This is a genomic window from Dactylosporangium sp. NPDC006015 (assembly GCF_040614215.1).
Lineage (GTDB): Bacteria > Actinomycetota > Actinomycetes > Mycobacteriales > Micromonosporaceae > Dactylosporangium > Dactylosporangium maewongense.
The window spans coordinates 56,399-112,651 of the sequence record NZ_JBEXUD010000036.1; the positions used below are offsets into that span (position 1 = coordinate 56,399).

At 72.8% G+C, this 56,253-nt stretch carries 52 protein-coding genes and 1 pseudogene; 18 read left to right on the forward strand and 35 right to left on the reverse strand.

Annotation, left to right across the window (positions count from 1 at the left end; genetic code table 11):
* From ABZ321_RS42115 to ABZ321_RS42135, 5 genes and pseudogenes are all read left to right on the forward strand, one after another.
* A pseudogene (locus tag ABZ321_RS42115) lies at positions 1–810 on the forward strand (hypothetical protein); the annotation flags it as partial.
* A gap of 689 nt (positions 811–1,499) precedes the next feature.
* Entirely contained in the window at positions 1,500–2,525 is a 1,026-nt protein-coding gene (locus tag ABZ321_RS42120; RefSeq protein ID WP_354901318.1) for a LacI family DNA-binding transcriptional regulator, read from the forward strand.
* 92 nt (positions 2,526–2,617) lie between these two features.
* Entirely contained in the window at positions 2,618–3,205 is a 588-nt protein-coding gene (locus tag ABZ321_RS42125; RefSeq protein ID WP_354901320.1) for a pyridoxamine 5'-phosphate oxidase family protein, read from the forward strand.
* A 79-nt stretch (positions 3,206–3,284) separates the two neighbouring features.
* Positions 3,285–3,869, forward strand: coding sequence for a DinB family protein (locus ABZ321_RS42130; protein WP_354901322.1), 585 nt, complete (start codon positions 3,285–3,287; stop codon positions 3,867–3,869).
* 10 nt (positions 3,870–3,879) lie between these two features.
* Positions 3,880–4,746, forward strand: a complete 867-nt coding sequence (locus ABZ321_RS42135; protein WP_354901324.1) for a hypothetical protein — start codon at positions 3,880–3,882, stop codon at positions 4,744–4,746.
* Here the strand turns inward: ABZ321_RS42135 and ABZ321_RS42140 are convergent.
* The 6 genes from ABZ321_RS42140 to glgC form a co-directional block, all read right to left on the reverse strand.
* Entirely contained in the window at positions 4,724–5,557 is an 834-nt protein-coding gene (locus ABZ321_RS42140; RefSeq protein WP_354901326.1) for a hypothetical protein, read from the reverse strand. The genes ABZ321_RS42135 and ABZ321_RS42140 overlap by 23 nt on opposite strands.
* A gap of 85 nt (positions 5,558–5,642) precedes the next feature.
* The gene (gene glgB / locus ABZ321_RS42145; RefSeq protein WP_354901392.1) at positions 5,643–7,775 is read right to left on the reverse strand and encodes a 1,4-alpha-glucan branching protein GlgB; all 2,133 of its coding nucleotides are present in this window, start codon (positions 7,773–7,775) and stop codon (positions 5,643–5,645) included.
* Between the two features lie 8 nt (positions 7,776–7,783).
* Complete coding sequence (locus ABZ321_RS42150) at positions 7,784–9,121, reverse strand: maltokinase (protein WP_354901328.1); 1,338 nt, start codon at positions 9,119–9,121, stop codon at positions 7,784–7,786.
* A 15-nt stretch (positions 9,122–9,136) separates the two neighbouring features.
* Positions 9,137–10,870: a maltose alpha-D-glucosyltransferase gene (gene treS, locus ABZ321_RS42155; RefSeq protein ID WP_344502233.1), complete on the reverse strand. Its 1,734-nt coding sequence runs from the start codon at positions 10,868–10,870 to the stop codon at positions 9,137–9,139.
* Between the two features lie 21 nt (positions 10,871–10,891).
* On the reverse strand, positions 10,892–12,994 hold the full coding sequence (locus ABZ321_RS42160) for an alpha-1,4-glucan--maltose-1-phosphate maltosyltransferase (protein WP_344502234.1): 2,103 nt from the start codon (positions 12,992–12,994) through the stop codon (positions 10,892–10,894).
* Positions 12,995–13,046: 52 nt separating this feature from the next.
* Positions 13,047–14,282 (reverse strand): glucose-1-phosphate adenylyltransferase, encoded by a 1,236-nt coding sequence (gene glgC, locus ABZ321_RS42165; RefSeq protein WP_344502235.1) that lies wholly within the window; start codon positions 14,280–14,282, stop codon positions 13,047–13,049.
* Positions 14,283–14,343: 61 nt separating this feature from the next.
* Here glgC and glgA point away from each other — a divergent pair, with 61 nt between their 5' ends.
* Complete coding sequence (glgA, locus tag ABZ321_RS42170; RefSeq protein WP_344502236.1) at positions 14,344–15,528, forward strand: glycogen synthase; 1,185 nt, start codon at positions 14,344–14,346, stop codon at positions 15,526–15,528.
* Here the strand turns inward: glgA and ABZ321_RS42175 are convergent.
* The 10 genes from ABZ321_RS42175 to ABZ321_RS42220 form a co-directional block, all read right to left on the reverse strand.
* Positions 15,510–16,454 carry a nucleotidyl transferase AbiEii/AbiGii toxin family protein gene (locus ABZ321_RS42175; protein ID WP_354901331.1) on the reverse strand — a complete coding sequence of 315 codons (945 nt, stop codon included), beginning with the start codon at positions 16,452–16,454 and terminating at the stop codon, positions 15,510–15,512. The genes glgA and ABZ321_RS42175 overlap by 19 nt on opposite strands.
* Complete coding sequence (locus ABZ321_RS42180; protein ID WP_354901333.1) at positions 16,442–16,996, reverse strand: hypothetical protein; 555 nt, start codon at positions 16,994–16,996, stop codon at positions 16,442–16,444. The genes ABZ321_RS42175 and ABZ321_RS42180 overlap by 13 nt, the downstream gene beginning before the upstream one ends.
* Positions 16,989–17,753, reverse strand: a complete 765-nt coding sequence (gene pcaD, locus ABZ321_RS42185; RefSeq protein WP_354901335.1) for a 3-oxoadipate enol-lactonase — start codon at positions 17,751–17,753, stop codon at positions 16,989–16,991. The genes ABZ321_RS42180 and pcaD overlap by 8 nt, the downstream gene beginning before the upstream one ends.
* A gap of 47 nt (positions 17,754–17,800) precedes the next feature.
* Positions 17,801–18,283 (reverse strand): hypothetical protein, encoded by a 483-nt coding sequence (locus ABZ321_RS42190; protein ID WP_354901337.1) that lies wholly within the window; start codon positions 18,281–18,283, stop codon positions 17,801–17,803.
* Complete coding sequence (locus tag ABZ321_RS42195; protein WP_354901394.1) at positions 18,280–18,963, reverse strand: class I SAM-dependent methyltransferase; 684 nt, start codon at positions 18,961–18,963, stop codon at positions 18,280–18,282. The genes ABZ321_RS42190 and ABZ321_RS42195 overlap by 4 nt, the downstream gene beginning before the upstream one ends.
* 5 nt (positions 18,964–18,968) lie before the next feature.
* Entirely contained in the window at positions 18,969–19,757 is a 789-nt protein-coding gene (locus ABZ321_RS42200; protein WP_354901339.1) for a DUF2071 domain-containing protein, read from the reverse strand.
* Positions 19,758–20,641: 884 nt separating this feature from the next.
* The gene (locus ABZ321_RS42205; RefSeq protein ID WP_344502243.1) at positions 20,642–21,004 is read right to left on the reverse strand and encodes a DoxX-like family protein; all 363 of its coding nucleotides are present in this window, start codon (positions 21,002–21,004) and stop codon (positions 20,642–20,644) included.
* The gene (locus tag ABZ321_RS42210) at positions 21,001–21,627 is read right to left on the reverse strand and encodes a TetR family transcriptional regulator (protein WP_354901341.1); all 627 of its coding nucleotides are present in this window, start codon (positions 21,625–21,627) and stop codon (positions 21,001–21,003) included. Before ABZ321_RS42210 ends, ABZ321_RS42205 begins: the two co-directional genes overlap by 4 nt.
* 42 nt (positions 21,628–21,669) lie before the next feature.
* A complete protein-coding gene (locus tag ABZ321_RS42215) occupies positions 21,670–23,958 on the reverse strand; it encodes an ATP-dependent Clp protease ATP-binding subunit (protein ID WP_354901343.1) in 2,289 nt (762 codons plus the stop codon).
* A gap of 254 nt (positions 23,959–24,212) precedes the next feature.
* The gene (locus ABZ321_RS42220) at positions 24,213–24,830 is read right to left on the reverse strand and encodes a hypothetical protein (protein ID WP_354901345.1); all 618 of its coding nucleotides are present in this window, start codon (positions 24,828–24,830) and stop codon (positions 24,213–24,215) included.
* 113 nt (positions 24,831–24,943) lie between these two features.
* On the opposite strand from ABZ321_RS42220, the gene ABZ321_RS42225 reads away from it, so the two are divergent.
* Both ABZ321_RS42225 and ABZ321_RS42230 read left to right on the forward strand, forming a co-directional pair.
* Positions 24,944–25,588, forward strand: coding sequence for a tetratricopeptide repeat protein (locus tag ABZ321_RS42225; protein WP_354901396.1), 645 nt, complete (start codon positions 24,944–24,946; stop codon positions 25,586–25,588).
* A gap of 127 nt (positions 25,589–25,715) precedes the next feature.
* The gene (locus ABZ321_RS42230; protein ID WP_344502248.1) at positions 25,716–26,273 is read left to right on the forward strand and encodes a carboxymuconolactone decarboxylase family protein; all 558 of its coding nucleotides are present in this window, start codon (positions 25,716–25,718) and stop codon (positions 26,271–26,273) included.
* A gap of 70 nt (positions 26,274–26,343) precedes the next feature.
* Here ABZ321_RS42230 and ABZ321_RS42235 read toward each other — a convergent pair whose 3' ends face one another.
* From ABZ321_RS42235 to ABZ321_RS42255, 5 genes are all read right to left on the reverse strand, one after another.
* Complete coding sequence (locus ABZ321_RS42235) at positions 26,344–27,546, reverse strand: hypothetical protein (protein ID WP_354901347.1); 1,203 nt, start codon at positions 27,544–27,546, stop codon at positions 26,344–26,346.
* A 241-nt stretch (positions 27,547–27,787) separates the two neighbouring features.
* On the reverse strand, positions 27,788–29,254 hold the full coding sequence (locus ABZ321_RS42240; protein ID WP_354901349.1) for a hypothetical protein: 1,467 nt from the start codon (positions 29,252–29,254) through the stop codon (positions 27,788–27,790).
* Positions 29,254–30,537 carry a hypothetical protein gene (locus ABZ321_RS42245; RefSeq protein WP_354901351.1) on the reverse strand — a complete coding sequence of 428 codons (1,284 nt, stop codon included), beginning with the start codon at positions 30,535–30,537 and terminating at the stop codon, positions 29,254–29,256. The genes ABZ321_RS42240 and ABZ321_RS42245 overlap by 1 nt, the downstream gene beginning before the upstream one ends.
* A gap of 65 nt (positions 30,538–30,602) precedes the next feature.
* Positions 30,603–32,225, reverse strand: coding sequence for a DUF4331 domain-containing protein (locus ABZ321_RS42250; RefSeq protein ID WP_354901353.1), 1,623 nt, complete (start codon positions 32,223–32,225; stop codon positions 30,603–30,605).
* Positions 32,226–32,448: 223 nt separating this feature from the next.
* On the reverse strand, positions 32,449–33,222 hold the full coding sequence (locus ABZ321_RS42255; protein ID WP_344502253.1) for an SAM-dependent methyltransferase: 774 nt from the start codon (positions 33,220–33,222) through the stop codon (positions 32,449–32,451).
* Between the two features lie 32 nt (positions 33,223–33,254).
* On the opposite strand from ABZ321_RS42255, the gene ABZ321_RS42260 reads away from it, so the two are divergent.
* Complete coding sequence (locus ABZ321_RS42260; protein ID WP_354901355.1) at positions 33,255–34,436, forward strand: hypothetical protein; 1,182 nt, start codon at positions 33,255–33,257, stop codon at positions 34,434–34,436.
* Between the two features lie 325 nt (positions 34,437–34,761).
* Positions 34,762–35,625 (forward strand): SigB/SigF/SigG family RNA polymerase sigma factor, encoded by an 864-nt coding sequence (locus tag ABZ321_RS42265; RefSeq protein ID WP_354901357.1) that lies wholly within the window; start codon positions 34,762–34,764, stop codon positions 35,623–35,625.
* Between the two features lie 99 nt (positions 35,626–35,724).
* Here the strand turns inward: ABZ321_RS42265 and ABZ321_RS42270 are convergent, their stop codons facing one another.
* The 6 genes from ABZ321_RS42270 to ABZ321_RS42295 all read right to left on the reverse strand — a co-directional run bounded on the left by ABZ321_RS42270 (position 35,725) and on the right by ABZ321_RS42295 (position 42,421).
* The gene (locus ABZ321_RS42270) at positions 35,725–36,591 is read right to left on the reverse strand and encodes an SMP-30/gluconolactonase/LRE family protein (protein ID WP_344502256.1); all 867 of its coding nucleotides are present in this window, start codon (positions 36,589–36,591) and stop codon (positions 35,725–35,727) included.
* Positions 36,584–37,552, reverse strand: coding sequence for an ABC transporter permease (locus ABZ321_RS42275; RefSeq protein WP_344502257.1), 969 nt, complete (start codon positions 37,550–37,552; stop codon positions 36,584–36,586). The genes ABZ321_RS42270 and ABZ321_RS42275 overlap by 8 nt, the downstream gene beginning before the upstream one ends.
* Positions 37,549–38,535, reverse strand: a complete 987-nt coding sequence (locus ABZ321_RS42280) for an ABC transporter permease (protein WP_354901359.1) — start codon at positions 38,533–38,535, stop codon at positions 37,549–37,551. Before ABZ321_RS42280 ends, ABZ321_RS42275 begins: the two co-directional genes overlap by 4 nt.
* A complete protein-coding gene (locus ABZ321_RS42285; RefSeq protein ID WP_354901361.1) occupies positions 38,528–39,961 on the reverse strand; it encodes a sugar ABC transporter ATP-binding protein in 1,434 nt (477 codons plus the stop codon). Before ABZ321_RS42285 ends, ABZ321_RS42280 begins: the two co-directional genes overlap by 8 nt.
* Entirely contained in the window at positions 39,958–41,046 is a 1,089-nt protein-coding gene (locus ABZ321_RS42290; RefSeq protein WP_354901363.1) for a sugar ABC transporter substrate-binding protein, read from the reverse strand. The genes ABZ321_RS42285 and ABZ321_RS42290 overlap by 4 nt, the downstream gene beginning before the upstream one ends.
* Before the next feature lie 169 nt (positions 41,047–41,215).
* Positions 41,216–42,421, reverse strand: a complete 1,206-nt coding sequence (locus ABZ321_RS42295) for an ROK family transcriptional regulator (protein WP_354901365.1) — start codon at positions 42,419–42,421, stop codon at positions 41,216–41,218.
* 137 nt (positions 42,422–42,558) lie between these two features.
* Here ABZ321_RS42295 and ABZ321_RS42300 point away from each other — a divergent pair, with 137 nt between their 5' ends.
* From ABZ321_RS42300 to ABZ321_RS42310, 3 genes are all read left to right on the forward strand, one after another.
* Positions 42,559–42,903, forward strand: a complete 345-nt coding sequence (locus ABZ321_RS42300) for a nuclear transport factor 2 family protein (protein WP_354901367.1) — start codon at positions 42,559–42,561, stop codon at positions 42,901–42,903.
* A gap of 95 nt (positions 42,904–42,998) precedes the next feature.
* Positions 42,999–43,190, forward strand: coding sequence for a hypothetical protein (locus tag ABZ321_RS42305; RefSeq protein ID WP_344502264.1), 192 nt, complete (start codon positions 42,999–43,001; stop codon positions 43,188–43,190).
* A gap of 78 nt (positions 43,191–43,268) precedes the next feature.
* Positions 43,269–43,853, forward strand: a complete 585-nt coding sequence (locus ABZ321_RS42310; RefSeq protein ID WP_354901369.1) for a hypothetical protein — start codon at positions 43,269–43,271, stop codon at positions 43,851–43,853.
* On the opposite strand, the gene ABZ321_RS42315 is transcribed toward ABZ321_RS42310, so the two are convergent.
* Both ABZ321_RS42315 and ABZ321_RS42320 read right to left on the reverse strand, forming a co-directional pair.
* The gene (locus ABZ321_RS42315; protein ID WP_354901371.1) at positions 43,792–44,394 is read right to left on the reverse strand and encodes a hypothetical protein; all 603 of its coding nucleotides are present in this window, start codon (positions 44,392–44,394) and stop codon (positions 43,792–43,794) included. The genes ABZ321_RS42310 and ABZ321_RS42315 overlap by 62 nt on opposite strands.
* A gap of 13 nt (positions 44,395–44,407) precedes the next feature.
* Entirely contained in the window at positions 44,408–45,358 is a 951-nt protein-coding gene (locus tag ABZ321_RS42320; RefSeq protein ID WP_344502267.1) for a helix-turn-helix domain-containing protein, read from the reverse strand.
* A gap of 71 nt (positions 45,359–45,429) precedes the next feature.
* Here ABZ321_RS42320 and ABZ321_RS42325 point away from each other — a divergent pair, with 71 nt between their 5' ends.
* From ABZ321_RS42325 to ABZ321_RS42335, 3 genes are all read left to right on the forward strand, one after another.
* Entirely contained in the window at positions 45,430–46,686 is a 1,257-nt protein-coding gene (locus ABZ321_RS42325; RefSeq protein WP_344502268.1) for an amino acid permease, read from the forward strand.
* A gap of 31 nt (positions 46,687–46,717) precedes the next feature.
* On the forward strand, positions 46,718–47,050 hold the full coding sequence (locus ABZ321_RS42330) for a YciI family protein (protein WP_354901373.1): 333 nt from the start codon (positions 46,718–46,720) through the stop codon (positions 47,048–47,050).
* Between the two features lie 72 nt (positions 47,051–47,122).
* Positions 47,123–48,304, forward strand: coding sequence for a DUF6596 domain-containing protein (locus ABZ321_RS42335; RefSeq protein ID WP_354901398.1), 1,182 nt, complete (start codon positions 47,123–47,125; stop codon positions 48,302–48,304).
* A gap of 13 nt (positions 48,305–48,317) precedes the next feature.
* On the opposite strand, the gene ABZ321_RS42340 is transcribed toward ABZ321_RS42335, so the two are convergent.
* Positions 48,318–49,463 carry an FAD-dependent monooxygenase gene (locus tag ABZ321_RS42340; protein WP_354901375.1) on the reverse strand — a complete coding sequence of 382 codons (1,146 nt, stop codon included), beginning with the start codon at positions 49,461–49,463 and terminating at the stop codon, positions 48,318–48,320.
* A 30-nt stretch (positions 49,464–49,493) separates the two neighbouring features.
* Here ABZ321_RS42340 and ABZ321_RS42345 point away from each other — a divergent pair, with 30 nt between their 5' ends.
* Entirely contained in the window at positions 49,494–50,231 is a 738-nt protein-coding gene (locus ABZ321_RS42345) for a TetR/AcrR family transcriptional regulator (protein WP_354901377.1), read from the forward strand.
* 90 nt (positions 50,232–50,321) lie between these two features.
* Here ABZ321_RS42345 and ABZ321_RS42350 read toward each other — a convergent pair whose 3' ends face one another.
* From ABZ321_RS42350 to ABZ321_RS42365, 4 genes are all read right to left on the reverse strand, one after another.
* Positions 50,322–52,034 (reverse strand): MFS transporter, encoded by a 1,713-nt coding sequence (locus ABZ321_RS42350; RefSeq protein WP_354901379.1) that lies wholly within the window; start codon positions 52,032–52,034, stop codon positions 50,322–50,324.
* Entirely contained in the window at positions 52,031–52,444 is a 414-nt protein-coding gene (locus tag ABZ321_RS42355; protein WP_344502273.1) for a MarR family transcriptional regulator, read from the reverse strand. Before ABZ321_RS42355 ends, ABZ321_RS42350 begins: the two co-directional genes overlap by 4 nt.
* Positions 52,445–52,507: 63 nt before the next feature.
* On the reverse strand, positions 52,508–52,897 hold the full coding sequence (locus ABZ321_RS42360) for a VOC family protein (RefSeq protein WP_344502274.1): 390 nt from the start codon (positions 52,895–52,897) through the stop codon (positions 52,508–52,510).
* Positions 52,898–53,023: 126 nt separating this feature from the next.
* Complete coding sequence (locus ABZ321_RS42365; protein WP_344502275.1) at positions 53,024–54,523, reverse strand: nucleoside hydrolase-like domain-containing protein; 1,500 nt, start codon at positions 54,521–54,523, stop codon at positions 53,024–53,026.
* A gap of 470 nt (positions 54,524–54,993) precedes the next feature.
* Here ABZ321_RS42365 and ABZ321_RS42370 point away from each other — a divergent pair, with 470 nt between their 5' ends.
* Entirely contained in the window at positions 54,994–55,473 is a 480-nt protein-coding gene (locus ABZ321_RS42370) for a hypothetical protein (RefSeq protein ID WP_354901381.1), read from the forward strand.
* A 57-nt stretch (positions 55,474–55,530) separates the two neighbouring features.
* Here ABZ321_RS42370 and ABZ321_RS42375 read toward each other — a convergent pair whose 3' ends face one another.
* Positions 55,531–56,235, reverse strand: a complete 705-nt coding sequence (locus ABZ321_RS42375; RefSeq protein ID WP_344502277.1) for a hypothetical protein — start codon at positions 56,233–56,235, stop codon at positions 55,531–55,533.
* Positions 56,236–56,253 lie beyond the last annotated feature (18 nt).

Genomic DNA, 56,253 nt, shown 5'->3' on the forward strand with positions numbered 1-56,253 from the left:
GACGGCGCTTCCCCGGACGGCGCTTCCCCGGACGGCGCTTCCCCGGACGGCGCTTCCCCGGACGGCGCTTCCCCGGACGGCGCTTCCCCGGACGGCGCTTCCCCGGACGGCAGTTCTTTGGAGGGCGGTGACCGGATCGCGCAGGTCCTGACGGCCGCGATCCTGGTCAACCTGTCCGCGTTCATCGCCTCCACGCAGGCCGGCGACATCGGCAGCGCCCGGCAGATCGTCGCCGTGCTGCCCTTCGGCGCGGTCCTCGCCGCCAGGGTGTGGGGCGACCGGCTCCTCACGGCCGCCCCCGCCGTACGGCGGATCGGGGCCGTCGCCGGCGTGATCCTCGTCGTCGCGTTCTCGACCCAGTCAGCCGGCGCGAAGCCGCAGCCGCCGGAGGCGCACGAGGTCGCGGAGTACCTCGTCGCGCACGACCTCCGGTACGGGCTCGGCAGCTACTGGGGCTCCAACGTCATCACCCTCGCCAGCAACGGACGGGCGCAGGTCGCGCCGGTGATCGGCCCCGACATCCGCTCGTACCGCTGGGAGTCCGACGCCGACTGGTACGACGCCACCAAGCACGACGCCCGGTTCCTCGTCATCGACCTGAAGCACGCCCGGTACGGCACGGTCGACGCCGCGGTCGCGCAGTTCGGCGTGCCCGTCGAGCGTCACGACTTCGGCCGGTGGGCGCTGCTCGTCTACGACCACAACCTGCTCGCCGGACTGCCCGCGCAGTGCGGCGGCCTGGCCGCCGCCACCCACACGCACTGCCCGCCCCTGTCCCCGAAGATCCCCGGCGCCGGCCTATTGGACTGATGACCGACCCCATGGATGGCTGGCCTGCTGGACTGACAGCCGATCCCGGCGCCGGCTTATCGGACTGATGGCCGACCTCATGGATGGCCGCTGAGCTGACGGCTGATCCCGGCGCCGGTCTGCTGGACTTAATTGCCGATCCCGTGGGCGGCCTGCTGGACTGATGGCCGGTTCCGTGGGCGGTCTGCTGGCGGATACCGGCCGTCCACGTGCCCGAGCTCAGTGGTCGCGTTACACCACGTGCAATTCCTGGACTGATGGCTGATGCCAGCCTTCTGGGCTGGTGCCGGGCTGCCGGGCTGACGGCGGATCTCGTGGGCGGTCTGATGGCGGATCTCGTCAGATCGCCCCGTGAGATCAGATCGCTGTGAGATCAGATCGCTGTGAGATCAGATCGCTGTGAGATCAGATCGCTGTGAGATCAGATCGCTGTGAGATCAGATCGCTGTGAGATCGGACTTGGTGCTTGGTTCCGGTGGCGCGCCGACTAACCCACCTTAGCATCACCGAAAAAATTTCTTGTCGGTCCTGCACTCACTGTAACTCCCCGCCGTCAGCGCGTCAAGCGGCGGTCCGGTTCCGGTGGTGAGTGGGCGCTCGCTGGGCGCCGAAAGTTTCGGGGGTATTTCGGTACTGCTTCCCGGGGTGTACGGTCCCCATCACTGTGTTGCCGTTCGAAAGGTTGCGGCATGGTGACGAAACGGCCGACGATGGCGGAGATCGCGCGGGAGGCCAACGTGGCGATCTCTACCGTGTCCAAGGTTCTCAACGGGCACACCGACGTCTCGAACACGACCCGCAAGCACATCGAGCAGCTGCTCGCCGATCGTGGCTACCAGCGGCCGCACGCGTCGCGCCGGCCCGGGCGCCGCAGTGACCTGGTCGACCTGGTCATCAACGAGCTCGACAGCGTCTGGGGGCTGTCGATCCTGACCGGGGTCGAGGAGGTCGTGGAGGCAGCGGGCCTCGGGCTGGTGGTCTCCGCGGTACACAACCGGGAGAGCCTGACCAGACGGTGGCTGGAGTCGCTGCTGGCCCGCGGGTCGCAGGGCGCGATCCTCGTGCTGTCCGAGCTCAGCGAGCACCAGCGGGCCGAGCTGGCGCGCCGGAGCATGCCGTTCGTCGTCGTGGACGGGGTGAGCCAGCCGCCGCCGGACGTGGCCTCGATCGGCGCGACCAACTTCGCCGGTGGGTACGCCGCGACCGAGCACCTCGTCGGGCTCGGGCACCGGCGGATCGCCGCGATCGGCGGGCCGGAGCAGCTGCAGTGCACCCGCGCCCGCATCGCCGGCTACCGTGCCGCGCTCGAGTCGGCCGGGATCGCCGCGGACCGGCACCTGGTGCGGTACGGAAACTTTCACCACGACGGCGGCCTGCGGGCGATGGCCGGGTTCCTGGCGCTGCCGGACCCGCCGACCGCCGTGTTCGCCGGCAGTGATCAGCAGGCCACCGGCGTCTACGAGGCGCTGCGGCAGGCCGGGCTCGGCGTGCCGCACGACGTGAGCGTGGTCGGCTTCGACGACCTCAACTTCGCCGAGTGGACCGCGCCGCCGCTGACCACGGTCCGCCAGCCGCTGCACGAGATGGGTGTCGCCGCGGCCCGGACCCTGCTGCGCATCATCGCCGGTGAGCGCCTCGAGTCGACCCGGATCGAGCTGGCCACGCGGCTCGTGGTCCGGGAGAGCACCGCCGCGCCGGCGATGGTGCCGCTGTAAGAGTCGGCGATGGTGCCGCTGTAAGGACCGTCACGCTCGGTATACGGGACAGGGGGCTGACGGGGCGTCGCGGGCGGCGGACGATGGCGGGTATGGGCAAGGTCTACGAACGTATCGACGGCCGGCTGCGGGCCTTCATCGAGGCGCAGCACATCTTCTTCACCGCGACCGCGCCGCTGTCCGGCGACGGCACCATCAACCTGTCCCCGAAGGGGCTCACCGGCTCGTTCGCCGTCATCGACGAGCTGACCGTCGCCTACCTCGACTTCGCCGGCAGCAACGCCGAGACCGTCGCCCACCTGCGGGAGAACGGGCGGATCACGCTCATGTGGTGCGCCTTCGACGGCCCGCCCAACATCGTGCGCGTGCACGGCCGGGGCGAGCCGGTGTTCCGCGACGACCCGCGCTGGCCCGGGCTCGTGGCACACTTCCCCGGCATCGACACGACCCAGCACGGCCTGCGCGCGATCATCGTCGTGCACGCCGAGCTGATCCGCGACACGTGCGGCTACGCGGTGCCGTTCATGACGTACGACGCCGACCGCGACCTGCACGGCAAGCGCTTCGCGCGGGAGGACGACGCCTCGCTCGGCGCGTACTTCGAGAGCAAGGAGCACGTGGGGGTCAGCATCGACGGGCTGCCGGGCCTGCCGCTGCCACTGCCGCCGACCCCCGTTTGAGGTAAAGGACGGAACCTGTCCGCAATGGTGGGCAGGATGGACCCTGACAAGCGAAACAAGCGAAACAAGGGGTCCTGTCATGCCGGATAACGTGCCTCCGGTCGCCGACGAGCGTTCAGGTCTGCTCGCCTTCCTCGACCAGCAGCGCCAGGGCGTGCGCATCGCCGCGTTCGGGCTCACCGACGAGCAGGCCCGGCTCGCGCCGGCCGCGAGCACGCTGAGCGTCGGCGGGCTCGTCAAGCACCTGGCCCAGATGGAGCGCAGCTGGGTCGCGACGATGCTGCAGCGGCCCTCGCCCGCCGTCGACTACGAGGACGGGTTCGTGCTGCGCGCCGACGAGACCCTCGCGGACGTCCTGGCCGACTACGTGAAGGCCGGCGAGGAGACCGACGCGGCGGTCGCCGGGATCACCGACATGGGGCAGCCGGTGCCGGTGCCGAAGGGCGTGCCGTGGTTCCCGGACGACGTGGACGCCTGGTCGGTCCGCTGGGTGCTGCTGCACCTCATCGAGGAGACCGCCCGCCACGCCGGCCACGCCGACATCGTCCGCGAGGCCGTCGACGGCGCCACCTGCTGGCCGCTGATGGCCGCCGCGGAGGGCTGGCCGGCGACGCCCTGGGTGCAGCCCTGGCAACCCGCCTCCGGGACCGCGCAGCCCGTCTAGCCTGGGGTTCATGGCCGTCCTCCGACGCGCCCCGGCGGTGGCCGGGGCAGTGGTCGCCGCCGTCGCCGCGAGCGGGGCCGCGATGCTGGCCGGTTCGGGTCGTGGCGAGCCGGCCGGCCCGTCCCTCGCCGCCCAGGTCGCGCCGGCCCCACCGCCGCCAGGACCGTCCGGCCCCGGATCCGGCCCGCCCGACGGGTCGCCGCAAGGTCCGCTGGACGGGTCGTTGCCGGGTCAGGTGTACGGGTCACCGCCTGGCCCGCTGGACGGCTCGCCGGGTGGTTCGGCGTCGCCGTCCGGGCTGGCGACGGGGCCGTTCGCCGGCACCGTGACCGGGCTGGCGACGGGGCCGTTCGCCGGCACCGTGACCGGGCCCGCGCCGCCGTCGCCGTCGATGGAGCCGCCGTCGCCCGGGGCGTCGCCGTTCGCCTCCGGTGCCGCCTGGGGCGCCGTGAACTGCGCGGAGGTCCGCATCCGCTTCGCCGGCGGCCCGCCGACCGACGCCGGCGGCCCGCTCGTGCCGTTCGGCGCGACCACCGTGACCCGCTGCGAGACGCCGCTGGCCAGCACGGCCCCCGCGGTCACCGGCCTGACCCCGCCGAAGGTCCTCACCACCGACGTCGACCGCCTCACCGCGATCCTCAACGCGCTCCCGGCCGTCCCCGCCGACCAGGCCTGCCTGCCGATCACCCTGCCGGTCCAGCTCAGCCTGGTCTTCACGTTCCGCGAGCAGCAGCCGCTCGCGGTCGTCGTCGACCCCACCTGCTCGGCACTGATCGCGGGGGACCGGGCCAGGTCGTACACGGCGATGAACCCACTACCGGTCTTCGACGCCCTCTTCAGCGCCCAGCCCGGCGTCACGCCCTCCGCACGGCGATGACCGCACCGTCCGGGCCGAGGACGACCCGGCCGCCCAGCGGGGCGTCCAGGACGAGCGTGTGCTGGGCGTAGCGGAGCACGTCATCGGAAGCGCAGTCGTCGCGCGTCGACCCGGTGCCCGCGGCGCGCAGCCCGACGGCGACCGCCGCCGGGGAGGCCACCGCCTCGGCGGTGACGGTGACCACGGGGCTGCCCGGGCAGGCCCCGCCGGCGGGTGTGAGCAGCGCGACGGTCAGCGTACGGTCGTCGCCGGCGATCACGGCGGTCGTGCCGGCGTCCGGGTTCTCGCCGGGCCGCCACAGCGCCGCCGGGTCGACGGCGGGCCACGCGATCGCGCCGAGCACGCCCGGCCCGGAGAACTGCCACGCGGGCAGGGCCAGCGGCCCCCGGTCGGTGGGGAACGTCGCCGGCGCGTACCGGACCTGGTCCAGCACGAGCACGGGGTCGGCCGAGCCGGCGAGGGGGCGGGCCAGCGCCGCGACGGCCGCGGCGGCGCCGATGACACCGAGCTCGGCCGGCCCGTCCGGCAGCGCGACGGTCGCGGTCGCCGGCCCGGCGGGCAGCGCGGCGGTCACACTGAACCGCTTCGCCGCGAAGGCCTGCTTCGCGGCGCCGCCGGTGAACCCCGCACCGGCCGACGCCGGGTCGCCGAGCAGCACGACCGGCCGCGGATGCCGCCCGGCCGGGAAGTCCGACCAGCGGGCGAGCGCGGCGCGGTCGGGACCGGCCGTGCCGACGACGAAGGGCGGTGGGCCACCCCGCCGGAAGTCCGGCCCCGCACAGCCGGCGAGCAGCACAAGGACCGCCACCACCACGGCGACCGCTGCCCTCCGCGCCGTCATCTCGCCGGGAGGCCCGCGGCGTCCGACGCCGCGGGCCTCACGGGGTGAGTGCGGGTCAGCCGAGCTTGAGCCACAGGGCGCCGAGGGGCGGGATGCGGAGCTCGGCGGAGGCGGGCAGGCCGTTCCACGGCTTGGCGGTGGCCTCGACGGCGCCGAGGTTGCCGACGCCCGAGCCGCCGTAGATGTCGGCGTCGGTGTTGAGGATCTCGGCCCAGCGGCCGGCGAAGGGCAGGCCGACGCGGTAGCCCTCGTGCGGGTGGGCGGCGAAGTTGACGACGACGGCGACCGCCGAGCCGTCGGCGGCCCAGCGCAGGTAGGAGAAGACGTTGCCGCCGGAGTCCTCGTTGTTGATCCAGCGGAAGCCGTCGGGCGTGACGTCCTGGCTCCACAGGGCCGGGGTGCGCTGGTAGACGGCGTTGAGGTCGCGGACGAGGCGCTGCAGGCCGGCGCGCTGCGGGTCCTGCAGCAGGCCCCAGTCCAGGCCGCGCTCCTCGCTCCACTCCTGCTCGTCGCCGAGCTCGCAGCCCATGAAGAGCAGCTGCTTGCCGGGGAAGGACCACATGTAGGCGAGCAGCGCCCGGGCGTTGGCGAGCTTCTTCCACAGGTCGCCGGGCATCTTGCCGATGAGGGAGCCCTTGCCGTGCACGACCTCGTCGTGGCTGATCGGCAGCATGTAGTTCTCGCTCCACGCGTACACCGTGGCGAACGTCATCTGGTTGTGGTGGTACTGCCGGTAGACGGGGTCCTTGGCGACGTAGGTCAGGGTGTCGTGCATCCAGCCCATGTTCCACTTGAAGCCGAAGCCGAGGCCGCCGGAGTCGGTGGGGCGGGTGACGCCGAGCCACGCCGTGGACTCCTCGGCGATCATCATGATGCCGGGGTGGTGCTTGTAGACGGTCGCGTTCGCCTCCTGCAGGAAGGAGATCGCGTCGAGGTTCTCCCGGCCGCCGTACTGGTTCGGCGCCCACTGGCCGTGCTCGCGGGAGTAGTCGAGGTAGAGCATGGAGGCGACGGCGTCCACGCGCAGCGCGTCGGCGTGGAACTCCTCGCACCAGTAGAGGGCGTTGGCGACGAGGAAGTTGCGGACCTCGGCGCGGCCGAAGTCGAAGATGAGCGTGCCCCAGTCGGGGTGTTCGCCGCGCCGCCAGTCGCCGTGCTCATACAGCGGCGTGCCGTCGAAGCGGGCGAGGGCCCAGGCGTCCTTCGGGAAGTGCGCCGGCACCCAGTCGAGGATGACGCCGATGTTGGCCTGGTGCAGGCGGTCCACGAGGTGACGGAACTCGTCGGGGTGGCCGAAGCGGGCGGTCGGCGCGTAGTAGCCGGTGACCTGGTAGCCCCACGACCCGCCGAACGGGTGCTCCATCACCGGCAGGAACTCGACGTGGGTGAAGCCGAGGTCGGTGACGTACTCGGTGAGCTGGTCGGCGAGCTCCGTGTAGGACAGGCCGGGGCGCCACGAGCCGAGGTGCACCTCGTAGACGCTGATGGGCGCCTCGTGGTTGCGGCGGTCGACGCGCTGGGCGAGCCAGTCGGCGTCCTTCCAGTCGTACGTCGAGCGGTAGACCACCGACGCGGTCGCCGGCGGCACCTCGGTGTGCTGCGCGAGTGGGTCGGACTTCTCGACCCAGCCCTCGTAGGGGGTCAGCAGCCGGAACTTGTACCGGTTGCCGGCCTGCGCGCCCGGCACGAACAGCTCCCAGACGCCGCTGCCGCCCAGCGACCGCATCGGCCAGCCGTCGTGCGGGCCCCAGCCGGTGAAGTCGCCGACGACCCGGACGCCGCGGGCGTTGGGCGCCCACACCGCGAACGCGACGCCGCCGGGGCGGGTCTGCGCGCCGAGGACCGTCCACAGCCGCTCGTGCCGGCCCTCCTGGATGAGGTGCAGGTCGAGCTCGCCGACGGTCGGCAGGTGCCGGTACGGGTCGTCGGTCAGCACCCCGTCGGCGTCGATGCGGTAGTCGGTGACGACGCCGGGCAGCTCGATCTCGAAGACGCCCTCGTCGTGCACCTGCCGCATCGGGTGGCGCTCGTCGTCGACGACGACCGACACGGTGCCGGCGCCGCGGCGCATGGCCCGGACGACGGTCGTCTCGGCCCCGGAGCCGGCACCAGCGCCACCGACGGGGTGGGCGCCGAGGACGCCGTGCGGGTCGTGCGAGCGGCCGGCGATGAGGTCGTCGAGATTCATAAGCTCCGTCACCTGGGTTCCGTCAGAGAGCCGTTGACCAGCCGCTCGATGGACTGCAGGGGGATCCGCAGCCAGGTCGGCCGGTGCCGCGACTCGTAGGCGGTCTCGTAGACCGCCTTGTCCAGCTCGTAGGCGCACAGCAACGCCTGATCCTCGCGGGGGTCGTAGCCGGCAGCCGCAGCGTAGCCGTCGCAGAATGCGGCGCGGTTACGGTCCACCCACTGCTTCGCCCGCGCGGCGAGCGCCGCGTCACCCTCCTCGCCGACGAGCAGCTGGTAGGCGGCGTACTCGTAGGAGCGCAGCATCCCGGCCACGTCCCGCAGCGGCGAGTCGGGCCGGCGGCGGACCTCCACCGGTACACCCGGCTCACCCTCGAAGTCGATCAGCAGCCACGACTCGGGGGTCCGCAGCACCTGACCCAGGTGCAGGTCGCCGTGGATGCGCTGCACGGTGATCGGGTCGTTGCCGGCGTCGCGGAACATCGCCTGGACGCCCGGCACGAACTCGGCGAGCTGCGGCACCGCCTGGACCGCGGCGTCGAGCCGGGCCAGCATCGCCTCCGCCGGCGCCGGGGCGGTCTGCGTGCCGAGCTCCACGGCCAGGGTGCGGTGCACGTGCGCGACCGCCTCCCCGAGCCGCCACGACTCGGCGGCGAAGTCGCCGCCGACCTCGTCAGGGTTGAGGTCGTGCTCCGCGAACAGGTCGCGGGCGCTGGTCGCGGCCATCGCCCAGCCCTCCGCGGAGTTCTGCGCGTACTCGGTGACCATCGCGAGGGTGACCGGCGCGCCGTCGGCGTCGGTGCTCTCCACCGCGCCGAGCAGCCGTGCCACGTTGGGGCAGCCGGCGCGGGCGAGGACCCGGTTGAGCTCCAGGTCCGGGTTGATGCCGGGGCTCACCCGGCGGAACACCTTGAGGATCGCGGCGCTGTCGTACACGACGCTGGTGTTGCTCTGTTCGGCGTCCACGACCCGGGCCGGCGCCTGCACCGGCAGCGCCACGCCGGGCTCCGGCACGAACCGGACCCCTTCGACGGTGGCGCCGGTGTCGATCAGGCCGAGCAGGCGCTGCGCGGACTGCTCGTCGTAGAGCGCGTCGAAGCCGGCACGGTCGTGCTCGGCGCCGATCAGCGCCGCCGCGTGCAGCTCGGGCACGACGTTGAGGTCCCAGCCGACGAACACCTGGTAGCGCTCGGTGCCGCCGTCCTCGTAGTGCGCGTCGAGCAGCACGTGGTCGACCTGGTCGGGCAGCGCCGTGACGGACGCCGGGCGGACATCGGTCAGGGTGCGGTTGCGGCCCGCGTACCACCGCTGGTGCGGCAGCCACTCGGTGAACGGCAGCGTCGTCATGAGATGGGTCTCTCCTCAGCTCTGCTCGGCCGGCGCGACGAGCTGGAACCAGTAGAAGCCATGGCCCGGCAACGTCAGCAGGTACGGCAGTTGGCCGATGTTCGGGAACTGGACGTGTCCGGTGAGCTCGATCGGGGTGTACCCGGCCCACTGTTGCAGGTTGAGCTCGATCGGCTGGGGGAAGCGCGACAGGTTGTTGACGCACAGGACCACGTCCTCCTCGTGCACGCGCACGAACGCGAGGATCGAGGGGTTGGACCCGCCGAGCTCCCGGAACACGCCGACCGCGAAGGCCTCGTGCCGCCGGCGGACCTGCAGCATGGTGCGGGTCCAGTTCAGCACCGACGTCGAGCTCTCCTTCTGGGCCTCGACGTTGATCGACTGGTAGCCGTACACGTGGTCCTGGATCGCCGGCAGGTACAGCCGGCCCGGGTTCGCCTGCGAGAAGCCGGCGTTGCGGTCCGGGGTCCACTGCATCGGGGTGCGCACGCCGTCGCGGTCGCCGAGCCAGATGTTGTCGCCCATGCCGATCTCGTCGCCGTAGTACAGGACCGGCGACCCGGGCAGCGACAGCAGCAGCGCGGTGAACAGCTCGATCTGGTTGCGGTCGTTCTCCAGCAGCGGCGCGAGGCGCCGCCGGATCCCGACGTTGGCGCGCATCCGCGGGTCCTTGGCGTACTCCGCGTACATGTAGTCGCGCTCCTCGTCGGTGACCATCTCCAGGGTCAGCTCGTCGTGGTTGCGCAGGAAGATGCCCCACTGGCAGTTCGCCGGGATCGGCGGGGTGTGCGCGAGGATCTCCGAGATGGGGAAGCGCGACTCGCGCCGGACCGCCATGAAGATGCGCGGCATCAGCGGGAAGTGGAACGCCATGTGGCACTCGTCGCCGTCGCCGAAGTACTGCACGACGTCGGCCGGCCACTGGTTGGCCTCGGCGAGCAGGACCCGGCCGGGGAACTCGTCGTCGATGACCTTGCGGCAGCGGCGGAGGAACTCGTGCGTCGCCGGCAGGTTCTCGCAGTTGGTGCCCTCGTCCTCGAACAGGTAGGGCACCGCGTCGAGGCGGAAGCCGTCGATGCCCAGCCCGAGCCAGAACCGCAGCACGTCGAGCATCTCCCGCTGGACCTCGGGGTTCTCGTAGTTGAGGTCCGGCTGGTGGTGGAAGAACCGGTGCCAGTAGAACTGCCGCCGCACCGGGTCGAACGTCCAGTTGGACTCCTCGGTGTCCACGAAGATGATCCGCGCGTCGGAGTAGGCGGTGTTGTCGTCGCTCCAGACGTAGTAGTCGCCGTAGGGCCCGGTCGGGTCGCGCCGCGACTCCTGGAACCACAGGTGCGAGTCCGAGGTGTGGTTCATGACCAGGTCGGTGATGACCCGGATGCCGCGCTTGTGGGCCGCGTCGAGCAGCTCGACGAAGTCCTCGACCGTGCCGAAGTCCGGCAGCACCTTGTAGAAGTCGCGGATGTCGTAGCCGCCGTCGCGCAGCGGCGAGTCGTAGAACGGCGGGAGCCAGAGACAGTCGACGCCGAGCCACTGCAGATAGTCGAGCTGGCCGATCAGTCCCTGGATGTCCCCGGACCCGTCGGCGTTCGAGTCGGCGAACGCGCGGACGAGCACTTCGTAGAACACCGCGCGCTGATACCAGGTCTCGTCCGCCGGCAGGATTCTCGCGTTGCCGAAGTCACTGGCTGAGGGGTGTTCGACCGTGCCGTCCGCGACGACGTGGGTGCCCTCGACCGGATCCGTCATGCTGCCACCTACCTTGTGCTGTCACCGGTGACGATGCACCGTGAACACGTGTGCCGGCTCGTACAGGGGGTCGAGCCGGACCGCGTTGTGTTGTCCCCAGTCGAAGGTCGCACCGCTGAGCTCGTCGCGCACCGTGAACCGCTCGTGCCAGTCGAGACCGAGCGCGGGCATGTCCAGGGTGGTGTTACCCCACTGGACGATGTGCGAATCCAGCGAGACCACGACGAGCACGGCGTTTTCGCTGTCAGGGTCCCGTTTTGAGAAGCACAGCAATTGTTCGTTGTCAATGCCGTGGAAGACGGTGTTGCGCAGCCAGTGCAGTGCGGGGTTGTCCCGGCGCACGAGGTTGAGCCGGCGCAGGTACGGCGCCAGGGACTCCCCGACGGCCTCGGCGGCGGCCCAGTCCCTGGGGCGCAGCTGGAACTTCTCGTTGTCCAGGTACTCCTCGGAGCCCGGACGGTGCAGGTGCTCGTAGAGCTCGTAGCCCGAGTACATCCCCCACGAGGGGCTCAGCATGCTGGCCAGGACCGCCCGGATCTTGAACATCGGCGGGCCGCCGTGCTGCAGGTGCTCGGGCAGGATGTCCGGCGTGTTGGGCCAGAAGTTGGGCCGCATGTAGTCGGCGGCGGCGATCAGCTCCTGTACGTATTCACGCAGCTCCCACGCCTGCACGCGCCAGGTGAAGTACGTGTAGGACTGGGTGAACCCGATCTTGCCCAGGCCGTGCATCATCGCGGGCCGCGTGAACGCCTCCGCCAGGAACAGCACGTCGGGGTCGACCGACTTCACCTCGTTGATGATCCAGTGCCAGAACCCGACGGGCTTGGTGTGCGGGTTGTCGACCCGGAAGATCTTGATGCCCTGCTCGACCCAGTGCAGCACGATGCGCAGGATCTCGTCGCGGATGCCCTGCGGGTCGTTGTCGAAGTTCAGCGGGTAGATGTCCTGGTACTTCTTCGGCGGGTTCTCCGCGTAGGCGATCGAACCGTCGGCGCGGGTGGTGAACCACTCGGGGTGCTCGGTGACCCACGGGTGGTCCGGCGCGCACTGCAGCGCCAGGTCCATCGCGATCTCGACGCCGGCGTCGCCGGCGGCGGCGATGAACGCCCGGAAGTCCTGCAGGGTGCCGAGGTCCGGGTGGATCGCGTCGTGCCCGCCCTCCTCGGCGCCGATCGCCCACGGCGAGCCGACGTCCTGCGGCCCGGCGACCAGGGTGTTGTTCGGCCCCTTACGGTTGACCCGGCCGATCGGGTGGATCGGCGGCAGGTACACCACGTCGAACCCGAGCTCGGCGACCTCGGCCAGGCGCGGGGTCGCGGACGCGAACGTGCCGTGCTTGATCGGCTTGCCGTGCTCGTCGACGAGCGCGCCCTGGGAGCGGGGGAAGAACTCGTACCAGGCGGAGAACAGCGCCCGCTTCCGGTCGCACCACAGGGGCAGCTCCTTGGAGCGGGTCACCTGCTGGCGCAGCGGATGACGCCACAGCACGTCGGTGAGGCCCAGCGCCGGGGACACCCTGGCGAACAGCGGGATCGTCGTGTCGGCGAGGGCCTGCGCGGCGCCGGTGACCCGGGAGCGCTCCGCCACCGGGACGCCGGTCGCGGCCTGGTTGAGCAGCGCCGCGCCCTCGGCCAGGTCGTTGCCGAGGTCCTGCAGGCCCTGCCCGGCACCGATCTTCTTCGTGACGGCGTCGTGCCAGGTCAGGTACGGGTCGGAGAACGCCTCGACCGCGAACGTCCACGCGCCGACCGCGTCGGGGCGCACCGTGCCGAGCCACGTGTCGGTGCCGACCGGGCCCGGACCCATGCGGGTGAACGGGCCCTCCTTGCCGTCGGGGCCGATGAGGACCACGTTGCAGCCCATCATCGAGTGGCCCTCACGGTAGGAGACGGCCGTCACCGGGACGAGCTCGCCGACGACGGCCTTCGCCGGGAACCGGCCGCCCTCGACCTGTGGCGTGACCTGCTCGATGGGGAAACGGTCCGCGGTCACGACACTCGGACCGGTGGCGGCCTGCCATGTTCCCGCGGGCGCGTCTGGTACCACCACGGGATCCTCGGAGGCGAGCGCGGTCTCGGTGTCGGTCCGGGCGATGGCAGGTGCTTCGGGTGTCGGGGTACCCATGATCCTCACCGTATCGAATCCGCGCGGGGTTGGCAGCGTTAGCGTCGTCTTCCTACGGCATGATGCGTTGACCCTTGCCGATGACCACGATCCCGCCCTCGGAGACCGTGTAGCGGGTCCGGTCCTTCTCCAGGTCGACACCGATCTCGGTGCCCTCCGGCACGATGACGTTCTTGTCGATGATGGCGTTGCGGATCACGGAGTGCCGGCCGATGTCGACGCCCTCCATCAGCACCGAGCCCTCCACGTGCGCCCACGAGTGGACCTTCACGTTGGGCGACACCACCGAGTTCTCCACCAGGGCGCCGGAGATCACCGCGCCGGGGGAGATCATCGACCCGACCGCCCGGCCGACCCGCTCACCCCAGCCGTGCACGAACTTCGCCGGCGGCCACGGGCTGTTGCCGGTGTAGATCGGCCACTCGAAGTTGTACAGGTTGAACACCGGCTGCACGGCGATGAGGTCCATGTTGGCCTCGTAGAACGAGTCCAGGGTCCCGACGTCGCGCCAGTAGCCGCGGTCGCGGTCCGAGCTGCCCGGCACGACGTTGTTGCTGAAGTCGTAGACGGCCGCCTCATGCTTGTCGACGAAGTACGGGATGATGTTGCCGCCCATGTCGTGCTTGCTGGACGGGTCCTGCGCGTCGCGGGTGACCGCGTCGATCAGCGCCCCGGTGGTGAAGATGTAGTTGCCCATCGACGCGAAGATCTCGTCCGGCGCGTCCGGCAGGCCCCGGGCGTCGCGGGGCTTCTCCCGGAAGGCGGAGATCCGCCGCCCGTCGTCGGCGACCTCGATCACGCCGAACTGGTCGGCGGTGGACAGCGGCTGCCGGATCCCGGCGACCGTCACCGCCGCGCCCGACTCGATGTGCTGGCGCATCATCTGCTCCGGGTCCATCCGGTAGATGTGGTCCGCGCCGAACACGATCACGTAGTCGGGACGCTCGTCGTTGATGAGGTTCAGGCTCTGGTAGATCGCGTCCGCGGACCCGGCGAACCAGCGCGGCCCGAGCCGCTGCTGCGCCGGCACCGGCGTCACGTAGTTGCCGAGCAGGGTCGACATGCGCCAGGTCTTCGTCACGTGGCGGTCCAGCGAGTGCGACTTGTACTGGGTCAGCACGACCATCTTCAGATAGCCGCCGTTGGCCAGGTTCGACAGGACGAAGTCGATCAACCGGTAGATGCCGCCGAACGGCACCGCCGGCTTCGCCCGGTCAGCGGTCAAGGGCATCAATCGCTTGCCCTCGCCGCCGGCGAGGACGATCGCGAGGACTTTTTTGGCGGCCATGGTCGAGACGCTAAACGTGTCCGGCGTGTTGCGCCAGACGAACCCAATTAGTCTTTCCAACGTGCGCGTAGACCTACTGACTCGAGAGTACCCCCCGGACGTTTACGGTGGTGCCGGCGTTCATCTGGAGTACCTGGCGCGGGAACTGCGCCGGCTGCCGCTGGACGTGCGGGTGCACTGCTTCGGCGCGCCCCGCTCGGAAGCGGGCGTGGTCGGCTACCCGGACCCGCCCGGGCTGCAGGGGGCGAATGCCGCCCTGCGGACCATGGGGGTGGACCTGGAGATGGCCGCCGGCGCGGCAGGCACCGACCTGGTGCACAGCCACACCTGGTACGCCAACTTCGCCGGGCACACCGCCAAGCTGCTGCACGGCGTCCCGCACGTCATCACCAGCCACAGCCTCGAGCCGCTGCGCCCGTGGAAGGCCGACCAGCTCGGCGGCGGCTACGCGCTCTCATCCTGGTGTGAGCGCACCGCGGTCGAGGCCGCCGACGCCGTGATCGCGGTGTCCGCCGGGATGAAGGCCGACGTGCTCCGGGCCTATCCGAGGGTCGACCCCGACCGGGTCCACGTCATCTACAACGGCATCGACACCGAGCAGTACGCGCCGGACCCCGGCCTGGACGTCGTCACCCGGCTCGGCATCGACCCGCAGCGGCCCAGCGTCGTGTACGTCGGCCGGATCACCCGGCAGAAGGGCCTGCCCTACCTGCTGCGGGCGGCCCGGCGGCTCCCCGCCGACGTGCAGCTGGTGCTGCTCGCCGGCGCCCCCGACACGCCGGAGATCGCGGCGGAGGTGACCGCGCTCGCCGATGAGCTGCGTGCCACCCGCTCCGGCGTCGTCTGGGTGCAGGAGATGCTGCCGAAGCGGGAGGTCATCCAGGTCCTCACCCACGCCACCCTGTTCGTCTGCCCGTCGATCTACGAGCCGATGGGTATCGTCAACCTGGAGGCGATGGCCTGCCAGACCGCGGTCGTCGCGACCGCCACCGGCGGCATCCCCGAGGTCGTCGCGGACCGCGAGACCGGCCTGCTCGTGCCGATCGAGCAGGTCACCGACGGGTCCGGCACGCCGCTGGACGAGGACCGCTTCGTCGCGGACCTCGCCGACGCGATGAACGAGCTGCTGGAGGAGCCGGCCCGGGCCGCCGAGTTCGGCCGTGCCGGACGGCAGCGGGCCCTGGACCACTTCTCCTGGTCGGCGATCGCCCAACAGACCCTGGACGTCTACCGGTCCGTGTCGTAGCCCGCCACGTGGTGCTGGACCGCCCACGCGAGGCGGTCCAGCCAGCTCTCCGGGTCGTGGACGGGCCAGCTGGTCCAGTCGACGGCCATCGCACGGACCGCGGCCGGGTCGAGGGCGGGCAGCAGGCGGCGCAGCCGGGGCGAGAGGGTGACGCCGTCGAGCTCGCCGAGCAGGACGGCGTCGTAGACGTCCTTGCCGTGGGCGGCGCCCTCCCGGGTCAGGTCCTCGGCGAGCCACTGCAGCTTCCACAGCAGCGACAGCGCCCGGCTCGCCGTCCACACCGCCGTCGGCGGCCGGCCCGCGCCGCAGGGCACGACGGTCAGCACGGGCGGCTCCGGCAGCGCCTCGTCGTAGGCGAAGTCCAGCTGGACGGTGCCTTCCTCGTCGCCGGACCGCCACGGGACGTGGACGCGGGCGCCGGCCGAGCCGCCGTAGTCGAGGCGGTAGCCGGCGTAGTCCCAGTCCCGGTCGGGTGCGGCGTTCGCGATGTCCAGGACCGCGCCGCCCGGCGTCCGCGGGTGCCGCTCGAGCGCCTCCATCACCTTCAGGTGGGGCTGGTCGTCGGGGTCGATCTCCTCCGCGTGCATCCAGCGCAGGCCGTCCGGCGGCAGCAGCGCACGCACCCCGCCGGTGTCCTCGTCCAGGAACGCCGATGGCTGCGCCCGGCCGGCGCCCTGCGTCGCCTCGGGCCAGTACTGCACCGGGTCGACCCGGTCCACCCACGGGTGCGGGTGGCGGCTGTCCAGGCCCGAGACCAGCACGGGGCGGACGACCCAGTCGAGGTCGCCGGGCGGGCGGGCCCGGGCGCCGACCCAGGCCGGCATCGTCATGCTGCCCCGCAGGACCAGCGACTCGCCGGCGGGGTCGGCGGCGACGACGGCGAGGACGTGGTCGAGCACGTCCCGGTGCGCGGTCACTGGATCCATCCGGCGTCCAGCCCCGGGTTGTCGTCGACCAGCACGTACTCCTCCTCGACCTCGACCGGCACGAACGGCAGCTCGGCCAGCAGCGCGTCGAGGCGCCGCCGGGCCCCGGTGCGGTCCACGTCGTGGCAGCGCTGGGTCACGAACCGCTCGTGGCGGCCGTCGTCGCGGGTCCGGCGCGCGTTGCGGGACAGGTGGGCGCCGTGCCGCACGGCCACCGACCGTGCCGCGTCGATGTCCGCGGCGGTCAGGACCAGCTTCACGTGGTGCTCGAAGTAGCCCGCCGGCACCACCGGGTGCCAGGGCGGGGCCTCGATCTTGACCCGGCGCACCGTGAACCCGTCCCCGCGCAGCCGCTCCACCAGGGCGCCGGCCGCCGCGCGCTGCCCCGCCAGGTCGCCGCGGCCGCGGCCGGTCAGCATCGGCTGGTCGGCGTGGCCGCCGCGGTCGAGCCGGATCCTCGTGTACTTGAGGCCGGCGGCCGACGCCCACGCCGCGAGGCGCGGGTCGAAGTCGACGGTCACGTGGGTCTCGTAGTCACCCACCCACGTGGTCCCTGACGAGCTGGGCGATCGCGTCGGCCTGCTCCACGTTGGCCAGGTGGGCCGCGCCCGGCAGGACCACCAGGCGGCTGCCGGCGATCCCGGCGTGGATGCGCTCGCCGTGCTCCGGCGGGGTCGCCGGGTCGTCGGCGCCGGCGATGACCAGCGTCGGCGCGGTGATCCGCGGCAGGTCGTCGCGCAGGTCCATGGCGCCGATCGCCTCGCAGCAGCCGGCGTACCCCTCCGCCGGGCACGCCGCGATCATCGCCCGGTAGGGCGCGACCTTCGCCGGCAGCGCCGCCCGGAACCTGGGCGTGAACCAGCGGCCGAGGACCGCGTCGGCGATGCTGCCCATGCCCACGGTGCGGACCTGCTCCGCGCGCACCGCCCAGCCGTCCGCGGGCGGCAGGTGCGCGGCCGTGCAGATCAGCACGAGCCGCTCGATCCGCTCGGGCGCGTTGGCGGCGAGCCACATGCCGACCATCCCGCCCAGCGAGAGCCCGCAGTAGGACGCCCTGGCGATGCCGAGCCGGTCGAGCAGGGCCAGGACGTCACGGCCCAGGTCCTCGATCCGGTACGGCCCCGGCGGGGCGGGCGAGGCGCCGTGCCCGCGATGGTCGAAGCGCACCACCCGCAGGTCCGCGAGGGCGGGCAGCTGGGGGCGCCACATGTCGAGGTTGCTGCCGAGCGAGCCGCCGAGCAGCAGGACCGGCGCGCCGGGGGGTCCACTGGTGCGCTGGAACAGCGTCGTTGCCGTCACCGCGTCGTTGTACCACGCCACCCACCCGGCGGCCCCGCGCCGAGGTCCTAGCGTGTGAACAATGCCGCTGCGAACACGGCCACGATCCACGTCCAAAGTACGGTGAACCCGGCGTACCCGGCCCGGTGCAGCCGCGACCCGCGCCAGGTCCCGGACGGGAACGCGACGAACTGCGCCGCCCACCGCAGCCCCCAGAACACGCACTCGGCGCCGAGCACGGCCGCCGGGACCCGCCCGGGCCGCAGGAGGTCGGCGGCGAGCAGCAGCGGGGCGAGACCGAGCAGCACGCACATCACCCCGATGAAGAAGGTGTGGGTGTACAGCACGTGCCGGGTCAGCGGGTGCAACGCCGCGAACTGCGGCCGCCACGCCAGGACGCGGGGCAGCGCCACGTGCGCGACGCCGAGGGCGACGAGGACCGCCCCGACCAGCCGCAGCTGCACCTCGACGGCGCTCACCGCCGTCGCGTCGATGGCGGTCACCGCCGTCATGTCGATGGCGGTCACCGCCGTCATGTCGATGGCGGTCACCGCCGGAACACCAGCGCCCGCACCAGGGGCGTCATCGTCGTCTCGCCCGCGAGGGTGAGCCGGGCGCCGCGGGCCAGCCCGAGCCACTCCCGGCGGGGGTAGAAGTGCCAGGCGCCCGGCCCGTACGCGGCGACGGTCGCCGCGCCGCGGCAGTGCTCGACGAGCACCAGGTGCCCACCGGGGCGCAGGGCGCGGGCGACCTCGGCGAACAGCGCCAGCCGCTGCGCCGGGACCCGCAGCTCGTGCGCCGCGAACGCGAGGAACACGGCGTCCTGTCCGCCGTCGGCCACCGGCAGCGCGGTCACCCCGGCCGGGACCGCGCCGGCCGGCGGCGGGTGCAGCCGCCTGGCCCGCCGGACCGAGCCCTCGGTCATGATCACCGGGTCGAAGCAGTCGAGCACCGTCGGCTCGGCGTCCGGCAGCAGGCCGCGCAGCGCGGGGCTGATCTCGTCGAGGCCGGTGCTGATCACCGCGTACCGGCGCGGCGGCGGCACCAGGTCCAGCGCCCAGCGCCACTCGTACAGGCGGCTGCGGTCATACACCCACCAGGTGGCGGCGAGGCTCACCGCGACCCCGGCCGCGCCCGGCACCGCCAGGAGCCGCCACGGCCACGGCAGCGCCGCGGCGGCGACCAGCAGCACCGCCGCGACCAGGTACTTCGGCCAGTTGTAGCGGACCATGTGGATCACCGGGCGCTCCCGTCGAGGGCGCGGCGGACCCCGCGGTGCCAGCCGTAGTCGAGCCCGGCGACGTGGAACGCCTGCGCCAGGACCGGCGCCGTCCCTTCGAACGGGCCGCGCTCCAGGAACGTGCACCGGGTGACGCGGACCGCGACCGGCACCGGCGTCCAGGTGCTGCGGTGCGCCTTCACCACGACGATCCCGCCGTCCTCGGCGTCGAAGGTGTACGGCAGCGGCCCGGCGAACCTGCGGGCGGCGGTCGCGTCGGCGAACGGGGAGCCCGCCGGCAGCGGCGCGGGCGTGCCGTCCCGTGCCGGGGTGAGGTCGGCGGTGACGGTGAGGTCGGCGCCGCCGTCCCGGCTGTCGACCGTGGCGGTGAGCAGGTCGCCGTCGACGGTGAGCCCGACCGTGCCGACGTGGTAGCGGTACCGGGTGAGCAGGTTCCCGGCGCGGGCGAGGGCGGGCCGGCCCGTATCGCTGCGCAGGATGTACAGGCCGCGCATGGTCCTCCCGGCCGGCGTCGGGAACCTGGTGAAGATCCGGTAGCCGGTGAGCACGGCGTCGATGCCGAGCGCCGCGGGCAACGGCGCTGGCCGCAGCCCCTGCGTGGACACGATGCCGATCGCGACGAAGCCGTGGCTGCCGTGCGGGCCCTCGTACGTGTCGAGGGTCAGGCCGGGCGGCAGCAGCGGCGCCAGGACCGGGGCCGGCAGCGCGTACGTGAGGACGAGCGAGTGCCCGAAGCGGGTGCGCATCGGCAGGGGGTGTCGTCGCAGGGCCTGCAGCATGGTCATGCTCCGGCGGTGAGGGGGTGGAGGCGGACGACGGCGCCCCAGAGCAGGGACCGGTCGGGCAGCGGTCGCCGGGCAGCGGGGGCGTGTCGCGGAACGTCCGCAGCACGACCGGGCCGCCGGGCCGGACCCCGTGCCGCAGCGCCGCGGCGAGCTCGGCGGCGAACGCGGGCGGCGGGCCGTCGAGGACGTTGGAGAGGGTGGCGGCGTCGTACCAGCCGGGCGGCACCGACCGGAGGTGCTCGACGACGTCGGCGTGCACCCACTCGATGCCGCCCTCGATGTCGCCGGCCGCCGGTCCGGGTGGTGTGGCGGGGCACTCGCGGCCCAGGAGGAGGCGCCAGGCCCACGGGTTGGTGGCGTTCGGGTGGCCGGTCAGGCCCTGCTCGAGGCGGCGGCGCAGGACCCGGTCCATCCGGGGTGGCAGGGCGCGCCACAGGTCCCGCCGGACGAGTCCCGCGGAGGCGAACGCGAGCCGCATCAGCGCCCTGAGCGCGGGCCGGTCCAGTCGCTCCCGCCAGTGCGCGCGCTGCGCCTCGAGGTCGGCCAGGCGCAGGAACTCCGTCATCGCGGCGGGGCGCCAGCCGGGGACGACCAGGCCCGCGGCGCGGCGGGCGACGGCCTGGAGGCGTTCGGCGGTGCCGGTGACCGTGGGGCCGCCGGCGAGCCTGGCCCGCGCGTAGGCCAGCTGGGTGGCGCTGATGTCGACGGCCGTGACCCGGTGCCCGGCCCGGGCGAGGGCGGCGGCGGTGTCGCCGGCGGAGGCGATGGCGAGGACCCGCCCCGCCGGTGGGAACACGCTCAGCTCGGCGGCGGGGTCCTCGTACATGCGGCCGAACATCACCTGGGGGCGCCTGCCGACGGTGAGCCGGCCCCGCTGCCACGGGTTACGCATCTGCGGTCGCCGGTGCCGCGAGGAGCCAGGCGAGGGCGAGGAGCGCGGCGTTCGCGGTGAGCATCCGGCCGGCGTCGGTGATGTGGTCCCGGGCGAAGAGCAGGCCGCCGGCGTTGAACGCGACCAGCAGCACCGTCTGCGTCACCGCCGCGGCCCGCGGCCACCGTCCGGTGAGGACCCAGGCCGCGAGGGCGACCTCCGCGAGGCCGATCCCCGTCAGGGCGGCGGGCCCGAGCAGCGGCGCCGCCGCGACGATCTTCTCCTGGTCGGGATCGCCGTGCAGGAGCTTGCACCACAGGCCCTCATACAGCCACACCGCCGCCACCGCGGCCCGCGCGGCGTGCTTCGCCTTCACCGGGCGGCCTTGCGGAGCTTCGCCTGCAGGGCGCGGCGGGCGACGGGGCCGAGGCCGTCGACGACCTCGACGAGGACGCCCAGGCGCTCCAGCGTGGCGACGGCGGCGGCCGCCCCGTCCGGGTCGACGCCGGTGAGGAGCTCCAGGCCGATGAACGTCGACGCGACCACCCTGGCCAGCCCCGGCACGTCGACGAGGTCGGCGACGGGGGAGGCGGCGGTGACCCGGTGCAGCACCGGCTCGATCTCGGCGATCCACAGCTTCAGGCAGGCGGCGACGGCCGGTGCGAGGCGCTCGTCGGTCTGGGCGCCGGCGAGCATCTGCGCGAGGATCGCGACGTTGCCCTCGGCCCGCTCGATCTGCTGCAGCTGCCGGCCGACGTCGAGGAGCTCGCCGATGGTCGACACGGCCGCGAACCGCTCCCGGTAGAGCGCGACCCGGCTCTCGGTCGCCTGCCGGCAGGCGACCGAGAGCAGCTGGTCGACGGTCCCGAAGTGGTAGAAGACGAGCGCCTGGTTGACGCCGGCCGCCGCGGCGATCGTCCGCGCCGACGCGCCCGCGAGGCCGTCGCTGCCGAGGACCTTGATCGCCCCGTCGACCAGGCGCTCCTTCGTGTCCGCCACCACGCACCCCATTCAGTTGAGCACTCGCTCAAGCCGTCGGGGCTATTTAAGCATTCGCTCAAGCTCCCGGGAAGTGACGAACGTGAGACCGTCCTCACCGTGGTCGATCGTGACCGTGTCGCCGGGGCGCAGCGCGCCGAGCAGGATCCGCTCCGACAGAGGGTCCTCGACCGCCCGCTGCACGGTGCGCCGCAGCGGCCGGGCGCCGAGCACCGGGTCGTGGCCGCGCGCCGCCAGGTGCGCGCGGGCCCGCGGCGTCACCGCCAGCCCGATGTCCTGGAGGGCGAGCCGCGCCGCCACGTCCAGCACGAGCAGGTCGACGATGCCTTCGACCTCCGCGGGACCCAGCGGATGGAAGACGACGGTCTCGTCGATGCGGTTCAGGAACTCCGGCCGGAAGTGCTTGCGCAGCTCGTCGCCGACCCTGTCGTACATGGGCAGCGGCCCGTCGTGGAAGCCGGCCGGCCGGGTCAGGTCGCGGGTGCCCAGGTTGGTCGTGAGGATGAGCACCGTGTGCTTGAAGTCGACGACGCGACCCTGGCCGTCGGTGAGCCGGCCGTCCTCCAGGATCTGCAGCAGCGTGTGGAACACGTCCGGGTGCGCCTTCTCCACCTCGTCGAACAGCACGACCGAGAACGGCCGCCGCCGGACCTGCTCGGTGAGCTGCCCGCCGTCGTCGTAGCCGACGTAGCCGGGCGGCGCGCCGACCAGCCGCGCCACCGTCGCCCGGTCGTGGAACTCCGACATGTCCAGCTGGATCAGCGCGTCCCGGGCGCCGAACAGGAACCCCGCGAGGGCCTTGGCCAGCGACGACTTCCCGACGCCGGACGGGCCGGCGAAGATGAACGACCCGGCGGGCCGGCGCGGGTCCTGCAGGCCGGCCCTGGTCCGGCGGATCGCCCGCGACACGGCGGCGACCGCCGCCTCCTGGCCGACGAGCTCCTCGTGCAGCGTCTGCTCCATCCGCAGCAGCCTGGCGCTCTCCTGCTCGGTGAGCCGCTGCACCGGGATGCCGGTCCACGCCGCCACCACGGCCGCGATCTCGTCCGCGTCGACCTGCTGCAGTTGCGGCGTTCCGGCCTTGTTCGCGGCTCCGGCCCCGGTCTTGTTCGGGGCTCCGGCCCCGGTCTTGTTCGAGGCCCCGGCCTCGTCGATCAGGTCGATCGCCTTGTCCGGGAGGCGGCGGTCGGTGATGTACCGGTCGGCGAGCAGCGCCGCCGCCCGCAGCGCCGCGTCGGTGTACGTGACGCCGTGGTGCTCCGCGTACCGGTCGCGCAGGCCGCGCAGGATCAGCACGGTGTCCTCGGCGGTCGGCTCCGGCACCGCCACCGGGTGGAACCGCCGGTCCAGCGCGCCGTCCTTGGCGATGAACCTCCGGTACTCCTCGTCGGTGGTCGCCCCGATCGTCCGCAGCTCCCCGCGCGCCAGCAACGGCTTGAGCAGCGACGCGGCGTCGATGGCACCCTCGGCCGCGCCCGCGCCGACCAGGTTGTGGATCTCGTCGATGAACAGGATGATGTCGCCTCTGGTGCGGACCTCCCTGGTGACCTTCTTCAGCCGCTCCTCGAAGTCGCCGCGGTACCGGGAGCCGGCGACCAGCGCCCCCAGGTCGAGCGTGTACAGCTGCCGGTCCTTGAGCGAGGCCGGCACGTCACCGGCGACGATCCGCTGGGCCAGCCCCTCGACGACGGCGGTCTTGCCGACGCCGGGCGGCCCGGTCAGCACCGGGCTGTTCTTCCGGCGCCGCGACAGGACCCGGATGACCCGCTCCACCTCGGCGTCCCGCCCGATGACCGGGTCGAGCTGCCCGTCGCGGGCCGCGGCGGTCAGGTTGACGCCGAACTGGTCGAGCACCGTCACCGGCGGCGCGCTCTCCGGCGCCTTCGTGCTGGACGGGTGCCCGGCCAGCAGCTGGATGACCTGCGCCCGCAGCCGGTTGAGGTCGGCACCCAGCCGGACGAGCACCTGGGCCGCGACGCCCTCACCCTCCCGGACCAGACCCAGCAGCAGGTGCTCGGGCCCGATGAAGTTGTGCCCGAGCTGGAGTGCCTCCCGCAACGCCAGCTCCAGGACCTTCTTCGCCCGCGGCGTGAACGGCACGTGCCCGCCCGGCGCCTGCCCACCCAGGCCGATCATCTCCTCGACCTGCCGCCGCACGTCCTCGAGCGACACCCCGAGCGCCTCGACGCTCCGCGCCGCGACGCCGTCGCCCTCCTGGATGAGCCCGAGCAGCAGATGCTCGGTCCCGATGGCATGGTGATTGAGAACCCGGGCTTCCTCCTGCGCCAGCACCACGGCACGTTTGGCCCGGTCGGTGAACCGCTCGAACATCGACGATCACGCCCTTCGCCTTCACGGCGTTCGGCGGGCCCACGCAGCCGCATCCCTTCGGATGCGCTGAGTCAGGGCCTCTTGACCGCCGCCGGAGGCGTGGGCTCCGTCGATCCGCGGCACGGGCAGGCGCGCTGCCCCCTCCACCATAACCGACCGCCGGCACCCCGTCGCCCCACCGACCCCGCACGCTGCGAACGGCCCGGACCAGGACGGGTCGGTCATCAGGACCGGCCCGTCCTGACCGGCGGCGGTCAGTCGAAGTCGGCCGCCTGGATCGCGATCACTCCGCGGTAGCCCGGGTGTTCGCTGAGCGTGAAGAGGGTGTCCGGTGAGCTGCTGTCGTCGCCGAAGTAGCTGAGGGACTCGGCGCCGTAGGCCCCGGTCCAGACCTTGACCGCAGAGGTCGCCTGGCCGTTCCAGAAGCGCAGCTTGCCGTAGTTGTCCTGGATCGTCTCACCGGACGTGATGACGCCGCCGCTGCTGTGGAACCAGAACTTCGTGTCCCGGGTCGTGACGCCCTGCACCGAGCTGAACGGCATGCTCCAGGCGTCGTAGTAGTAGCTCGACGGCAGGCGGGTGCTCGAGTCGAGGTTGAACCGCCACAGCCCGGCGCCCGGCGAGGTCGAGTACTCGCCGATGACCAGTTTGTCGGGCGTCGCCTCCCGGTCGAGGGAGATGGTGGAGAACGTCATCGCCGGGCCGCTGGCGACGATCTGACCGACCTGCAACATGATGTACGCGTAGCCGCTGGCGCAGTACTTCGCGCCGTACTTGCCGATCCTGGCGGTGCAGTCGGCCGAGGTGTCGGCGCTGAAGATGTGCTTGAAGCTGAACAGCTTGATGCGGTCGGTGCAGGCCACGTAGAGCATGTCGCCGTACCACATCGCCCCGCCGGCGTGGCAGTTGACCTCCGAGAAGTCCGTGCCGCCGCCGGTCGGCGCGGCGAAGAGCAGGTGCCGGTAGTTGTTGTCGCTACGAGGAGCTGCTCGCCCTGCTGGCCGAGGCGCTCGCCGCCGCCCGGGCCACCGGCAGCCGGGCCACGCAGGCCCGCGTCCTGGGCAACATCGGCGTCGCGTGCGTCGAGACCGGTAGCCCGGCGGCGGCCCTCGCCCATCTCCGCGAGGCACTGGCGATCCACCGCGAGCTCGGCAACCGCACCGGCGAGGCGATCGCGTTGGTCAACATCGCCCGGGCCCATCAGGAGGCCGGCGACGACGAACCGGCGTACCGCGACGCGGGCGCCGCAGTCACCATCCTGCGCGAGACCGGGGACCGTGCCGCCGAAGCGTCCGCGCTCAACGCGCTGGGTGTGGCCGCCCTCCGGCTGGGCCGCCCCACCGAAGCGGCCGACCGCCACCGCGACGCGCTCGCGCTGGCGGTCGAGATCGGCAGCCCCTTCAGCCAGGCCCGCGCCCACACCGGTCTCGGCGACGCCCACGAAGCCACCGCCGACCCGGCCACGGCCGCCCATCACTGGCGGCAGGCGCTCGCCGCGTACGGCGACCTCGACGCCCCCGAAGCCCAGCGGGTGCGGGATCGGCTCGACCGGCCGGCCGCTGGATCCACGCCGGCAGCAACCTCCGCCGAACAGTCGAAGTCGATGGCAGCGCGAGAAGGGCCAACGTGAATCCGCTGTGGTGCGGCAGGCGGCCAACGCACGACAGGCGTTGACGATATCGACGGACGTGACTCAATCTGGACGGCAGCCTGTCTCACGAGGCCCGGTTGTCGACCGGGGGAGCGAAGGAGTGCGTATGCCACACATCACGCTCAACACCAGCGAACCCGGGATTCGCGGTCTGTTCCGGTTCAGGCCGGAGACGGCGCTGCCGCTCAACGGCCTGGTCGAGGCACTGCTGTGTGGCCCCGGTACGTTGACCCGTGGCGAACGCGAACTTATCGCAGCCTATGTGTCCGGCCTCAACGAATGCCAGTACTGCTACTGCGCTCACGCGGCGTACGCGGCGGCGCAGCTTCCCGATGGCATGGCCCTGGTCGAGCAGGTACGTGACGATGCCGACGGCGCACCGGTGTCGAGCAAGATGCGTGCGTTGCTCGACGTCGCCGGCGCGGTCCAACGTGGCGGCAAGGAGGTCACCGAGGACCTGGTGGCCGCCGCCCGGGCCGAGGGTGCCACCGATGTCGAAGTCCACGACACGGTGCTGATCGCGGCCGCGTTCTGCATGTTCAACCGGTACGTCGACGGGTTGGCCACCGTTCTGCCGGACGACCCCGACTTCTACACCGATCGTGCGAAGCGCATCGTCACCCACGGCTACCTCGGTGTGCTGCAGCAGGAGACCATCCGCTAGTCGTGGTGGAGCTGTGCCGGCTGCTGGTGTCTGGGCGTCGTGCCGGGGTGGACCTCCTGTGCTGGGGCGGTCAGACCTGGAGGGCGGTGGCGGTGGACTCCTGGCGTGGCAGGACGATCAGGTCCTCGGGGCGCATCGTGTGGGTGGCGGGGTCGCCGTCGAGACGGATCTCGTAGCCGCGTGGTGGTCCTGCGGCGGCCCAGCGTGCTCCGATGATCGTGCCCGATGCCGGCGGGCCCGGGAGCGGCGCGCCTGCGGCCGGCGGATCCTGGGCGGCCTCACGTGCTTCCGGCCGGCCTTGGTCGGCCTTCCCTGCTGGCTGTCGAACCTGGGTGACCTCACGTGGTTGTAGCCGGGCCTGGGTGGTCGTGCCCGCGGCGGGACCCGTGGTCGCTGGGTGGGTGAGGCGGACCCTGGTGCCGGGGGCGTGGCCGTCGTCGGCGATGACGAGGAGGGCGTCGAGGATCTGGGCGGCGCCGGTCCAGGGGGCGCGGAGGACATACGGCTCGCCGTCCGGGCCCTCGACCGGCATCGTGAACATGCGGCACACCAGCGACAGCCGGTCGGCGTCGTGGCGGATGGCGGGGATGGGGTTGGCCTGGCCTGACCGGAGGGCGTCCTCGACCCTGGCCCACAGGCCGGCGATCCCGTCGTCGAGGACGAGGCGGGCGGCGCGGTCCACCTCGGCGCACTCCATGTCGACGGCGGTCTCCTCGCCGAGCTCGGCGGTCCATGCCAGGTCCAGGGCGGCGGGCACGAGGCCCGGGGCCTCCCGCACCACCACCAGGTAGAGCATGGCGAGCAGGTCTTCGAGGTCGTCGCCGGCGTAACAGGGGCCCGCGTGGCTCTCGCCGGGTGGGAACCGCTCCACCAGGTGCACCGCCCGCCCACCCGCGAGGCGTGCCGCCCGCCGCGTGTCGTGGAGCTTCACGGCGGCGGGGCGTAGCTCCCGGGCGATGACGGTCCACCTGCCGGGCAGGCCGACCGGATACACCGTCCTGCCGAGGCTGGCCAGGGTCTCGCCCGGGCCGACGCCGAACCCCGCGAGCTGCCGCGCGGCCACCGAATATGCGACACCCGTCTGGGCCGCATGCGCCCTGATCGCCCGCCGCCGCTTCCGATCCCGTCGCGCCCGCCCGGTCCCGTCCTGCTGCTGCCGGTCCTGCTCTCCGCCGCTGCGCTGTTGCCCGCCGTCCCGCTGCCCGCCGCTGGGATGGCCGCCGTCCTGGGCGGAGCCAGGGGCTGGCTGGTGCTGGTCCTCTTCGTCTGGCATGGCGACCTCCGGCGTCGACCCACGCTCGCACCGATCGGACGGCGGGACCTCCGCCGGGCAGCCTGCACCACCGCGCTGAGTCTGAGACTCTTGGCCTCGGGTCACGGCAGGCGTGGGCAACCGTGTCGGGCTCAGGCAGGCGCTCTACCCACCACGACCATACCGCCGCACCGCCCCCCGAGCGCACCCCAAACCTGTTCGCCGACAGCGGACTGCCGGGCGGCGGGTCCGGCCCGTGCGGTCAGAGGGTGACGAGGGAGCGGACCGCCAGGGCGGAGCCGACGAGCAGCACCAGGGCCGCGGTGCCGGTGGGGGCGAGCCTGGTCAGGCGGTCGCTGATCCGCAGGCGGGCGGGCCAGCGGTCGCGGATCTTGATGAGCAGCAGGCCGGCGGCGGTGAGGGTGGCGGCCATGCCGAAGCCGTACGCGAGCACGAGCAGCACACCGAACCACGTCCTGCCGAGGGCGACGGCGCCGAGGAGGACGACGAGGGCGGAAGGGCTCGGCACCAGGCCGCCGGCGATGCCCATGCCGACCAGCGCCAACCGGTGCGGGTGACCGTGGTCGTGCGCATGGTCGTGGTCGTGGTCGTGGTCGTGGTCGTGGTCGTGGGTGTGCGAGCCCGAGCCGTGGGAGTGGGTGTGGGAATCAGCGCCGTGGGAGTGGGCGGCGGGCCCGTGGCTGTGGGAGTGGGCGGCGTGGGAGTGAGAGTGGGAGTGGTCATGGGAGGAGGCGCGGCGGGACAGGAGCATGGTCAGGCCGATCGTGGCGACCAGCACGCCGCTCGTCACGCCGAGCCAGCCCAGCACCGTCTCCCCGGCCAGCCCCGCCGCGGTGGTCAGGAGCAGGCCCAGCAGCAGGACGCCGCCGGTGTGGGTCAGGGTGACCGTGGCGCCGACGGTGAGCGCGTCCCGCGGGCGGCCCGCGCGGCCCGCGAGGTACGCGGCCATCACCGTCTTCCCGTGTCCCGGCAGGGCGGCGTGCGCGGCGCCGAGGGCCAGCGCGAGCAGCACCGCCAGCACCCCGACCCACGGCGTCAGCGACCGCGAGGCCACCCATCCGCGCAGCTTCAGCTCCGCGGTCCCGGCCCAGCCGGGCAGGACCGGCGACGACAACGGTCCAGGGGGAGCCTGAGCGGCCGGGCCCGTGCTGCCCCCGGGTTCGAGTCGCAGTGTCGCCCGGTGTACCGCCGGCGGAGAGCTGAGCAGGTCGGCAGGGTAGGACCGCAGCCCCGCGGAAGCCGACACCGTCGGCAGCGGCGAGTCGACGATGTGCACCCCGGCCGCGACGGCGGTCAGCTCGCGCCACCCGACGCGGTCGGCGGCGAAGTCGTTGACGACGTCCACAGTGGACGGGCCGGAGACCGTGAAGGCCCCCGAGAACGTGCATTCCAGGCGGCTGGTACGCAGCCCGGCCGCACCGTCGGAGTAGGTGAAGGAGGACCGGTCGACCGTCCAGCCGACCGGGCGTCCGTCGACGGCGACCCGGAAGAGCGGCGCCACCGTCGTACACGAGGGGACTGACTGCAACGTGGGGAGCTCGGCCAGGTCGGCCACGTAGTCGACCGTGACGCGGTCGGGGTGGAAGGTCAGCGCGCCCAGCTGGTTGACGGAGAAGTTGCCCAGCGGGTGCGCCTGCGCGGTGCCGGGCCACAGCAGCGGCCCGCCCACGGCCAGGCACAGCAGGACCAGTGCGCGACGAAGCACCATCAGGACTCCAGGGTGGCGAGGGTCCGCACCGCGATCGGCGCGTCGACGGGGGAGAAGTGCGGGTTGAGCGCGAGCGCCAGCCGCAGCTGCACCCGGGCGGTCTCCCTGTCACCGGCGGCGGAGGCGACCATGCCGTAGTGGTAGGCGAGGGTCGCGTCGACCTGCCCGAGCGCGTTGGCCCGCTTCGCGAACGGCAGCGCGGCGGCCGGGTCGCCGGCGGCCATCAGGGTCCACGCGACCATGTCGGCCACCTCGCCGAACTGGCGGCGGTCCCACTCGGCGACCGCGAGCCTCGCGGCGGTCACGGCGTCGCCGGTGGCGAGGGCGAGCGACGCCGCGCCGAGGTCGTCGGTGCCGCCGTTGGCGGTGAAGAGCGAGTGCGCGGCCCGGGCGAGGGTGAGCGACGGCCCGGGGTCGCGCCCGGCGGCCCGCAGCATGCGCGCCTGGTCGAGCAGCGCGTCGACGGTCGGCGTGCGGTCGACCACCTTGGCGAGATCGTCCAGCGCCGCGGTCAGGTCGCCGGCGGCCGCGTCGAGCTTGGCCTTGAGCTGCCAGAGTCCGACGGCACCGGCGTCGGCGGCGAGGCCCAGGGACACGTGCCGGGCGGCGGTGGCCAGGTCGCCCGCCGCCCACGCCAGGCCGGCGAGGTGCTGGTGGCAGAACGCCACGTCGGCCGGCTCCGTGGCGGCGGCGAGGGCGAGCCGCATGAGCGCGACCGCCTCGGTCCGCTTGCCGTGCTGTTCGAGGTCGTACGACCCGCGGGTGTACGAGCCGAGCCCCGGCCGCAGGTCGAGCATCCGCTGGACGGCGGCGGTCGCGGCGTCGGGGTGCCCGAGCTGGGTCTCGGCGTCGGCGAGGACGCCGTAGGCGGTGTCGGACCACGCGTTGACGGCGAGGGCCCGGTTGGCGAGCTCGCGCGCGCCGGCGAAGTCGTGGCGGGCGTTGGCGAGCGCGCCGAGCCCGGTGAGCGCGTCCGCGTTGCCGTCGGGGCGGACCTCGAGGGACCTGCGCAGCGCGCCCTCGGCCTTCGGGTAGTAGGCGGGGTCGGCGCTGACCCGGGCCTGCTCCAGGTACGCCTCGCCGAGCGCGGCCCACGCGGTCCAGTCGCCCGGCACCTCGCGCAGCCGCTCCTGGTGCGCCGCGATCGCCGCGGCGAGCCGGCCAGTCGACTGTGGACGGTCGGGCTCGACGAAGGCCGGCGACGGGCGCCGCCCGATCAGCGCGCCGAGGCCCAACAGCAGCGTCGCAGCCAGTACGACACCCAACACCATGCGAACCCGCATGCCTCCTCCTCCCGGGAGATGAAGGGGGCGCGCCACGCGCACGAAACGCGCCCCCGGGGAACGGGTCAGGGCTGGACGGACCCGCGGCGCCGCCGCCACCAGCCGACGAAGAGCAGGGTGCCGAGGCCGGCCGCGATCGCCGACGTGCTGACCGCGACGGCCGTCATGCCGGTGCCCGACTCGAACGCCGACGGCGTGGTGGCCGGCTGCGCCGCGACGGACGCGGACGCGGACGCGGACGCGGACGCGGCGGCGGACGGCCGCACCGGGGACGGCGCCGAGCCGTTGGGCAGCGCCACGTACGGGAACTGCGCACCGAACGCGTTGTCGTTCGCGTCCACCTTGTCGCCGGTGGCCAGGGCGTCGACGAGCTTGCCGGTCAGCGCCGCGCCCTCGACCGCCTGCACGGCGATGTCGACGACGTCGTCGGTGAGCCGCCGGCCGTTCGGGAAGCCCTGCAGGTCGCCGGCGAGCACGCCGAGCCGGTTGGGCTGCGCGGCGACCGGCACGCCGAGGTTGAGCCGCAGCATCTCCGACGGCCGGAAGTCGGCCGCGACGACGTCGGCGTTGTTGAGCTGCGAGTTGAGGTCGGCCTTGATCGGCCCGCCGGCCTTGGTCGTGATGCCGGTCAGGAAGATCTCGACGAGGTCGTTGCGGGGTGCGGCGGGCGCCGGCACCTTGTAGATGCCCTCGATGAGCTTCGGCAGCTCGGGGTCGGTGACCCGGGCGACGACGGCGGGGATGCCGGCGTCCTGGTCGGGGCTGATCGAGTTGAACGCGTCCTTCAGCGACGCCGGCACGACGACCTCGTTGACCAGCGGGTTGCCCAGCCGGGACACCTGCACCTTCTCGCCGGTGACAGGGCCGGACTGCCCGGTGACGCGGGTCTTGGCCCGCTCGGTGGTCGTCCAGATCCCGATGACCGGGTTGCGCTTCACGTCGCCCTTGAGCGCCACGTCGGAGAACGGCACCTGCAGCGCGATCGTGTTGACGTTGTAGCCGGCGAGGGTGTCCTGCCCGACCTCGCTCAGGTCGCCGCCGTACAGCAGGTCGAACACCCGCAGGTCGAGGAAGAACGGGTCGTCGGCCTGGCCGGCGTAGACGTTCCAGCCGCCGGGGAGCCGCTTGTCGGCCTCGCCGCGCAGCTTCGCGTAGTCGGGCATCGTGGCCTTGCCGACCCGGGACGGCGCGACCGGCGCGCCGGTGACCCGCGTCTTGAAGGGCTCACCGTGGAACGAGGACTCCAGCGTGTACGTCTGGCGGAAGAGCAGATTCTCGTCGTCGATCGAGGTGACGGGACCGTTGGCGTAGAGGAACGTGTCGCCGCCGCGGCGGTCGATGTTCTGGAACGTCCAGCGGAACACCGCGTCGGCCTTCGCGTCGCCGTCGCTGTCGACGTTGATGTTGTAGACGGCGTCGGTGGCGAAGGGGAAGAAGTTCGGGCCGCCGTCCGGTGCCGAGAACGGCTGCCAGTTGGCGATGAAGGTGACGTACCCGGCCCGTTCGGGGCTGACGAACGCGTACAGGTCGGTGTTGTCGACGGCAGGGTCGGCGGCGACGAGCGGCGCCTCCCGGTGGCTCGAGGCCGACGACGTGCCGGGCCCGAGGCCGGCGAACGCCACACCGGCCGCCACGAGCGCGGCCGCGGTGGCGCGCCACCGGCGGCCTGCCCGGGTTGGAGTGGTCATCTGCGTGGTCCCCTCGCGTCTGGAGCGGTCCGGTGACCGCCGCACGAGAGGACTTCGCCTTCACCCGGGTCGATGGATGGGTCGGTGTCGGCTTGCTGTCAGCGACCCATCCGCGCCCCCGTCAGCTCCGAATCGGCCGCCCGCCCCCGCCTTGCCGTCAGCGAGCCGGCCGCCCGCCCCCGCCTTGCCGTCAGCGAGCCGGCCGCACGCCCACGCCTTGCTGTCAGCGGCCCGGCCGCACGCCCACGGCGCCGTACCCGTGGGAGACCTGCTCCTCGCCGTCGTCGGGGCGCCAGTCGCCGAGCCACACCAGCCCCGGGTCGAGCAGGTCGTAGCCGTCGAACAGGGCAGCGATCTCCGCCCTGGTACGGGGGACGATCGGCGCGCTGGACCGCCGGTACACCTGCTGGCCGGCGGCGGCGGGCGCGGCCGGGACCCCGTCCAGGGTGAGGTGGGAGACGACGAGGTGGCTGCCGGGGACCGTGGCGTCGCGCAGCCGGGCGATGATGCCGCCCGGGTCGGCCTCGTCGGGCACGAAGTGCAGGATCGACACCATCAGGATCGCGACCGGCTCGCCGAAGTCGAGGTGCCCGGCGACGTCGGGGTCGGCGAGCAGCGCCTCCGGGTCCCGCAGGTCCCGGCACGCCACCGACACGCGGTCCAGACCGTCCACAAGGGACCGTGCCTGGGCGACGGCCACGGGGTCGTTGTCGACGTAGACGACCCGGCCGTCGGTCATCTCGTGCACGTTGCCCTGCGTCGGCAGCCCCGTGCCGATGTCGAGGAACTGCCGCACGCCGGCCCGGTCCAGGTGCTGCACCGCCCGCTGCAGGAACCGCCGGTTGGTCCTGGCCGCCGCGGGCGTGTCCGGGAAGATCGCGAGGATCTGCTCCGCGGCCTCGCGGTCGGCGGCGAAGTTGTGATACCCGCCGAGGTAGTAGTCGTACATGCGGGCCACGTTGGGAACGCTGGCGTCGACGTCGCCGAGACCGGTCATCCACCCACCCTAATGGGGTAGGTTCTGCGACCGTGCTGGACGGACTCGACGACATCGACTGGGCCTCGCTGGAGCACGCGTACGGCCCGGCCGCCGACGTGCCCGGTCACCTGCGGGCGCTGCGCTCCGGCGCCGCCGGGGACCGGCGCGGGGCGCTGTCAGGGCTCTATGGCGGGATCTGCCACCAGGGGACCCGGTACGAGGCGAGCGCCCCGGCGGTGCCGTTCCTGCTGGAGCTCCTGGCGGACCCGGCGACCCCGGACCGGGCCGCGGTTGTGGAGCTGGTCGCGTCGATCGCCGTCGGGCACCACGGGACGTGGCTGCCGGACGGGTTCCCGGCCGCCGGGCTGCGGGCCGCGGCCGTGGGCGGCGCCGAGCTGCTGCGTGCCGCGCCACCGCCGGCCGAGGACGACGAGGACGAGGACTTCGAGGGGGAGAGCCGCCTGGACTACTGGGAGGCTCTCGGCGACGACCAGCGGTCGGCCATGGCGGCGCACGTGGAGCTGGCCGCCTACGACGCCGTGCGCGCCGGCCTGCCCGTGCTGCGGGAACTCGTCATCGGCGGCGACGCGCACGGTGACGCCGCGTTGCGGGCGGCCGCGGCGTTCACGCTCGGCTGGTTCCCCGAGGACGACGCCGCGAGCGTCGCGGTGCTCACCGCGGCGGTCGCCGACCCGTCCCGGTCCGTCGCCGCCACCGCGGTCGTGTCGCTCGGGCTGCTCGGCACCGTCGTGCCGGCGGCGCTGCGCGACACCAGGGGGGAGATCCGCTGGGCGGCGGCGGTCGCCCTCGCCCGGGTCCGGGGCGCCGGTGCCGGCGACGAGGCCACGCGGGAGCTGCTGCGCTGGGCCGGGGGCGCGAGCACCGCCCGGGCCGGCATCCCCTTCCTCGGCGGTGACCTGGCCGGCTACGCGGCGCTGTCCCTGCCCGCGCTCGCCGCCGGTGACGCCGCCCTGGACGCACTGCTGGCCCGGCTCGGGACGGTCACCGGCGTGGAGACCCTGCCGGTGCTCGGCACCGCGCTGCGGCTCGTGTTCCCGGACGGTCCCGGGTCCGGCGTGGCCGGCCCGCGGCAGAGACTGGTGCGGGCGCTGGCGGAGGCGCCCGCCGCGTGGCAGATCGGCGGGCGGAAGTCCGGCGACGTGTCGGGGCTGCTGCGGTCGTTTGGCCTGCCCGGCGACCCTGCGGCGATGAACGACCTGCTAGAGGGCTGACACGCCGGTCGGAGGGGTGCGACTGTTGTCATGCGGCAATCTGTTGTACGGTGGGTGAGTCGTCACCTCCGGCGGCCTGCCACACGTTGCGCAAGCAGCGTGCGCGGCGGGTCACCGACCGGGCCCGTCCAGACAGCGGCGGTCCACCCGGTGCCGTGACGGTTCTCGGTCTCACCGCCGGCGCTCAAGACACGGGCGCTGTGAGCGATTTTCTGACCGGTCTCGAGCCTCGTGCGCCCTCAAGCTGGGGATGCCCTGCTCGGCGTTGCCTTAAACGACGTCCTACAGGACGGACCGGTCATTGCACCGAAAGGCTGACCCTGCCGTGAGCACTGACCTGCACACTGACGCCACTCGCACCGCCGAGCTCCACGACGTCGACTCCGTCCCGGCCGCCGACACGGCCACGGGCGCCGGTTCGCACCGGACCAGGGAGACCGACGCCCAGGCCAAGGCGTTGCTGTCGCTGCTGGGCGACCTGCCCGCCGGCACCGACCGCGACCGCGTCCGGGCCCGCCTCATCGAGCTGTACATCCCCCTCGCCGAGTACCTCGCCCGGCGCTTCCGCAACCGCGGCGAGCAGTTCGACGACCTCGCCCAGGTCGCCAACCTCGGGCTGATCAAGTCGGTCGACGGGTTCGACCCGGAGCGCGGTGCCGCGTTCACCAGCTACGCCATCCCGATGATCGTCGGCGAGCTCAAGCGCCACTTCCGTGACAAGGGCTGGGACGTCCGCGTGCCCCGCCGCCTGCAGGAGCTGCGCCTGGAGATCTCGAAGGTCTCCGGCGACCTCGCCCAGGACCTGGGCCGCTCCCCGACGGTCGCGGACCTCGCGGCGAAGCTCGGGGCGAGCGAGGAGGACGTCATCGAGGGCCTGGACTGCGGGCAGGCGTACCGCGCGCTGTCGCTGGACGCGCCCGTCGGCGAGGCCGGCGACGGCGGCGTCACGGGCCTCGGCGACCTGCTCGGCGGCGACGACCCCGACATGGCCAACGTGGAGAACCGCGAGGCGCTGCGCCCGCTGCTGGCGAAGCTCCCGGCCCGCGAGCAGAAGATCATCGCGATGCGGTTCCACGGCAACCTGACGCAGTCGCAGATCGCCGCGGAGCTCGGCATCTCCCAGATGCACGTGTCCCGCCTCCTGGCCGGCGCCCTGCGCACCCTGCGTACGTCGCTCACCCAGGACTGACCACAGTCGGCGAAGCCGGCTGACCACGGTCGCCGGCGACGTCAGGACTGACCACGGTCGCCGGCAAAGCGAAGGCGGCGGGCCTCGGCCCGCCGCCTTTCACCGTCCCGTGAACCGGGCGGCCGGCAGGCCGGTCGCGTCCGGGTCGAGCAGCAGCAGGTGCCCTGACCGGGGCGCCGCGGCGCCGCGCCCGCGGCGGGCGCTCGTCACCGCCATGAGCTGCAGCTCCGGGCCGACGAACGCGCACCGCGTCGGGCGGGGCACCGGCAGCTCCACCACCCGGTCGATCCGGCCGTCGGGGGAGTAGCGGACGATCCGCCCGCCGTCCCACTTGCAGTTCCACACGAAGCCGTCCGCGTCGACCGTCACCCCGTCCGGGAACCACGCCTCGTCCTCGTCGGAGGCGAAGAGCCGCCCGCCCCCCACGGTGCCCGTCGCGGGGTCGAACTCGTAGGCGGTGATCCGGCTGCGGGCGGAGTCGACGTGATACAGGGTGCGCCCGTCGGGGCTCCATGCCGGGCCGTTGGAGACGACGACGCCGCCGAACGCCTTCGTGACGCTCAGGTCCTCGCGCAGGCAGTAGAACGCGCCGCTCGCCGTCGCCTCCGTCTCGTCCATCGTGCCGAACCAGAAGCGGCCCCCGGGATCGACGGCGCCGTCGTTGCAGCGGTTGCCCGGTACATCGGACTCCACCTCGGCGACGACCTCGACGGTGCCGTCGTCGGCGACGAAGGCCAGGGCGTGCCGCAGCGCCGCGACCAGGCCGCCGCCGGACCGCAGCCCGACGCTGCCGACCGTGGACGGCAGGCGGAGGGTCGCCACCCGGCGGGTGGTCCAGTCGAGGGTGAACAGCAGCGCCCGGTCGATGTCGACCCAGTGCAGCCGGCCCGTGGCGTCGTCCCACAGCGTGCTCTCACCGAGCTCGCAGGGGATGTCGCAGAGTGTGTCAGCCGGGGTCTCAGTCATCGGCGCGCTCCCTGCCGTAGGTGAAGAGGATGGCGAGGATCACCAGACCGTAGATGACGTTCCGACCGTACTCCGGGACCCGCTCCGCCTGGAGCAGCGTCACGATGGCGACCAGGGTGACCGAGCCGGCGACGACGCCGGCGTAGTGGCCGCGCCCGCCGAGGATCGAGACGCCGCCGACGACGACCGCCGCGATCGACTCGAACAGGTACGGGTCGCCGAGCCCGAGCGACGGCTGCCCGCCGTAGGCGACGAGCGTGACCCCCGCCAGGGCCGCGAACACGCCGCTGAGCACATACAGCGCGACCGTGACCGGCCGGACGCCGACCCCGGCGAGGAAGGCGGCGCGCGGGTTGTTGCCGACCGCGTAGACCCGGCGGCCGAACGTGGTGAAGGTCAGCAGCACCGTCACGAGCAGCGCCACCCCGGCCCACAGCAGCAGCTGCGACGGCACGCCCCACACCCGCCCGACCACGAGCCGGCGCAGCGGCTCCGGGGCGTACGACGCGCACGAGGCGCAGGTGAGCCCCTTCGACAGGCCGAGGGACAGCCCCTGCAGGACGCCGTTCATGCCGAGGGTCATGACGACCGCGGGCACGCCGAGCCACGCGACGCCGAGCCCGTTGCACAGCCCGACGGCGGCGCCGGTGCCGAGCGCGAGGAGGACCGCGAGCGGCAGCCGGCCGGACTGGCCGAGGCTGCTCGTGGTGAGGACGATCGCGGCGCCGTTGAGCACCCACGGCATCGACAGGTCGATCCCGCCGACGAGGACGACGAGCATCTGCCCGGCGCCGACGAACCCGATGAAGCTGGCGAGGACCAGCATCGTGCGCAGGCTCGGCCACGACCCGAATCCGGGGTGGATGACCGCCCCGGCGACGAGGATCGTGGCGGCGGCCGCGAACGCGTACCAGATCCGCCGCTGCGGGGCGGCCTTGCGCAGCACGGCTTCCAGGTTCATGACCGCCTCCAGCGCAGCGGGCCGCCGGACCGCCGCAAGCGCGGCGGGCTGCCGGACCGCCGCCAGCGCAGCAGGCTGCCGAGCAGCACCGCGACGACCAGGAACAGGCCCTGGAACAGCGACTGGTACAGCGGATCGATGCCGGCGAAGAACAGCACGTCGATGACGAGGGTCAGCGCGAACGCCCCGGCGACCGCGCCCAGGGCGGAGCCGCGCCCGCCGGCGAACGCGATCCCGCCCACGACGACCGCGGCGATCGACGTGAGGATGAACGGGTCGCCGGCGTTCGGGTCGCCCGACGTCGTCGTCGACACGTAGAACACCGCGGCGAGGCCGCTGCACAGCCCCGACAGGCTGTACACCCCCACCTTCACCCGGACCGTCGGCACGCCGGAGGCGCGGGCGGCCGCCTCGTCGCTGCCGACGGCGTAGACCCGCATGCCGAAGCGGGTGCGGCGCAGCACCAGCCACCCGGCGACCGCGGCGCCGAGCCAGATCAGCCCCGTCGGCAGGTCCGGGTCGGTGAGCACCGAGCGGACCGCCGGGGAGATCTCGCCGCCCGGCACCGGCAGCACCTTGAGCGCGAGTCCACTGTAGACGGACAGGGTGGCGAGGGTGGTGAGGATCGGCGCGATGCGCCCCCTGGCGACGACGACCCCGTTGACGGCGCCGCAGGCGGCCCCGGCGGCGACCGCCGCGAGCATCCAGCCCGCGGTGACGGCCGCGCTGCCGGTCGACCCGGCCGCGACGATCGCGACGCCGAGGCCGACCATCCCGCCGACGGACAGGTCGATGCCGCCGGTCAGCACGACCAGGCTCTGCCCGATCGCCACGAAGACGAGGGGCAGCGACGTGTTGAGCAGCGACAGGTAGTCGAACGGCGTCGGCAGGTGCCCGAGGCTCGTGGTGTAGACGGCGAGGTAGGCCGCGGCGGTGGCCGCGAGCACCGCGTAGCCGAGCGTCGCGGCCCGCAGCTCAGACATGCTGATGCTCCTTCATGGCGGCCGCGACGATGCGCTCGGCGTCGCCGACCGGCCCGTCGAGGGTGGCGGCGACCCGCCCCTCCCGCATCACCAGGACCCGGTGGCACAGGTGCGCGATCTCCTCGGTCTCGCTGCTGTACAGCAGGACCGCCCGCCCCTGCGCGGCGAGACCGGCGACGAGGACGTAGAAGTCGTGTTTGGTCGCGGCGTCCACGCCCCGCGTCACGTCGAACAGCAGCAGCACCTCGGCCCCGCTGAGCAGCCAGCGGCCCATCAGGACCTTCTGCTGGTTGCCACCGGAGAGGGTGCCGACGGGGTGCGCCGTCGAGGCGGCCCGCACCGCCAGCCGGTCGACGACGCCCTGCACCGCCGCGCGCTCGGCGGCCCGGCGCACGAACCCGGCCACCGACCGCCGCTCGAGGGTGGCGAGGGCCAGGTTGTCCCGCACCGACATGGGCAGCAGCAGGCCCTCCGCCTTGCGGTCCTCCGGCACGTACGCGATGCCGATACCGGCCCGGATCGCGTCCTTCGGCCGTCTGATCGTGGTCCGGACGCCGCCGACGGTGACCTGCTGCCGTCCGATGCCGAAGAGCCGCAGGAACAGCTCGCGCTGCCCCTGCCCGGCCAGGCCGCCGATGCCGACGATCTCGCCGCGCCGCACCGTGATGTCGACCTCGCCGACCCGCGCCTCGAGCGCGACGGTGTCCTGCGGCGGGGCCAGCGGCGGGTAGGTGGCCTCCAGGGTGCGGCCGCTCATCAGCGTCACCGCCTCGGACTCGGTCAGCCGCGACCGGGTGGTGACGTGGGTGCCGTTGCGGAACACGGTGACCCGGTCCGCCAGGGCCTCGATCTCGCGCCACCGGTGCGAGGTGAAGACCACGCAGCAGCCCTCCTCCCGCAGCCGCCGCATGTGCGCCGCCAGCCACGCCACCTGCTGCTCCTGCAGTGCCGCGGTCGGCTCGTCGAGGATCAGCACCTCGGGGCGGGTCGCGAGGACCCGCACCAGCTCCACCACCTGCCGGTGCGCCACCGACAGGTCGCGGGTCACGGCCGCGGGGTCGAGGTCGTGGATGCCGTGGTCGCTCAGGATCCGTCCCGCCACCGGCACCAGCCGGCGCCGCGCGACCAGCCCGAACCTTCCGCGGGGCGGGTCGTGCAGCAGGAGGTTCTCCGCGACGGTGAGGTCCGGCAGCAGCGAGAGCTCCTGGAAGGCGGTCGCGAGCCGCCCGGTGACGCGCACGGTCCCCTTGTCGGGCCGCACCAGGCCGCAGAGCACCTTGATCATCGTGCTCTTGCCGGCGCCGTTCTCGCCGGCCAGGGCGTGGATCTCGCCGGGGCGCGCCGAGAAGGACGCGTCCCGCAGGGCCCGTACCCCGCCGAAGGAGCGGTCGACCCCTTCGGCGTGCACGGCGGTCTGGTCCGTCATCCGAGCTTCACCGCGAGCGTCTTGCCCGGGCACGGCGTGCCGTCGGTCGCGGCCTCCTGGCACAGCACCACGGTCGCGTTCGGCCCCGAGTCGGTGAAGTCGGCGAAGAAGCTGTCCGGCAGGTCCGGGAACACGGTCTCGCCGACCTTCACCGTCTCCGACGTCACCATCGGGAACGGGATCGTCACGTTGGTCTTCGGGTGCTCGCCCTTGATCACGGCGCGGGCCAGCTCGAGCGAGATCACCGACAGGAACGGCGGCTGCCCGATGGACATGCCGTTCACCTTCGGCGTCGACACCCCGGCCAGGTACTTGCGGAAGCCGTTCTCCGCCTCGCCGCCGGTCACCGGCACGGGCCGGTTCGCCTCGATGAACGCCTTGATCACCCCGTCGGTGCCGCCGGACACCCACACGCCGTCGACCTTCGGCAGGCTCGGCAGCTGCGCCGCGGTCTGCCGCTGGGCTGTCGCGGAGTCCCACATCCCGCTGTACGTGGCGACGACCTTGATGCCCGGGTTGGCGTCGAAGACCTTCTTGGCGCCGGCGTTGCGGTCGTTGTCGGCGCCGGTGCCGGCCACGCCGGTGACCATGACGACGTTGCCCTGGCCCTTGAGCTGGTCCACGACGAACTGCGCGAGCTGCTCGCCGAACTTGACCTGGTCGGTGTTGACCGTCAGGCCGCACTTGGCGTCGACGGTGTTGTCGAACGACACGACGACGATGCCGCGGTCACAGGCCTGCTGGACGACCCCGTTGAGGCCGCTGGTCGACGCCGCGTTGATGACGATGCCGTCCACGCCCTGGGCGATCAGGTTCGAGATCTGGCGGGTCTGCGTGGCGACGTCGTTGCCGGCGTTGAACACGCTGCAGTCGACCTGGTCCTTGTACGGCGGCATCGCGCAGGCCGCCTTGAACACGTTCTCCATCTCGACGCGCCAGCCGTTGCCGATGAACGAGTTCGACAGCGCGATCTTGATTTTCCCCTTGCTCTCCTTGGGGCTGTTCTCGCCGGTACTGCAGGCGGCGGCGACCGGAAACAGCAGTGTGAGCGCTAAAAGGGCCGTAACGGAACGCGGTAGAATCATGGTTGCTCCACCTTCGACGATCGGCTCTGGACGGCAATCCGCGGCCGGTTGTTGTTTGCTGCATTGGCGTGCGGCGAGGGCGGCCAGAGCTGTTTCGCTCTGGCCGTTTCTTCTATTCCGGTGCTTGGCGCGCCGGCCGGCCGACGGGTTGGGAAGGCCGGCCGGCTGGTCAGCGGACTGGCAGCGGGAACCTGTTGGCGTCGCGGAGCACGGCGGCGGCCGCACCCACGACGACGACCACGTCGATCCCGATCTCACCCGCGACGACGTCGGGGACGGCCTCCCCGGCGTGGATCGCGCGGCGCATCATCGACTGGCGCAGCGGCTCGATGAGGATGTCACCGGCCGGCGCGAGGCTGCCCCCGAGGACGATCAGCTCGGGGTCGAGCAGGTTGTACATGTTGGCCATCGCGACCCCGATGTGCCGGCCCGCGTCGGCGAGGACGCGGCGGCACCCGGCGTCACCCTGGTGCGCGAGGCTGATCACCTCGCCGATCGACGGCCGCCGGCCGTGGCTCTGCCACAGCTGGTCGGTGATGGCGTCCGGGTTGGCCAGGGTGTTCAGGCACCCCCGGCCGCCGCACGCGCACACCAGGCCGTCCTCGTTGATGGTGGTGTGGCCGATCTCCCCGGCCGTGCCGTTGGCGCCGACGTAGAGGCGTCCGTCCATGACGAACCCCGCGCCGATGCCGGTGGCGGTGTAGATGTACGCGTAGTCCCGCAGCCCCCGCGCGGCGCCCCAGGTCATCTCGGCCAGGGCGGCGAGGTTGGCGTCGTTGCCCGCGTGCACCGGCAGCCCGAGCACGTGCTCGGCGAGCAGCCGCGGGTCGAGGCCCACCCACGGCTTGAGCGTGCACGCGCGGCCGGTCAGCCCGGTCCGCCGCTGGATCGGCCCAGGCATGGCGATGCCGACGCCGATCACCTCGTCGCGCCGGAACCCGGTCTGCTCCAGCAGCTCGTCGATCAGCCGGTCGACCAGCAGCAGGGTGTCCTGCGGCGAGGTCTGCTCGTCGACCTGGACCGTCTTGTGCCGCAGCATCGCCTGTGCCACGTCACAGATCGCGATCCGCACGATCCCGTTGCCGATCTCGACGCCCACCGCGACGCCGAGGCCGCCCTTGAGCCCGATCAGGGTGGGCGGCCGGCCCGCCTTGCTCCTGCTGCCGTTGCCGTTCGGATGGGGGCCGTTGGCGCCGCCGACCTCGACCACCGCGCCGGCCTCGATGAGCTCCCCGACGACGCTGGCGACCGTCGACCGGGACAGCCCTATCTCGGCGAGGGCGGCCCGGCTCATCGCACCGTGCTGCCGCAGCGCGTGGATCACGCGGCTGCGGTTCGCGCTGCGTTGTGCGGATCCCGAGTCGAGCGGCGACATGACTTGAGTATTCGCATTCACCATGGTCCAGTCAATAGAGCAGACGGTAGAGCGCTTCCCCGACCTTCATTCTGCCTGAATCACGCAGAATTGATTTTCCTGGAGTGGCGATGGAAATGCACCACGCAATGACGGTGATGAATCACTGGATCACCGGCGCCGCGACCGGGGACTGGTCCCGGCTCATCGGCATGCTCGATCCCGCCGTGACGTTCCACGTCCCGGTCGAGGGTTTCGCCGACGTACGGCACGGCGCCGAGGACGCCGTCCGCTTCTTCGACTGGCTGGCCGCCTCGGTCCGCGCGGATCTGGTCGTCCAGGCGGTCCTGACGGGGGAGTCCGGCGTCGCCTTCGAGGTCCGCGTCGCCGGCACCATGCGCGGCGAACCCTTCGCCCAGCGCCTGTGCCTGATCTTCGAACTGCGCGACGGGCGCGTGACGGGCTTCCGCGAATACCTCGCCTGGCCCGGCGGTCTGCGATGAACGCGCCCCGGCTCACTCACACGGGTACCACGCCCGGCCGGTCCGCACCGGGCGCCCGTCTCGCCCGTTAGCCTCGGACGAAGGGGGTGGGCGAAATGGGTAAATCGCCGGAATTGAAGTGGGTCCTGCGGCCGGACCGGAACGGCGTGCACCACGCCGAGCTGGCCCCGCACGACGGCAAGGAGATCTACGCGTTCGGTGACACCGACGCCAACGGCCGGGTCGAGATCACGCTGGTGGACGGCACCCGGGTCCGGGCCCGCCGCGGCGAGCTGATCCCCTGCTGACCCTTCGAACCGGACGCTGACCGGCAGGACCTTCCGGCCTGCCGGTCGGGCCCGCCCGCCGTACTACGCTCGCCCGTCATGGGAGACATCACGCCGATCGCGGACCGCGAAGGGCAGGTCGGCGGCATCGAGTCGATGGTGGTCGACGGCCGCCGGTGGTTCTTCGGGTTCGACTACAGCATGGACACCGCGGTCTCGCCGCTGGTCGACGACCCGGCGCGGATGGCGGAGTTCGCGAGCCGGCACATGCTGCAGCGGGACGGGGCGCACGACGTCGCCTACTGGCGGGACCTGGTCGACCTGTCCGTCGGGGAGTCCGGCATCGTGGGCGAGGACGAGGACCGCACCTATGACAGCGGGACGCTCGCGGCGCAGCGGCTGACGCCCGGCACGCAGCTGATGTACCTGCTGGGCGCGGCGACCGCGTGGGACGACGGCTTCTTCGAGGACGATGCCGTCCAGGCGGCGCTGGCCACGATCGGCGTACCGGAGCGCGACCGGGAGGAATGGGACTGCCTCGACCGGTGCGTGGCGGCGACCCGCTCCGACGACGCGGAGGTGCGCGCCGCCGCAGTCGGCCTCATGACCCGCTACCAGCGCTTCATCTGGGACAACCTGCCGGCGAACTGGCCCGACGTCTTCGCCGCCCTCCGCCCGGCCTGACGGCGCGTTCCCGCCGGGTCAGCTCGTCGACGCCAGGGTCCAGCTCGGTGACACGGGCCGGATGGTCGGTGGGTCCAGCCGGATCCCGGTGATCGCGGCGCCCACCGCCGTCAGGGCGCGGAGCCGGCGGCTCCGGTCGCCCACCGCCTGAGCGGTCGTCAACGCCAGGCGCGACACGTGGTCCCTCGCCGGCGGCGGCACGGCCGCCGCCAGGCCGGCGAGCGCGATCGCCGGCCACGGCGTCGTCGCGCTGCGCGTCGGGCAGCCGGTCGGCGACGCAGCCGAGGGCCGCCAGCCGCGACCCGGCGCCCTTGGTCGTCGCGATGATCGTGGCCACCTCGGCGACCTGCGCGCGGTCCAGGTGCGGCGCCAGGAGGCGCACCAGCTCCACGTGGGTCCGGCGACCGGCCCGGGGGAGCGCCGCCGGCAGCGCGGTCACCTGCTCCCGGTCCAGCACCGGCAGCAACTGCTGCACCGCCTGGACCCAGTCCAGATTCGGGCGCTGTGCGGCGAAGACGCGGATGAACTCGTCGACGGTCACGGAACACTCCGGATCAGCGGTGGAAGACCTGACGGTAGGTGGTGGGGGTGACGCTGGTCTGGCGGGCGAAGTGGGCGCGCAGGTTGGCGGGGGTGCCGAGGCCCGTCCGGTGGGCGATGCGCTCGATCGAGTCGTCGGTGGTCTCCAGGAGCTCCTGCGCCAGTCGTACCCGCTGACGCAGGAGCCACTGCAGCGGGCTGGTGCCGACCGACTCGCGGAAGCGGCGGGCGAACGTGCGGGGGCTCAGGCGGGCCTCGCGGGCCAGGTCGGCGACGGTCAGGGGCTGGTCGAGGCGGGCCCTGGCCCAGTCGAGGGCGACGCCGAGCGCGTCGGGGGTGCGGGGGCGCGGCGGCGGGTGGGCGAACTGCGACTGCCCGCCGTCGCGGTGCGGCGGGACGACCATGCGGCGGGCGACCTCGTTGGCGACCGCGGCGCCGTGGTCGAGGCGGACCAGGTGCAGGCAGAGGTCGATCGCGGCGCCGGTGCCGGCCGAGGTGAAGATCGTGCCGTCGGACGTGTAGAGAACGTCGGGGTCGAACGTGACGGCGGGGTGGCGCTGGGCGAAGTCGAAGGCGTTCATCCAGTGGGTCGTGGCGCGGCGGCCGTCGAGGAGGCCGGCGGCGGCGAGCACATACGCGCCGGTGCAGATCGCGACGATCCGCCTCCCGCGCCGGTGCGCCTCCCGCACCACCTCGACCAGCGCCGGCGGGGGCTCCACCTGCCTGGCCCGGGCGAACGCCGGGATGATCAGCGTGTCCACGTCGGCCAGCGTGCCGAGGTCGTAGGGCGCGGTCACGGACAGCCCGGAACGGGCCTGGACGACGCCCGGCGCGGCGGCGGCGAAGCGCAGCTCATACCAGGGGTCCGCCAGGTCGGACCGGTCGATGCCGAACACCTCGCACGGCACGGCCAGCTCGAAGACCGGCATGTCCTCGGTGACCGCGACGCCGACGAGATGACGCATGGCTGGAATCTTACCCAACATGGCATTCCTGCCACTCGCTCTTGATCCGCGGGGGATGTCGAATAGCAGGCATGTTGAACGTGCCCCAAGGGGCGGCCCTGTCCATCGGCGCGGTCCTCGGCACCGGGGTCATCGCGCTGCCCGCCCTCGCCGCGCAGACCGCCGGACCGGCGTCGCTCGTCGCGTGGGCCGCCCTGATCGCCCTGTCGGTGCCCCTCGCGGCGACGTTCGCGGCGCTCGGTGCGAGGTTCCCCGACTCGGGCGGCGTCGCCACGTATGCGGGCAAGGCGTTCGGCGACCGCGCCGCGGCGGTCGTCGGCTGGTGCTTCTACCTCGCCGTGCCGGTCGGCGCGCCGGCCGCGGCGCTGTTCGCCGGGGCGTACGTGGCCGCGGCGCTCGGCGGCGGCACCCGCACGGAGCTGCTGACGGCCGCCGCGCTCATGCTCGTGGTGACGGCCGGCAACCTCGGGGGCGTGCGGGTGTCCGGCCGGCTGCAGCTCGGGCTGGCGCTGCTGCTCGTCACGCTGCTGCTGACGGCGACCGTGACCGCGCTGCCGCACGCCGACCCCGGCAACCTGCGGCCGTTCGCCCCGCACGGCTGGTGGGCGGTCGGGTCGGCGGCGGCCCTGTTGGTCTGGGGGTTCGCCGGGTGGGAGGCGGTCACGTCCCTCGCCGGCGACTTCCGGCGCCCCGCCCGCGACCTGCCCCGGGCCACGGCTATCGCCCTGGTCGTCGTCGGCGTGCTGTACTTCGGCATCGCCGCCGCCAGCATCCTGGTGCTGGGCCCCGCGCCCGGCGACGCACCCCTCGCCGAACTGCTCGCCCGCGGCGTCGGCGGGCAGGTCAAGGCGCTCACCGCCGGCGCCGCGGTGCTGCTGACGCTCGGCACGATGAACGCCTACTACGCCGGCGCGGCCAAGCTCGGTGCCGCGCTCGGCCGCGACCGGGCGCTGCCCGCGTGGTTCGGGCGGGGCAGCGGCGCCGGCGAGGTGCCCCGGCGCAGCCTCGCCGTCGTCGCGGCGCTGGGCGGCGCGTCGCTGCTGCTCGTGACGGCGACCGGCACCGGCACCCGCCCGCTGGTCCTGCTCACCAGCGGCGCGTTCGTCCTCGTGTACGTGCTGGGCACCGCCGCCGCGCTGCGCCTCCTGCCGCGCCGCACGCCCGTGTGGTGGTGCGCGGCGGTCTCCTGCGCCGCGTCGTTCGGACTGCTCGCACTCAGCGGCTGGTACGTCCTGGGCACCCTCGCCGTGGCCGGCTGCGCACTCGCGTACAAATTTTTCGCCCGGCCTGTCGATTCGGGTCCGGTGCCGATTGACGTAGGAGTGTAAGAGGACGCATTCCCTTGAAGGAGCAGCCACGATGGCCCAGTACCTGATCCTCATCTACGAGAACGAGGCGGACTACGAGAGCGCCGACAAGTCCGTGTACCAGGAGGTCATGGACGCCCACAACCGCTTCTCGGAGCAGGTCGGCGAGCGGCTGGTCGGCGGCAACGCCCTCCAGGCGGTCGCGACGGCCACCTCGATCCGCGGCGACGTCGTCACCGACGGCCCGTTCGTCGAGACCAAGGAGGTCCTCGGCGGCTACTACGTGATCGAGGCGAAGGACCTCGACGAGGCGCTGGAGATCGCCAAGCTGTGCCCGGCCCGCTTCGGCGGCGTCGAGGTCCGCCCGGTGATGGTCTTCGAGTAGGCCGCGCCGTTCGTGGAGTCCGCCGCTGTCAGGCAGGCGGTCGCCGACGCGCACCGTCGCGAGTGGGCCAGGGTGCTCGCCGCGACGGTGCGCGTCGCGCGCGACCTCGACCTCGCCGAGGAGTGCGTCCAGGACGCGTACGTGTCCGCCATGGACGCCTGGCTGCGCCAGGGCGTGCCGGCCAACCCCGGCGCCTGGCTGACCGTCGCCGCGCAGCGCCGCGCCCTCAACGCCCACAAGCGTGCCGCGACGCTGCGCTCGAAGCTGCCGCTCCTGGTGGTCCCCGACGCCGGGGACGACCCCGGGGACGACGCCGGGGAGGAGATCCCCGACGACCGCCTGCGCCTGGTGTTCACGTGCTGCCACCCGGCGCTGGCCCGGGAGGCCCAGCTCGCCCTCACGCTCCGCCTCGTCTGCGGCCTGACCACCGACGAGATCGCCCACGCATTCCTCGTCAGCGAGCCGACCATGGCGGCCCGGGTCACCCGCGCCAAGAAGAAGATCGCCGCGGCGGCCATCCCGTACCGCGTGCCGCCCCTCGAACAGCTCCCGGACCGGCTCGACGCCGTCCTGACCGTCGTGCACCTTGTCTTCACCACCGGCCACGCCGCCCCGACCGGCCCCGGGCTGGTCCGCGCCGACCTCGTCGACCGCGCCCTCGACCTGGCCCGCACCCTGTGCGCCCTCATGCCCGACGAGCGCGAGGCCCGCGCCCTGCTCGCCCTCATGCTCCTGCACGACGCCCGCCGCGCCACCCGGACCGCCCCCGACGGCCGCCTGCTGCTGCTGGAGGAGCAGGACCGCACCCGCTGGGACCGCCCCCAGATCACCGCCGGCCTCGACCTCGTCCGCGCCGCGCTGCGCGGCGGCCGCCCGGGCCGCTTCGCCCTGCAGGCCGCCATCGCCGCCGTCCACACCGAGGCCCCCACCTACGCCGCCACCGACTGGCGGCAGCTGCGCGGCCTGTACGACCTGCTCCTGCGCGCCTGGCCGTCCCCTGTCGTCGCCCTGAACCGCGCGGTCGTCGTCGCCATGTCCGACGGCCCCTCGGCCGCCCTGGCCCTGGTCGACGAGCTGGCCGCGGACCCCCGCCTGGCGTCGTACCACTACCTGCCGGCGACCCGCGCCGACCTGCTGCGCCGCCTGCACCGCCTGCCGGACGCCGCGGCCGCCTACCGCACCGCCATCGCCCTGTGCGACAACGAGGTCGAGCGCGCCTTCCTCGAGTCCCGGCTCGCCTCCCTCCCCGAGTGACGCCGGTTGTTCGTCAGCCCGCGGCGGCGGGCTCGGCGGGCCGCGTGAAGAAGCGGACGATGTCGTCGGCCGCGGTGGGGGACAGCATCATCGCCTGGACCCGCGCGGACATCTCGGCGATCGGGTGGATCCGGGTGAACATCGCCTCCTCGTACGTCCGGATCGCCGCGTCGGGGTCGGCGGGACCGGCGGCGAGCGCGGCGGCGAGCTCGGCCGCGTCGAGCATCGCCTGGTTGGCGCCCTCGCCGACCGGCGGCATGAGGTGCGCGGCGTCGCCGATGAGGGTGACGCCCGGCCGGTGGGCCCAGCGGGTGCCGGTGGGCATCGCCTCGATCCTGCGCATCGTCGGGCCGTCGCCGGCCTCGATGAGTGCGGTGAGGGCGGGGTCCCAGCCGTCGAACAGCTCCAGCAGGGCGGGCTTGCTGCGGTAGGTGTGCAGGCGATCGTCCGCGCCCAGATCCTCAGCGGGCAGATCGTCGGCGGGTAGGGAGATCCCGACCCGGATGGTGCCGTCGCCGAGGCGCTGAGCCGCCAGGATCCGGCGTACGCCGATGCACCAGAGGTTTCCGGGGCCGACCAGCTCGGCGAGGTCGGGGTGGCGCCGGTCCGCGTCGCGGATGCTCAGCTCGACCAGGACGGCCACGCAGGACAGGGGCGCGTCGGTCAGCAGCGACCGGGCGGCCGAGCGCGCGCCGTCCGCGCCGACGAGGAGGTCGCAGCCGGCCCGGTCGCCGCCGTCGAACGCCAGCTCGAACCCTCCGCCGGGGCGCGGCGTCGCCGCGACGAGCCGGTGCCGCCAGGCCACCGTGTCGCCGGGGACCGAGTCGAGCAGCAGGTCGCGCAGCGCGGCGCGGTCGATCTCCGGGCGTCCGTCGAACGAGCCGGGCCGTGGCGTGTGGTGCACGAGCACGCGTCCTGCCGGGTCGAGGATGCGGTGCTCCTCGCCCTCCGGCCGCGCCGTGGACCGGAACCTGCCGGCGAGGCCCGCGTCGGCCAGGGCCCGCTGCCCGGACTCCGGGTGCAGGTCGAGCGACCCGCCCTGGGACCGCGCGGACCTGCCCGCCTCGCGCTCGTACACCACCGCGCCGATGCCGTGCCGGTGCAGGATCCGGGCCAGCGTCAGCCCGCCGAGGCCGCCACCGGCGATCGCGATTCGCATCGTCGTCTCCCTTACCGTACGCTGTACCTTATGGATACGCCGTACGGTAGCGCACCGCTGCCAGTCTGGGAACGGCCCGAGCCCCAGCCGCGGGCGGCGCCGGTGCCGCTGAGCCGCGCGAAGATCGCCGCCACGGCGATCCGGCTCGCCGACGCGGACGGCCTCGAGGGGCTGTCGGTGCGCAAGATTGCCAAGGAGCTCGGCGTCGGCCCGATGCGGCTGTACGACTACGTGACCAACCGATCCGAGCTGCTGGACCTGATGGTCGACGCCGTCTACGCCCGGATCGCCGAGCCCGGCCAGGACTCCGCTCAGGAGTCAGGGTGGCGGGCCACGGTGCTGGCCATCGTCCACCGGACCCGCGCCGCCGCCCTGGAGCACGAGTGGTTCGCCGACCTGCTCGGCGCGCGGCCACACCTGGGCCCGCACGCCCTCGCCGTGGGCGAGTCGACCGCGGCGGCGCTCAGCCAGGCCACCGGCCTGCACGGCGTCGACGACCTCCAGCGGGCCCTGGGCGCCCTCAACGCCTTCGTCGTCGGATCGCTCCGCCGCGAGATCACCGAGCGCCGCACCGCCCGCTCCACCGGGACCGACGTGTCCGCCTGGCAGGCCGCCCTCGGCCCCTACCTGACCCGCATGCTCGAAACGGGCCGCTACCCCACCGTCTCCCGCCTCGTCCACGACGGCGCCCACCTCGACGCCGGCGAGACCTTCCACCACACCCTGACCACCATCCTCGACGGCATCACCGGCCACCCCCGCACCTGACCTGTCACACCTCCGTCGCCACAGCCAGACGGGCCGGCGCCTCCCCACAGAGGCGCCGGCCCGTTTTCTGGGGTCGCTGGGTCCGTGGCGTTACTCAGCGACCGCGTTCTCCGGCCCCCGGGGGGTTTTGATGAGCGAGGCGAGGGCTCCGACGACCGACATGGCGATGGCCAGCCAGAAGACGACGACCAGGCCGTCGTGGAAGGGGCCGGAGACCAGGTGGGGGAAGAACTCGCGGCCGGTGAGGGTGGTGGCGTTCGCGGCCGGGAGCTGGGCCAGCAGCTGCGGGCCGAGCAGGGCGGCGATCGGGTTGTAGCCCAGGAAGGCGGCGAAGAGGGTGCCGACCGGCGGGAGGTTGGCGATGGTGTGCGCGGCGGAGGCCGGCACGCCCTGGGCGGTGAGGCCGGTGTCGAGGGTCGAGGGGAGGGAGCTGGAGAGACCGGCGACCATCAGGGAGAAGAAGACGCCGATGGACAGGACCATGCCGGCGTTCTGGAACGTGGCCCGCATGCCTGACGCGGCGCCCCGGAGGTGGGCGGGGACGCTGGACATGACGAGGCTGGTGTTGGGGGCGGCGAAGAGGCCGCCGCCGAGGCCGTTGAGGAAGACGAGGAAGGCGAAGGCCCAGTAGCTGAAGTCGGTCGGCAGGATGAGCAGGCCGCCGAACGAGAGGGCCATGACGAGCAGGCCGCAGGCGGCGAAGAGGCGCGGGCCGTACTTGTCGGAGAGGTGGCCGGCGATGGGGCCGGCGGCGAGGAAGCCGACGGTGAGCGGCAGCAGGTAGATGCCGGCCCAGAGCGGGGTCTCCTCGTAGCGGTAGCCGTGCAGCGGCAGCCAGATGCCCTGCAGCCAGATGATCAGCATGAACTGCAGGCCGCCGCGGGCGATGGAGGCGAGCAGGCCGGCGATGTTGCCGGAGGCGAACGCCCGGTTGCGGAACAGGCCGAGGGGGAACATCGGCGAGTCGACGCGGGTCTCGATCCAGGCGAAGAGGCCGAGCACGGCGACGCCGCCGATGAGACCGGCGAGCACCCACGGGTTGGTCCAGCCCTGACTGTGGCCGCCGTAGGGCTGGATGCCGTACGTGATGCCGGCGAGCAGGGCGGTGAGGCCGACGGCGAAGGTGAGGTTGCCCCACCAGTCGATGCGGCCGGGCCGGCGCAGGCCGGTGTCGTGCAGCGAGCGGTACGCCCAGATGGTGCCGATCACGCCGATGGGGACGTTGACCCAGAAGATGGCGCGCCAGTTCCACTCGGCGAGGAGGCCGCCGAGGACCAGGCCGATGAAGGAGCCGGCGATGCCGGCGACGATGTTGACGCCGAGGGCCATGCCGCGCTGGGCGGCCGGGAAGGCGTCGGTGAGGATCGCGGCGGAGTTGGCCATGAGCATCGAGCCGCCGACGGCCTGCAGGACGCGCCAGCCGATCAGCCACAGGGCGCCGCCGCCGCCGTCGAACGGGTCGAGGGACAGCGCGATCGAGGTGATCGTGAACAGTGCGAAGCCGGCGTTGTAGATGCGGACGCGGCCGTACATGTCGCCGAGGCGGCCGAGGGTCACCACGAGGACGGCGCTGACGAGCATGTAGCCCATGAGCATCCACAGCAGGTAGCTGACGTTGCCGGGGCTGAGCGGGTCGAGGTGGATGCCGTTGAAGATGGCGGGCAGCGAGATGAGCACGATCGAGGAGTTGATCGTGGCGATCAGCATGCCGAGGGTGGTGTTGGACAGCGCGACCCACTTGTAGTGCGGGTGGTCGGTCCCGCCGACCAGGGCGCCGCGGAGGCCGGGAAGCGTCGAGGTCACGGTGCGAGCCTTTCCAGCGCCGGCAGCGCGGCCGCGAGCAGCGCCTGGTCGTCTGCGGACAGCGAGGACAGCAGGTCCTGCAGGTGCGCGGCGCGCACCTCCCGGCGGCGGGCGAGCAGGTCGCGGCCGGCCAGGGTGACCCGCACGAGCACGACCCGGCCGTCGGTGGGGTCGGGCGTGCGCTCGGCGAGGCCGTCACGCTCGAGGCGCTGGGCGAGCTGCGTCATCGCGGGCTGCGTGACGCCCTCCGCGGCGGCGAGCTCGGTGAGCCGGCGCGGCCCCTCCCGCTCCAGCCGGCGCAGCGTGGACGCGGCGGTCAGGCTGATGTCGTTGGGCGGGTTGCCCTGCCGGAGCAGGCTGAAGAGCCGCTCGACGGCAGTCGTCAGCCGCGCGGAGTCAACAAGGACCATGCTCCAATTTGTATCACGCACTTATAAAAGCACGTTATGTATCAGGTCACAGGAAATGGAGCATCAGGCGGATCCGCTGCCGTACGGGCGCGTGAGGATCTCCATGTTGTGTCCGCTGGGATCGTCGAAGTACACGCCCCGCCCGCCGTCGCGGTGGTTGATCTCCTGCGGCTGATCGTGGTGCGGATCGGCGTAGTAGGCCACCCCGGCCTGCTTGATGCGGCCGAAGATGGCGTCGAACTCGGGCTCCGACACCAGGAACGCGTAGTGCTGAGCGGTGACCGGCCGGTCGCCGGTGTCGGCGAAGTCCAGGGTGACGCCGTTGCTCACCTCGACCGGGACGAACGGACCGAAGCGCCGGCCCACCGGCACCCCCAGCATCGCCGCCAGGAAACCGGCCGATGTCTCCTTGTCGCGGGCCGCGACAATCGTGTGATTGAGCTGGACGGACATTGTGACGCCTCCCGATTCCAGCGTGATGTCTTCCGACTGTTACCCCAATGTTCCCCCGCAAAGCCGACAGGGCCGACCCAGCGACTGGGCCGGCCCTGAAGGCCCTGAACCTGAAACCTGTTCCGCCTACTTCACCGTGACGATGACCCGCTGGTAGTGCTTGAGCGCGGGGGCGCCGTTGTCGGTGACCTCGAGGACGAGGTGGATGGTGTCACCCGGCTTGGCGTCGGCGGGGACGGTGAACGACGTGGTCGCCGTGTCCGCGCCGGAGAGCGCGACCGTGCCGGCGTAGGTGTCGGCGTCGGTGTACTCCCACCAGCGGTAGGTCAGGCTGTCGCCGTCCGGGTCCGAGCCGCGGCCGTGCAGGGTCAGCGTCTTGCCGGCCTTCGCCCGCAGGTCCAGGCCTTCGCGGACGGAGGCCGCCGGGTTGTGGTTCGCGTCGCCGTACTTCGCGGTGACGCCCCAGTCGGCCCGCGCCGCGAAGTCGTTCTGCAGGTCGGCGACCCACCGGGTCTGCGGGTACGCCCGGTCGTTCGCGCCGGTGTTCGGGTTGACGTCGGTGGTGTCGATCCAGCCGGTGGCGTTCGTGGCGAACCGGCCGCCCCAGCCGCCGTAGGTCGGGTTCTCCGACGAGCGCAGTCCGTTGAAGTCGAGCAGGTACATGAACGACGGGGAGTCGCCCTCGGAGATGAAGTCGTGCACGCCGTAGGTGAGGTTCTGCTCCGGCCGCCAGCGGTTGTTCTGGTCGTCGCCGGGGGTCGGCTTGCCGTCGCGGTAGGTGCGGTACTGCTCCAGCAGCGCGCCGTGCCCGGTCAGGAAGTTCTGCTCCATGTACGGCGCCCTGAGCGCGTACTGGTTGGCGGCCGGCACCTGGCGCGTCCAGAGGTAGGCGAAGCTCCAGAACTGGCTCTGGTTGTCGACGATCTTCATGTCGGGCCAGTTGGGCTTGATGTAGCCGTTGAGGGTCGAGTCCTGGTTCAGGATGTTGTAGATCACGACCTTCTGGCTGATCCTGCGCTGGATCTCCGGCCACCGGCGGTCGTTCTGGTACTGCTCCTGGATGGACTTCAGCGCCCGCGCGGTGGTGTTCAGGCCGCCCCACGACTGGATGTACAGCGGGCCGGGCTGGTCGTCGAGGATCACCTTCCGGATCAACTCGGAACCCTCGGTGACCTTGTCCATCTCGCTGACGTTGTCGATGTTTCCGATCTTGTACAGCGAGCGGAGCTTCGCGGGGCTCGGGTAGCCGTCCGCGTGCTTGCGCAGGTTCGGGTAGATCTGCTCGTACAGGTCGATGTAGTGGTTGAGCCACTCGGTGCCGGTCCAGCGGAACGGCTGCACGCCCGCGCCGTCGCCGGCGTAGTGGTACTGCGAGCTCGAGTAGACGATGCCCTGGATGTCGAACTCGTTCGAGTAGTACAGGAAGCGGATGAACGAGTCCATGTCGTCCACCTCGCCGTCCTGCGAGACGATGATGCGCGGCTTGGTGACCGATGCGCCCTGGGACTGCTGGCCCTGGGAGTCGCCGTCCTCGTCGGCGGCCAGGGCGGCGGTCGCGGCCGTGAGCGGCAGGGTCACTGCCAGGGCCGCGGCGACCAGGCACCTGCGGAGCGTTCGCGCTCGCATTGGCACGTTCCTTCCGGAGTTGGGCAGCCGCCATCGGCCCCCGTCGTGCTGGGGGCTGCCAGTAGGGGAGCGATCTCGTCTGAATATATATTCAGACTCGCATTTATATTGAACAGCACCGTAACTGCGCCGTAACTTGAGAGTCAAGACCTCGGGCCCGCTCGCGGCCGGGCGCCTCATGCCGGGCCCGCGGCTGCCGACGTTGGGTACATGGTGGCTCGGGGGCGTCGGCGGTCGGCGGGCTGCGCCGCGGCCGCCGCCGTGCTGGCCGCCGCCCCGCTGGGCACGTGGAGCGTGGCCGACGCGGCGTTCAGCGGCGCCGCCGCCAACCCCGGCAACCGCCTGGCGGTCGGCTCGCTCGCGGCGCCGACGGCACTGACGCTCGCCACGGCCTGCGTGGGCGGCACGCCCAGCGTCAACGCCGCCTGGACGGCCGGGTCCGGCGGGTCGGCGCCGACGGCAACGCCGCGATGTTCAACGTCTCCGGCCTGGTCCCCGGGGCCGGCGGATCCGCGTGCATCACCGTGTCGTGGACCGGCACCGTGACCCCGTCGGCGCCCGTGCAGCTCTACGTCGCGAGCGGGGACGCCACCGACACGCCGGGCGGTGGCGGTGGCGGCACGATGCCGTACCTCAACTGGAGCGTCGAGAAGGCGGCCGGCACCGGCATCTTCGGCTCGGGCGCGTCCTGCACCGGCCTGACCGGCACGACGATCTTCGGCAACACGGCCGACACCGTGGTCACCGCTGGGCGCATGCTGTCGGACTTCACCGTGAAGAGCACCTACAGTGCGGCCGGCACCACGAGCGTGTCCTCCGGCTGGACCCCGGCGGGGAACGTCGCCGGCACGACGGTCTTCCGGTTCAACTACCGGATGGCCACCGACACCCCGAACTCGGCCATGGGCGCCGTCGCGGTCGTGAAGATCACGTGGGAGGCGCGCAGCTGACCCGCGCCGGGTCGTGGACCGCCGGCCGGAGCAGCGATCCACGACCGTTCGGCCGGACTAGATGCACTTCTTGTTGTCGACGATGGTGAGACCGTCGACCAGGTTGCCGTAGCCCTCGTCGGTCGAGGCGCTCTCGACGGCCGTGAGCGTCACCCGGGTCATCGTCTGGTTGGAGCCCGTCTGGTACCAGCCGGACAGCCGCCGCCACGAGACGTCGGTCGCGGTGTTCATGTACGCGAAGGTCGAGCCGACCCCGTTGACGTTGCCGTTGTCGCTCTTCGGCGTGCGGCCGAAGTGGATCTGGGTGGCGTCGACGTCCTTGGCGTCGGAGGTGTCCCGGGCCCGGATCCAGAAGGACCAGTAGATCTTCGAGTTGGGCTTGGTCTTGATGTCCTGGTAGATCGAGTTGCCGGAGCCGGTCGCGTTGAGCTCGGCGAACTGGCTGCCGAAGCGGGCCGGCACGCCGTCCATGCCGCTCTTCCAGATCTCGATCTGGCCCTGCGGGTCGTCGGTGCGCCAGCCCGGCACGTCGTCCTCGTCGAACAGCATCCAGTCCGCGCCCTTGACCTTCGGCGCCTCGAAGCCGCCGTCGGTCGTCAGCTCCTTGCAGGCGGCCGACGGCGCCTTCTTCGACGTGGTGGTGGCGTTGCCGAACCCGCCGGGGCCGCCGGCGCCCGCGGCCGACGCCGGCGGCGCGCCGACGAGCGTCGCGAGCAGTGCGGCGGCGCCGACCGCGGGCAGCAGCTTGGTGTGCTTGAGCATGGTGATTCCCCCTGTCCG

Coding starts and splice junctions, on each gene's coding strand:
- ABZ321_RS42150 (WP_354901328.1), bottom strand. CDS start 9,121: ATGACGACGCTGCCGTTCACCGAGTGGCTGCCGCACCAGCGGTGGTAC.
- ABZ321_RS42280 (WP_354901359.1), bottom strand. CDS start 38,535: ATGTCTGAGCTGCGGGCCGCGACGCTCGGCTACGCGGTGCTCGCGGCC.
- ABZ321_RS42270 (WP_344502256.1), bottom strand. CDS start 36,591: ATGACTGAGACCCCGGCTGACACACTCTGCGACATCCCCTGCGAGCTC.
- ABZ321_RS42310 (WP_354901369.1), top strand. CDS start 43,269: ATGGGAGACATCACGCCGATCGCGGACCGCGAAGGGCAGGTCGGCGGC.
- glgC (WP_344502235.1), bottom strand. CDS start 14,282: ATGGCCGCCAAAAAAGTCCTCGCGATCGTCCTCGCCGGCGGCGAGGGC.
- ABZ321_RS42135 (WP_354901324.1), top strand. CDS start 3,880: ATGGCCGTCCTCCGACGCGCCCCGGCGGTGGCCGGGGCAGTGGTCGCC.
- ABZ321_RS42290 (WP_354901363.1), bottom strand. CDS start 41,046: ATGATTCTACCGCGTTCCGTTACGGCCCTTTTAGCGCTCACACTGCTG.
- ABZ321_RS42255 (WP_344502253.1), bottom strand. CDS start 33,222: ATGACCGGTCTCGGCGACGTCGACGCCAGCGTTCCCAACGTGGCCCGC.
- glgB (WP_354901392.1), bottom strand. CDS start 7,775: ATGAATCTCGACGACCTCATCGCCGGCCGCTCGCACGACCCGCACGGC.
- ABZ321_RS42355 (WP_344502273.1), bottom strand. CDS start 52,444: ATGGTCCTTGTTGACTCCGCGCGGCTGACGACTGCCGTCGAGCGGCTC.
- ABZ321_RS42130 (WP_354901322.1), top strand. CDS start 3,285: ATGCCGGATAACGTGCCTCCGGTCGCCGACGAGCGTTCAGGTCTGCTC.
- ABZ321_RS42275 (WP_344502257.1), bottom strand. CDS start 37,552: ATGAACCTGGAAGCCGTGCTGCGCAAGGCCGCCCCGCAGCGGCGGATC.
- ABZ321_RS42360 (WP_344502274.1), bottom strand. CDS start 52,897: ATGTCCGTCCAGCTCAATCACACGATTGTCGCGGCCCGCGACAAGGAG.
- ABZ321_RS42300 (WP_354901367.1), top strand. CDS start 42,559: ATGAATCACTGGATCACCGGCGCCGCGACCGGGGACTGGTCCCGGCTC.
- ABZ321_RS42175 (WP_354901331.1), bottom strand. CDS start 16,454: ATGGATCCAGTGACCGCGCACCGGGACGTGCTCGACCACGTCCTCGCC.
- ABZ321_RS42375 (WP_344502277.1), bottom strand. CDS start 56,235: ATGCTCAAGCACACCAAGCTGCTGCCCGCGGTCGGCGCCGCCGCACTG.
- ABZ321_RS42215 (WP_354901343.1), bottom strand. CDS start 23,958: ATGTTCGAGCGGTTCACCGACCGGGCCAAACGTGCCGTGGTGCTGGCG.
- ABZ321_RS42365 (WP_344502275.1), bottom strand. CDS start 54,523: ATGCGAGCGCGAACGCTCCGCAGGTGCCTGGTCGCCGCGGCCCTGGCA.
- ABZ321_RS42200 (WP_354901339.1), bottom strand. CDS start 19,757: ATGACCATGCTGCAGGCCCTGCGACGACACCCCCTGCCGATGCGCACC.
- ABZ321_RS42320 (WP_344502267.1), bottom strand. CDS start 45,358: ATGCGTCATCTCGTCGGCGTCGCGGTCACCGAGGACATGCCGGTCTTC.
- ABZ321_RS42235 (WP_354901347.1), bottom strand. CDS start 27,546: ATGCCAGACGAAGAGGACCAGCACCAGCCAGCCCCTGGCTCCGCCCAG.
- ABZ321_RS42220 (WP_354901345.1), bottom strand. CDS start 24,830: ATGCTCTACGTGGCCTGCACCGACCGCATCAAGCTGTTCAGCTTCAAG.
- ABZ321_RS42240 (WP_354901349.1), bottom strand. CDS start 29,254: ATGGTGCTTCGTCGCGCACTGGTCCTGCTGTGCCTGGCCGTGGGCGGG.
- ABZ321_RS42195 (WP_354901394.1), bottom strand. CDS start 18,963: ATGGTCCGCTACAACTGGCCGAAGTACCTGGTCGCGGCGGTGCTGCTG.
- ABZ321_RS42340 (WP_354901375.1), bottom strand. CDS start 49,463: ATGCGAATCGCGATCGCCGGTGGCGGCCTCGGCGGGCTGACGCTGGCC.
- ABZ321_RS42285 (WP_354901361.1), bottom strand. CDS start 39,961: ATGACGGACCAGACCGCCGTGCACGCCGAAGGGGTCGACCGCTCCTTC.
- ABZ321_RS42250 (WP_354901353.1), bottom strand. CDS start 32,225: ATGACCACTCCAACCCGGGCAGGCCGCCGGTGGCGCGCCACCGCGGCC.
- treS (WP_344502233.1), bottom strand. CDS start 10,870: ATGACGGATCCGGTCGAGGGCACCCACGTCGTCGCGGACGGCACGGTC.
- ABZ321_RS42160 (WP_344502234.1), bottom strand. CDS start 12,994: ATGGGTACCCCGACACCCGAAGCACCTGCCATCGCCCGGACCGACACC.
- ABZ321_RS42245 (WP_354901351.1), bottom strand. CDS start 30,537: ATGCGGGTTCGCATGGTGTTGGGTGTCGTACTGGCTGCGACGCTGCTG.
- ABZ321_RS42305 (WP_344502264.1), top strand. CDS start 42,999: ATGGGTAAATCGCCGGAATTGAAGTGGGTCCTGCGGCCGGACCGGAAC.
- ABZ321_RS42370 (WP_354901381.1), top strand. CDS start 54,994: ATGTTCAACGTCTCCGGCCTGGTCCCCGGGGCCGGCGGATCCGCGTGC.
- ABZ321_RS42120 (WP_354901318.1), top strand. CDS start 1,500: ATGGTGACGAAACGGCCGACGATGGCGGAGATCGCGCGGGAGGCCAAC.
- ABZ321_RS42230 (WP_344502248.1), top strand. CDS start 25,716: ATGCCACACATCACGCTCAACACCAGCGAACCCGGGATTCGCGGTCTG.
- ABZ321_RS42325 (WP_344502268.1), top strand. CDS start 45,430: ATGTTGAACGTGCCCCAAGGGGCGGCCCTGTCCATCGGCGCGGTCCTC.
- ABZ321_RS42345 (WP_354901377.1), top strand. CDS start 49,494: ATGGATACGCCGTACGGTAGCGCACCGCTGCCAGTCTGGGAACGGCCC.
- ABZ321_RS42125 (WP_354901320.1), top strand. CDS start 2,618: ATGGGCAAGGTCTACGAACGTATCGACGGCCGGCTGCGGGCCTTCATC.
- ABZ321_RS42295 (WP_354901365.1), bottom strand. CDS start 42,421: ATGTCGCCGCTCGACTCGGGATCCGCACAACGCAGCGCGAACCGCAGC.
- ABZ321_RS42330 (WP_354901373.1), top strand. CDS start 46,718: ATGGCCCAGTACCTGATCCTCATCTACGAGAACGAGGCGGACTACGAG.